The sequence below is a fragment of the Paraburkholderia sp. GAS199 genome (assembly GCF_050436585.1).
Lineage (GTDB): Bacteria > Pseudomonadota > Gammaproteobacteria > Burkholderiales > Burkholderiaceae > Paraburkholderia.
The window spans coordinates 1,323,553-1,381,223 of record NZ_JBNDMM010000001.1 but is presented as its reverse complement, the minus strand read 5'-3'; the positions used below and the strand labels follow the sequence as shown (position 1 = coordinate 1,381,223).

The following is a 57,671-nucleotide window of genomic DNA, read 5'->3' as shown; positions in this document are numbered from 1 at the left end:
TTATTGTTCAGCGTCAAACTGAAATGGCCGAGCAGTTCGCCGATCGAACCGTACGGGCCGTAGGCCGAAACGAGCAGAATGCCCGTCGCCAAAGAGGGTGTGAGCAGAGAGAAGAGGACAAGAGACTCTGCTCCGCGTTTAAAATATGAATGCGTTCGCGCGAGCCAAAGCGCAAGCGGCAACCCCGCAACGACAATAACGACCATCGCCCACAGACTTAGTGAAATCGAAACCCACGCCGCATACCAGTCGCCATAGGCGGTCGTCAAACCTCTCCACTGGGTCTGTCCAATCAGTGAAAGGAACGGCAGCGCCAACACGGCAAGGCCTGGGGCTGTCCATAGCCATCGCGGGATTTGCCGAATCAGCGACGACCGCTCCGCGCTGTCCAGCCGCAATCTATTCGAATGGTGTAGCATTTTTTGGTGCCCGATACCCATTTTTCTCGAAGATTTCCTGCCCATTCGGACTGAGCATGAATGCGACGAATTTCTCGGCTGCCGCGGGATTGGGTGAATTTTTTAGCACCGCCGCGTAAAAAACAAGCGGCTCCGGGGTGAGGGTTTTGCTTTTACCGCTTGCGTCTTTGACGTCAAACGATACCGTGTCGTACCACGACTTTGCGAACAGGGGATTACTCAGGTTGATCTCATCGGGCAGCACGATGTACGGCAGCTTTAACGATATTGCTGCGCTCTCATACGCCTGCGCGGCGTCCACTTGGCCCGCTTCGAGACGAGCCAATACGCCTCCGTCCGCAAATACTTCGCGCGGGTTTTCAACATTCCCAAGTATTCTTTGAGCTAGGCCGGGCTGCCGGTAATACCGCTGAGCAAGCTTCATGGCAAAAACGATATTTTGCCCCCCGGGGTCGACGGTGGGATCCGTCCTGCCGAAATGCAGTCCAGGTGTCTGCAGGACTTGCCACCACGGCGCGCCATTTCCGGCTTGACTCATCTCGAACCGCTTTGCATACGGACTTCTTGGATTGAACGCTATAACCACGCTCGTGTTTGCTACGGGCACCGCCCTATCGACTAATCCTGCTTCTTTGAGGATTTGCATAGGCCCTGGCGTGATCGACACGAAGACGTCCGCGACGATTTTCTTCGCCGCAATTAGCCGGGCCATCCCATAGGCGCCTTCGCCTTGCCCCTGATACCGTACGCCGGTGGCCTGTGCAAAGGCGGGGCCAAGTCCACGATCCATAACGATACCCATCGACCCAGCGTAAGTCACATGGAGGGGTGGATCGGCGCGGGCGCTAGTGTCCGCCATGGCGAGCGCGGCGAGTGAAAGCAAGGCGAATTGTTTGAGCACGATGGTTCCCATACTAGTAAAGTGAATAAAGCGTTGGCGAGGTTAAAATCCGTGCCGCAAACGGATCGCAATGCCAGTTTCATATCGCCGCCCAAAATTGAGTGGCCAATAAAGTTCGGGCTCGCGCCCACTTCACTTACACGGGTATTGCATGTCTATTCTCAAGATTGATGACTGACGTTTTCTAGTAATCGCGATCGGATACGCGCCCATACTCTTCGAGAGTGGTCCAGAAAACGTTCGACCTGAGCTGTCGGCCTCCGAGCCCAACAACTCGGGGCCTGATTGAGAAACTTTACATTGCGTTAAAGGTCAGTTCCGCGACTCAATCGCTCGATAATTTGACCGCATTGTCGTTACGACCGATTGTTAGCGGGACCGAGTTGTTGATGATCTTAGTAGTTTACGATCGGTGTTTCGTTAGCATTCCTGCAATGTACATGCGACCTTGCGAAAGCGTATTTAATCGCTCGAAAAGCTAAAAAGTATGCTCGCATCGTCAAGACAAACCCACGCCCTTTATTCAAACAGGTCGCCATATGAATAGGTGTGTTTCCCAGATTAAAGTCATCTTTCGATGGTGCAGATTTCGCTAGGGCGTCGCCAAGAAACTCGGCAGCGCGAATGCCTCACTGGATTCTCTGCGCGACACCACCGAATTAGCGAACGAGGGGCCGTGGCCGGTAGAAGTCAAAACCCATTCCGCCTGGACCACGCCGGCATCGACTGACCCGTATGGCGTCACGCTGCTTCGCGCGTGGAGGAGAGGTTATGAAACTAACTCGGCAGTCGCAAAGTCGCGTTTTACATGACGACTCTCTCGCAGGCCGAACTGCCCAACTACTCACCGGCGTGGGAGCCAGTGAGTACCTTGCCACGGAAAATGTAGTATTGGTAGAGGTTGTATCCGATCATGACCGGGAACAGGAAACCGATACCAATCAGCATGAACACGAGCGTTGACGAATCCGATGCAGACTCCACAATACCAAGCTTTCCGGGCACGAAGTCTGGAAATAGGCTAATCGCGAGTCCCGCGAACGACAGCATAAAAAGCGCGACGGCCCCACGAAATGGTCCACGGGAACTGCCCATATAAAGCGAGACCATGACGAAGGCAAAGGCCAATGCTGCAGCAAGCCCAAGAGCTATCAATAAATGGAACACGCCTGCCTGGGTCCACCGTTCTTGTCCCACTTCGCTGATGAGCCAGGTGCCAACGGTCAGGAACACTGCCGCCGCCACCGTGACAAATGCGCTTAGCAAAGCAAGGCGGCGAGACCACTGCTCGATTGATCCGGTGGTTTTCTTGACCAGATAGGTCGAGCCGAGCAACGAATAGCCTGCAACAACACCGATCGCAGAGATTGTGACAAACACATCACTTAACTCACCTGGCATCAGTCCCGTCACGACTTTCCCTAGCACGATGCCTTGGGCGACTGCTGCAACCAGACTGCCTATCCCGAACACTTTGTCCCATAGTCGACCATGGCTCACGCTGTGGCGGAATTCGATCGCTGCGCCGCGCATGATCAGGCCGGCGATTAATAGCATGATGGGGAGATAGAGATCCTGCAGAATCAGCGCGTAGGCGTCGGGGAACGCGCCGAACAGAGCGCCGCCGAGCACCACGAGCCACGTTTCGTTGGCGTCCCAGACTGACCCGATACTCTGCACCATCACGTCGTGATCTTCGCGGCGTTTGCGCAGCAGGCTGAGTATGCCGATGCCGAGATCGAAGCCGTCTGTGACGACATAAAAGACCAGCATCAGGCCGATCAGGCCGAACCAGGTGATGGCGAGCATCGTGTGCGTGGAGCTTTCCATGAAAGTGTCTCGGTACGTGATGGATTAGTACTCTTCGACGGTCGCAGCCGTCCCGGTTTTGACGGGCGCGGGCGGATTCAGCGCAAGGTCGGGTCCGGTACGCAACCAGTTGCGCGCCAGCACGAAGAACGTCCCGAGCAGCACCACGTAGAACGCGAAAAACATCGCCATGCTCAAGGTCACGGACGAAGGCGCCACCGTCGAGACAGCGTCTTTCGTGCGCAACAAGCCATACACGACCCACGGTTGACGGCCGACTTCGCGCACGATCCAACCCGCTTCGACCGCGACGTAAGGCAGTGGAATGCACAGCACCCACGCGAGCAGCAGCTTGCGTTGTTCGAGCAGACGTTCGAGCTGGCCGCGCGTCTTGCGCAACACGTAAGCGGTCCAGAACGCCAGCACCATGAACGCAAAGCCGATGCCCGCCATCACGCGGAACGCGTAGTAAAGCAGGGGCAGCATGGGTGGCTGGTCGGCGGGCGCGAAATCGCGGAGACCTTTGACCTCGCCGTGCATGGTGTGCGTGGCAAGAATACTCAGCACGCCGGGCACTTCGATCGACCAGTCGTTGCGCTGCGCCTTCTGGTTCGGCCACGCGAGCAAGGACCACGACGCAGCCGTGCCGGGCGCATTGGTGGTCCAGTGACCTTCGATGGCGGCGCCCTTGGCGGGCTGCGTGGCGAAGACGCTGCCGCCGCTCGAATCGCCCAGCCAGATCTGGACGGGCGCGACGAACACGAGCACCAGCAAGGCGATCTTGAACGAGCGCGCGAAGAATTCCGGATGACGTCGTTTGAACAGGTTCCATGCGGAAATGCCGGCAATCACGAACATGCCGGTTTCGATCGCGGCGAACCACATGTGGGTGACGCCCCACACCATGTCGGGATTGAAGATAGCCGCGGCGTAATCGGTCACGACGATCCTGCCGTTTTCCACCGTGACGCCGGCGGGTGTTTGCATCCACGAATTGGCGACCATGATCCAGAAGGCGGAGATGCTGGAGCCGAGCGCGACCATCGAGGTGGCGAACAGATGCACGCCGCGCGGCACGCGGCCCCAGCCGAGCAGCATGACGCCAATGAATCCGGCTTCGAGCATGAAGGCCATCGCGCCCTCGAAGCCGAGAATGTTGCCGAAGAACTGTCCGCTGTAGCGCGAAAAGCCGGCCCAGTTGGTGCCGAACTGGAATTCCATCGGGATGCCGCTGACCACGCCCACCGCGAAGTTCAGCACCAGCAGCTTGCTCCAGAAGCGCGCCTGCCGGTAATAGCCGACGTTGCCGGTGCGCAGCCACAGCACTTCGACGAGCACGAGGAAAGCGGACAGGCTGATAGTCAGAATCGGCCACAGGATGTGAAAAATGGCGGTCATCGCGAACTGCGCGCGCGACAGATCGAGGACGTCACTTAGCTGCATGACCGTCTCCCGCGCTGTCAAGACTGAGCACCCGGCGCTTCGAATCTGGGCCGTTCGCGGTGGCTGGGACGATTTTTACAGGCACCGATTTGTAGGAAGGAGTACGGCTCTTTTGATCGAATGCGTAAAGCGGAACAAGCGGATTGGCTTCCGGGTAGTAGGCGCCGCAACATCCGTCCGGGAGTGTGTACTCGACCACCTTGAAACTATGAACTACGCGTTCGATACCGTCGAGCGACAACGCGAAGATATCGACGCGGTCGCCCGCATGCAGACCGCGCTTCTGCATCTCGCGTGGATTCAGGAACACGACATCGCGCTGGCCAAACACGCCGCGATAACGGTCGGAGTGCGAGTAGAGCGTGGTGTTGTACTGATCGTGACTGCGCATTGTGGTAAGCCAGAGCGCGTCGGCATCGCTATGCGCCGGATCTTCGTCAAGCCCCTCGAACACGAGGAAGTTGGCTCGTCCGCTAGCCGTCGCCCAGACCCTTTCGCGCGCACTTGAGACAAGGTGAAAGCCCCCTGGCACACGTATCCGTTCGTTATACCCCTGGAATATCGGGTACACGATTTCAATCTTATTGCGAATGCGGTCATAGCTCGCCACGAGATGTTCCCAGTCGACATGTGACGCGGGTCCCATGGTCGCCCGCGCGATGCCTGCAATGATCGCCGGCTCACTCTTCAGATGCGGCGAGGCCGGCTCGTTGCGGCCGCCGGAAGCGTGGACCATCGACATCGAATCTTCGACCGTGATCGACTGTGGGCCGTCAGCCTGGATATCAATCTCGGTACGGCCGAGACACGGCAGAATCAGCGCCTGTTTGCCGTGCACCAAATGACTGCGATTAAGTTTTGTTGCTATGTAAACGGTCAAATCAAGCTGGCGCATGGCGGCTTGGACACGAATCCAGTCCGGCACAGCCGCCGCAAAATTCCCACCGAGGCCAATAAACACCTTGGCGTCGCCACGCATCATCGAATCGATTGACGCGATAACGTCATGACCGTGTGCTGCTGGAGGGCGGAACCCAAACGCTCGTTCGATCCCGTCAATCAGGGCCGCAGAGGGCTTCTCAGTGATGCCTACCGTTCTATTGCCTTGGACGTTGGAGTGTCCCCGCACGGGGCAGACGCCCGCGCCTGGTCGACCGATATTGCCGCGCAGTAGCGCCAAGTTGGCAACTTGCTGCACGCATTCAGTGCCGCGGTGGTGCTGCGTGAGTCCCATGCCGTAGACGAGGATCACGTTGTTTGCGTGCATGTATATGTTAGCGGCGTTCTGGATGTCTTCGCGTGATAGGCCGCTTTGTTGCACGATTGCGTCCCAACTTGTGCCGCGAAGGTCGGCAAGCAAATCGTCGAGTCCGCGTGTGTGCCCGTCGATGAACTCAATGTCAAGTACACGTGGTTCATCTGAAGCGAGTGCGGCGTCGTCTGCCTCGATGACTGCCTTCATCATGCCTTTAAGAACGGCAACGTCACCACCCACCCGAACTTGATAAAAAAACGTGCTGATCGCCGTGAAGCCGAGCGTCGCCATTTCCACGGGATTCTGCGGCGACGCGAAGCGCTCCAGCGCACGTTCGCGGAATGGATTGAACGAGACGATCTTCGCGCCGCGTCGCGACGCGCTGTGCAAGTCGCTCATCATGCGTGGACTATTGGTGCCGGGGTTCTGTCCGAAGATAAAAATTGCGTCGGCGTGTTCGAAATCTTCGAGTAGCACCGTACCTTTTCCTACCCCGATCGATTCGGGCAAACCGACGCTGGTTGCCTCGTGGCACATGTTCGAGCAATCTGGGAAATTGTTCGTTCCGAATTCACGTACGAAAATCTGATAGAGAAATGCCGCCTCATTGGACGCCCGTCCGGACGTGTAGAAATCTGCCTGATGGGGACTGTCGAGGCCATTCAGATGTTTTGCGACAAGAGCAAAGGCTTCCTCCCACTCGATCGGCAGGTAGCGATCGGAAGCTTCCTCATAGCTCATTGGATGCGTAAGCCGTCCTGCCATCTCTAGATCGTAGTCGTCCCATTCGATCAGTTCGGACACGCTATGGCCAGCAAAGAATTCCGGTGTGCATCGGTTCGTGGTGGCTTCCCACGCGACAGCTTTTGCACCGTTTTCGCAGAACTCAAACGACGACGTATGCTTTGCGTCGGGCCATGCGCAACCGGGGCAGTCGAAGCCGTCCGGCTGGTTCATGCGTAGAAGAGTCTTCGCGCCCGAGACGGCAATGCCCTGCAGGGCGAGCGCTTCACCGGTTGCCTTGAGCGCACCCCAGCCACCAGCTGGCTCGCTGTAGATTCGAATCACTTTACGATCAGCCATAGCAATTTCCCGCAGATCCATGGAGGGTATGGGTGCAGCATGGCGCAACCGTATATGCTTCATTTGTGCAAAAGCCCGTCTGTTTCAGATTTGCACTTCAGACGATTTATGTTCCTAGCGTGAAAGAACAGGCGCGTACGGATGCGCTCTCTCGACATTGGCGACGATCTCAAGCGATGGAAAGGTCGAAGTCTGGAATGTTGCTTAGGTCGGAGGTTGGCTGATCGGAACTTCCGCGGCCTTGGTGTCCCAATTGGAGACAACGACACATGGAGCAACATCATGCAAAACCTGGAGAGTGGAACGTGTTAGTTGAGCGGTGCCAGTCGAGGACTTCCTCCGAAACTGTGTCGTTTTAGTCGCCGGACAGAGTCGTTCGGAAACACAGCGCCACCTCTAGCAACCGACGCCACGTCACTGCGACCATGGGCCTCCATATGGTGGTCATAGCGACCTCGCCTGGCCAGTATGCGAGTCGCTGCTCGGGATCGGAATTCGCAAGACGCTACGAGAAGTCTTTCCCATGATCGGGGGTCACATTATTTCGAATTGCGCCCGTGTGGTCGGTGTAGCCCAACAACCGTGTTTCACGGGTTGCTCATGATTTTCTATGCGGCAGCGGATTGATGGTGAGGGTCTTTCACCGTCACTTGAGTTTCGCGTACTTCCGCTCGGATTGGAGTTGTTCGGTGTGTGGTGTCTACCAAGCTAAGGGCGCTTGTTTGTCTTGTATCAGTCAGTGCTAGGCGCGAAGATGAATATATGGAAGGAGCCTAAACTGGGGACTGGGAGTCTTAGACTGAACGTCTGGCCTAGCGCGGAAGCGCACTAGGCGTCACGGGCGACGAGCATCACCGACTGGAACGCTAGCTTGACCGCGCCTCGCTTGCAGTGTACGGCGACAACTTAACCCGCGCTGTCATGATTGCAAGCGAGTCGGCGATTACCGTGGAGATCGACGCTCGTTGTCAGATTTTGATGCCTGAATCAGCCATTTTGCGGTGTGTCCCCGCGATTGTAGCCGGCCCGTTGATAACCTCGGACGATTGCAACCGTTTCCTGAATCGTTCGCCGGCATAAAACCAATCACTCAAGTCCAGTTTTTCCAGTCCCGCGTCGTGGGGCGTCTAGCTGGCGCTGAAGGTCGCGTGGTCCGCTTAGTAGTGACGGAACGCTGCGGCCCAAGGGTATTGGGTACCAGCCGGCTGCGGTTGAAGGTATTCGTTGCTCCTTGAGTCGCGGCTTTAGGATCGGCCCGGGCCGCCGCCGGTAGCTGCAGCAGGTCCGCGCGACCGCCTTCGACAGCAATTCGCTCTAAAGGCAATTGCGTATCGCGATTCGCCTCTTCAATTACCTGGTGAAAGTCTCGAACTCCGTGTAGGCATGTCGCCCATCCGGCGCAAAAGAGACAGGAGGCCACTGCGGCGACATGGCAAAAGCCGGGGCGAAACTGTACGGCGTTGTCGGCACTCATGTGCTGTTCCCTCGTGATCAGCTGCGGCGAGCGGTGGGTTGAAGCGGTCGGAGTATCGCGGCCAGTATTGCCGCGCCGGCAGACGCTGCCTTTCGTCGAAGCACGGAGATTTTTTTATTCGCACGTGGCCGGGCGGCTCGTGAACTGGATGCTTAAGGGATTTATACGAAGGTGTGATAAGGCCACCGACGCGCCTTTCAGCCCCCTGTGCCGCGTTGCATGCGTCGCGGGGGAGGGTCCAGCTGAGAGGTTGTGACAGGCAGCTGAAACGGTGAATCACGTATCCCAATGGATAATAGTTTCAGATGACTTTCCCCACTACCATGTATCTAACGACGCGATCTGTGTATCGGCCGCGTCAACGATTAAGGCGCGAAGTCCAGGAACTCGCCCGGCCCGCCAATTACCTGTCGTGAGTTCAGCATGATAAAGATCGGTCGAATCGCGGTGTCGCTGGAGATGCGGGAAGTATTCCTGGATGGGCAACCGTTACCGCTCGGGTCACGGGCGTTTGGAATACTTGAACTGCTGCTTCAGGCCGGGGGAAAGACCGTGACGAAGGAGGAAATTTTTCGACATGTCTGGCCCAACTCGGTTGTCGGCGAAAACAATATTCACGTGCAACTGTCCGCATTGCGGAAAATTTTCGATGGGCAAAGGCAGGTTATCCGTACGATTTCCGGGCGCGGCTATCGACTGACCATCGAAACTGAGCCCGCTGAAACTGCCGCGACGGCGCTGCCCTACATATCCCCGTCCGAACTAAGCCCTTTCATCGATGCCGGCAGCCTGAACGGTCTGCCGGTTTGCCACACGCCGCTGATTGGGCGCGAAGACGCGACTGCAGACGTTGTCCGTGCACTGGAGCATGTTCCGATTGTTACACTGCTTGGCCCCGGTGGCATCGGCAAAACGCAACTCGGCGTCGCGATAGCTAGGGCGATTGCCGAAAAGTCGGGTGTGCAGGTGTGTTTCGTCGCTTTGGCCTCAGTCGGCCGCGATCAGAGCATTGTAGGAACTCTCGCTCAGGCACTCGGCGTCAGTTGTAACAACGGGAATGTCGATTTGAGCGCTGTCATTGCGGCGATCCAGCGGCGCAAGCTGCTCATCGTTCTGGATAATTGCGAGCACGTGATTGAATCGGCGGCTATCGTCTGCGACGCACTTCTGCAGGCAAGCGCAGATCTACGAATTCTCGCGACCAGTCGTGAGTTGCTGCGAAGCCGGGGTGAAAATTCTTATAGCGTCGCCGCCCTCAGCACGCCATCCATGAATGCATCGTCGCAGGCGATTCTGGCTTGCGGTTCGGTAAAACTGTTCCTCTCTCAGTTGAACGCTTTGAACGCCGCGCCAGTCGTTGAGCGCGCCAGCCTCGATATGATCGCGACGGTTTGCCGCCGGCTCGACGGTGTACCTCTCGCTATCGAATTGGCGGCGGCGCGCGCCGCGGTCTTTGGAGTTCGCAAGCTGCTTAGCGAACTTGATAACCGTTTCCAGTTCCTGACCGGTGGCCGCCGTACCGCGCCACGGCGGCAACAAACGCTGGAGGCTTCGTTAGAGTGGGGCTATGAGCTTCTTGATGAATCGGAGAAATTTGTACTGAATAGACTAGCAGTCTTCCCGGCTCAATTTTCATTGGAAGCAGTTTGTGCGGTCGCAGCATCGGGGCGGTTGACGCGCAACGAAGTCACTGAGGCGATTGTAGGACTTGCATCCAAGAGCTTCATCATGACGACCTGCGACAGCCGGACCAAGGAATACTTTCTGCTGGAAACAATAAGGGATTACGCGTTAAGGAAGCTACATGATTCAGGCGACGCGGAAGAAGTGCTTTCGCGGAACGTCGATTTCACTATTTTCGAGGAAGCTGGTTTTCGGCGCAGTTCCGGCCGCACCAGACTCGCTAGCCCAATTTCGGCTGGGGCGCTGGTTCCGCAGTAAAGGCCTTAGCCTAGGCGCCGCGAGCTTCCAGCGGTTGGTATCAGGTACCATGTCGGCACTGGAGTTCCCACTTTTTCCCGGAAGCTGCAATGCCCGGTCCTTCGGAAGTTGAACCGATGGTGTATGTGATTGACGATGAGGAAAGCGTACGTGAAGCGCTCGTGCGTCTGCTGCGATCGGCGGGCTTCGAGGCACAGAGTTTTGCATCCCCGGTGGAAGTGTTGTCCAACGAGTTGCCCCACGTGCCCATGTGTATTTTACTTGACATGAATCTGCAGTCCACAAACGGATTTGCCGTGCAGGATCAGTTGGCGCAGAAGGGTGTGAAGGTTCCGATCATTTTTTTGACCGGTCACGGCTCGATCCCGATGTCGGTCCGGGCAATCAAGGCAGGAGCGCAAGAGTTTCTCACCAAGCCGATTGACGATGAGGAGCTGCTCGAGGCTATAAGTCGCGCACTCGCGCAGGATAAAACGAATCTTGCTGAGCGTGCATTCAACGCTGGTGTAATGAGCCGTGCGGCATCGTTGACGCCACGCGAGATGGATGTTTTCGAGCTTGCGATCGAAGGCAAGATGATCAAACAGATCGCCCACGAACTCGGCACCCAAGAGGTCACGGTGAAAGTTCACAAACGACGTGTAATGAGCAAGATGCAAGCCAAAACGCTTATCGAGTTGGCGAAAATGTGGGAGTTGATTCGTCGAACGCGATGAGTCTCCAGACGCAGTTTGTATCGCGCCGGAATGTGTTCTCTCTTCTAAACAGTCGGCGCAATTGGAGTAATGGCAGCTATGAGCTTTGTGTGTATCGTCGACGACGACGCTTCGGTAAGAACCGGACTCGGTAACCTTCTTAAATCCGTGGGTTATGCGACGGTCGCTTTTTCTTCGGGCGAGGAATTTCTCGCTTCGCCGGATATCGACGATGCGTTATGTGTTCTCCTCGACGTCAGAATGCGGGGCATGCAAGGCCTCGAAGTTCAGCGGCAGCTAAATGCCAGGCATGAAACAATCCCCGTCGTGTTTATGTCGGCTCATGGCGACGGCGAAACGGTTGACAGAGCTATGCAGTTAGGTGCTGTTGGATTCCTACGGAAACCGTTCGCTGAGGAAGTATTGCTCGAATCGATTGAGCTTGCCATTGGACGTAAGCACGGTGACTGTTGAACACTTGCGATGCTGGAGGGATCAGTCAGCGGCCATGGCGAGTTTTTTCTGCTGCCTTTCGGGTACCATCATGTTGAAAGGCGACCTTGAGTCAAGACCGGCGCCGCCATGCCAAAATAACGTTATACCGACTTCTTCAATCCCGTCTATTACTTGTGTCACGTAGGCGCGAACATTCTCTGGCACGTGAAAGCGCGATGTCGAGCCATGTGAGTTCACAGTAAGAAAAGACTTGCGAGCAAGACCGGAAATTGCCTTGACCACTTCAGCGGTCGTCAGATTGATTTTGGGGGCAATATGACGGGCTGCGCTCAGTTTAAAACAGCCGTCCGTCTTACTGAGCCACCGCAAGACTTCGCGCTCATGCGCGCAGAGAAATTTATAGCTCCAGTCGAGTGTGGCCCTTAAAGATTTTTGGCGCAGCGGCGCGGTGCGCAACCCTTGAGTAAGCACGGGGAAGCGATTGTTGAGCCGTGTAACGAGCTCACCTAAGCCGAGCGTAGTAACGGTCGTAGCCGCCAATTCTAACGCCAAGGGTAACCCATCCAGGCGTCGACAGACGAGCGCGACCAACTTCAGTTGTTCCAGATCGGCCAGAAAGTCAGGCTTGCGCGCCCGCGCGCACGAAATGAACATTTGGATACTGCTGCTTTCCAGAATTTTCTCGTCTTCGGCTTCTGGAGGCGGGAGTTCGAGCGGTAAGACGCGGTAGATACTTCCGAAGCTGCAGCGTAGCGGCTCTTGGCTGGTGGCAATGATTCTGGCGGTGGGATTGACATCCAATAGCCGCGCGCAGAGTTGCTCCGCCTCTTCGATCACAAGTTCGCAATTGTCGATCACTACAAGCAATCTGCGAGAATGGAGTGAGGAGCAGAGCAATGCCTCGATGTTCGCGTCACGAGCGAGCATGCCAGGGAGGTTCTCGTAAAGTGTGCCCTGAGTCAATCTTGCATCTCTGAGCGCCGAAAAATCAATGTAGCGAACATCGGTGAAGCGGGGTGCAATCCGGTGCGCCACGTGTAAGGCCAATTGGCTCTTGCCTATACCGCCAGCTCCGACAAGAGTCACGAGCCTCGTCACCCCGACAGCCTGCGCAACCTCGTGAAGAGCTTGCTGCCGGCCGATCAGTGGCGCACGTAGAGGCGGAAGCGGGTTTGGACCGCGGGCGTGTCCGCCCGCATCAATGTTGTCAAATCGGAAGGAGCTCAAGTCGTCGGGCCGGGGGCCGCGAATCAGACAGTAACCCCGACCCGGGATGGTCTTAATGAAATCCCCGTCACGTCCCATCAATTTTCGGAGCAAAGCAATTTGAACTTGAATATTGCTTGCTTCGATTGGCATTCCTGCCCAGACAACATCGAGCAACTCATTTTTGCTGACAATCCGCCCATCCGCGGTAATGAGCGTCTTGAGAACATCAAACGTGCGCGCCCCGAGGCGTAGTGGTTGTCCATCTGAAAGGAGACTTCGCAGTTCCAGCGACACGCTAAGTTTTCCGATCCGAATCATGGCGGGTCCCTCGAACTGTGCATGTCTGTGTGGACATGGAGCGCGTCACAACACATTTTCAGGTTCACTGAAACCCAGTCTACAAGCGTCTAGATATCCTCAAGATTGACGATTTATTAAAAAAAAGTTAGGCCAGAGCGTTGCGCGTCACCGCATCTGTTTCTGATTCCGGGCTGTAGCTTGATATTGAGTGTGCCTGAGGCTGATATGTCATTGCATCCACCGCAACGCTGCATTGCGTTCTTATGCAATTTATCCACTCAACGCAGCCCATATATACAGGGATTAAACTTTCAAAAGCTATTGGAATGGAATCGATGCAGCTGGGCCGTTTTCACCTAGATCTGAGAAATCAGCGCTTGTATCACGGCAGCGAACTGGCAAGTTTAGGGGAGCGAGCCATTGAGATACTTTGTGCTATCGTCGTAGCGAACGGTCGGCTGATTACCCGGCACGAACTGTTGCGTGCGGTGTGGCCAAATACCATTGTCGAAGACAATAATCTTAACGTGCACGTAACAAAGATTCGGAAAGCGCTTGGTCACGATGGCAAGCTTATTATCACCGTCCATGGAAAAGGCTACCGTCTCGCCAAAGACGAAACAGTTCTGGAAAGATTAGCTATCGAGGCGACTCCAATTCGGGGATCTGCCGAGCCAGATTCCATCTGTCTCGTAGGAAGAGGGACGGCGTTGATGCATCTACGTCGACTACTTGACAACTCCTCTATGCTGACGTTGACCGGCATCGGCGGAGTTGGCAAAACCCGTCTCGCTAGTGAACTCCTTCGCGGTGCTGAGTCTAACGTCGACGTAGAAACAACCTATGTGAATCTCGCAGCTCTCGCCGACCACGACGAAGTACTGCGCGCTGTCACCGATGCGTGTAACATTTCCATACCGGATGGGCCTCGAATTGCTCTAAAAGTAGCGAAGGCTCTGGCCGGAAAACGCAGAATACTGCTGTTGGATGGTGTCGAGCATCTGCTCAGTGTTGTTGCGGTGATCGTCGAGATATTGTTGAGTGGAAACCGAAGTCTCCAAATTCTGGTCACGAGCCGTGTTCCGCTTAACATACAAGGTGAGATTCTGTTTCGAGTCGAGCCCCTCGATGTGCCTACGATGGATTCGACGGAAGCGCAAATTTTGAACTGCAGTTCGGTCGAACTTTTCATTAAGTGTGCGCAGGCGAGGCACCTCACCGTCGGCTCGAACAGCAGAGAAGTTTACTTGATGGGAGAAATATGCCGTCGGCTGGATGGCATCCCTTTCGCAATCGAGCTGTCCGTCGGACGCGTTGCCGCGCTCGGGGTCGAGAGTGTTCATAGTCATCTTAAAGATAGATTTTCACTTCTAAGCGATGGATATCGAACGTCTGCGTCACGTCATCGCTCATTGCAAGCGATGTACGACGAATGTTGGAGATTAATCGGTAGTGGGGCGCAGTGTTTGCTGCAGCGCCTCGCGATATTTGAGAGTGATTTCTGTCTTCGGGAAATGTACGACGCTGTTTGCGACATCAGGTTACTGCAAACGGCAGCAACAGACGCCCTATGCGAGCTGATCGCCCACTCCTTGGTCAATGCCGACCTTTCCGGGAGCATTCCAAAGTACAGCCTGCTTGAGTCGACCCGCGTCTATGCTATGCAACAATCTGCGGCTTGCAGAATGCCAAAGAGTAAAGTTCGGGCAAGACCTACGCTTATCCGTACAGCTGAATTGAGACACACCGTGTCTGAAGGTGCCGCTTTCGAGTGCCACGATCCGCGGTCGATGGCGCCTATGCAAACCGAGACGTTGGCACATTGCGTGCAAAAATCCAGAATCAATCCATTACCTGGATAGAAGGCTCACGAAAAGTGTGGCTCAAGTTGATCCCCGATGAGGCAAGTTCGCGTGCAGATCTCGTGTGAGCGCTTCTATGCGCTCAGCCAATTGGCGCGTCAACTCAGTCAGTTCGGTATTCTGTTTCAGTAAAACAGTCATCCGCTCGTTCTGACTAGCGAGTTCAGTTTCTCGCGTCTGACTCGCTTGAGCAATGTCTTCTCGATGCTGGGCATCTGCGATCGCGAGCGCCTTATCTCGATCCGCTTGCGCTGTTTGCGCTAACAGGATCAGGGGGGCCGCATAAGCAGCTTGCAAACTGAACGCAAGATTGAGCAGGATGAATGGATACGGATCGAAGTGCACTACATGAAGTAGATTCGCGGCAATCCAGCCCCCTACCAGAATCGTCTGGATAACAAGAAATATTGGTGTTCCAAAAAATCGAGCGAACGATTCCGCTTTCAACGCAAACCAATCATTCCCGAAAACACGGGAAAGATGTAGATGAGGCGCTTGAAAGCGCAAGTGATCGACAGGTAACGCGTTTTCTGGCGTGTCTCGACACGGGGCATCGCCGGGCGTGGTCATCGCATTAGGCATGTGGTTTCACTGTTTAGCCTCCGACCAGCGACATACGTACCGTAGGATACGTCTTGCCGCCGATACGGGCTCGCTTTGCATTTATCTCATCGCGCCGTTCAGAGTATCGGTCTGTGCGATTTTGCCAGCGTTGTTGCACGACCGCGCTCAATTGTGCAACAGAAGATGCAGGATCGAGCCAAGGCTTTAGATCAAGTGAATCGCGGGCGAACAGACAAGAGTACATTTTTCCGTCAGCCGAAACCCGCGCGCGGGAGCACTCCGAACAGAATGGCTTGGATATGCTGGAAACAAATCCCACGCGACCGGCCGCCCCGTCGAACTTATAATTGTTTGAGGTTTCACCAGCCCTTGAAGCAGTTTGCGGAATCAGTTCGTAACGACGCTTTAATTCGCGGATGATCTGCCCGGAATGTACAACCTTTGAATCACGCCACGCCTCCGCTCCGCCAACGTCCATGTACTCGATGAACCGTAGATCAACAGGAAGGCGGTGGAAATGTTCTACAAGCGGCAGTATCTGATCTTCATTTACTCCGCGCTCGATAACAACGTTGATTTTGAGGGGTGTCAGACCGACAGCTAGTGCCTCGTCGATTCCATCCAGGACACGTGCGACGGAAAATCCGACGTCATTCATGCGGCGGAATGTCGCGTCATTGATAGCATCGAGACTTACTGTGATTCGCTTGAGTCCAGCCTCGTGGAGCGCCCTAGCTTTAGTGGCGAGTAGCGAACCATTGGTCGTCATAGCGATGTCGACTGGATCGCCATCTAGAGTAGTTAGGTGAGAGAGGCGTTCGATAAGATGCTCTAAATTTTTGCGCAGTAAAGGCTCACCGCCAGTGAGCCGAATCTTCTCTACGCTGAGTTGTGTAAAGGCTGCGCAAACTGCGTACATTTGATCGAACGACAGCCAATCTGACGCCGTTAGAAACGGGTAGCTTGAATTGAACAGTTCTTTCGGCATGCAATAGGTGCATCGAAAGTTACATTGATCGATCACGGAAAGGCGCAGATCTCTCAGCGGTCGCGCAAGCGTGTCTCTGGCCGGCTTGTCATGTTGATTGTTTATCTGCAATGACATTTTTTGTGTTTCTTGTCCGCGTTCAATTGTGTTCACTTTCGCTCCATTCGCAACAGTGCTACAACCGCTAATCGACGGGCGCCCCAAGATTTCTCTAAACGGCGCGAGCTGGTTTATGATGATTGCTCTTACGGTAATGGATGCGATGACAACAGACTATCCTACGTAGGACTGGTCGAATTGGCCGTGATGAATAGCGTTACCATACCTAAGGTTGATATGAAGCCGGTGCTAGTGCATCACCGCGCAGGGAGGCGGCAGGTTAAGAACTGCCCGATCGATGTCATCATCTGACGAATTCAAGAAACTGTAGGGTAGCGCGTGGCTAGCTTACGTGTACGTTGTGTCAAATTTCGCTACCGATTTGGTTTGCTGAACAGTCATCACGCGGGTGTCGCTATCGGTCAGCCGGCTATAAGATTCACGCGGCTATGGCGAAGCCGATAATCCTAGCTCTGGTTATGACAATCGCAATGTGGCGCTTGACATCGTCGGCCTGCTCGACGGACTGGGAATCAGCAAGGTAGCAGTCATTGGCCACGATTGGGGTACTCGCGTTGCGACGCGGATGGCCTAAGATCATCCAGAACGAGTTGACCGACTCGTAGGATGGATAACGTGCCGACGCGCGTTGTCGCGGAGATGATGAATTCTCGAACTGCGCGCGTCTATTGGTTTTCCCTGTTCCGTCTCGGGCGCGACTCGCCGGAGGCACTAATTTCGGGAAAGGAATCAGAGCGGCTTCAGCATTTTTTTGCAGACTGGTACTACGACCGCTATACGATTGAGGGAGCAGACTTCGATGCACATGCGAGGGCGTACAAACGCCCGCGCGCGGTACGTGGCGCCATGTGGGACTGCCAGGCGAATGCAGAGGGTGTGGCACAAGATCTGAAAGATGCTGAGGTCAACATTTCCTGCCCTACGATAGCGCTTTGGGGAAGGGACTTTTGCGCAGTCGGCGGTATGCTCAACATGAAAGCAATCTGGCCCTAGATGGCAGGGAATTTGCGGGCCGATGCGATTGCCCAATCCGCCCTCCTTGCACTGGAAGAGCAGCCGCAGCGAGTCAACGAACTGCTATTGGATTTTTTGGGCGTTTGGGACGGTGATTGATTCCCTAGGGGCAACGTTCATGGTCACGACCCCATCGAGGAGAAGTCGGTGCAATACGTCGTCGTCGAAAATCTGTCTCCGATCAGGAAACCCCAAACAGAGGATTCAAAGTTCGATTGAAGCACGAATAACAAGGCGCTTTACTAAACGATCGCTTCATACAGCACGCCATAGCGTCATCGATTCGATGGAAGTGCGGCGCAGGGTACAAGTGTTTACCGCACGGCAAATCTGAGTAGTGGTGGGTCTGTCGCAACCCAAAAAAGACCGCAGTCGCGGGCTTTATGCTTCACGAAAGTTGCCGCGCAAAAGCAAGTAGGTCGCGTACAACAGTGTCGGGAAGGACGCGGATAAACTCCTCGTGCTCCAAGTCTTGTGTCGCTCCAGCGAAAGCATACGCACGCGCGTCAAATTCTTCATCCGTTCGGTGAACGGCGAGCATCGATTACGACCATTTCTCCCGCTGTTGGATCCCAAAGCAGGTTAGGGGTGCCTCGTAGTGACGTCAAAATCCTATCTTGATTCCGCCCCCCATTGTCGAGAAGGACCTCAAGCTTGGTCGTGCGGCCGGACTGGCCTCGCGCAGACGTGGTTAGTCCGGCAACCGGCGGCTGAACGCAGCACTGGCTCAGCGGGCGCTGGCGATCATTCGAGAGCGCTACGCTGAGCTCGGGCCGACTCCGGCCTGCGAGAAGCTCTGGGAGTGCCACGGCATCCGGATGGCTAAGCAAACGGTGCGCCATCTGATGACGAACGCTGGGCTGTGGATACCACGCCGGCCGCGCCCGCCGAAGACCTACAAGCCGCGGGCGCAGCGTGCGTGTCTGCGTAAGCTGATCCAGATTGATCGCTTAGATCACCGCTGGTTCGAGGAGCGGGCCCGGCTTGCCGCTGCTGGTGTACGTCGACGATGCGACCAGCCGGCTGATGGCGCTGCATTTCACGACGACCGAATCGACGTGCCGCTACCCACGGACATGCTGTGTCGCGGTATTCGGGTCCGGCGTTCATAGGGACGATGATTTGTCAGACAAAATCGATTGTTTGGTACATTAATGGCGATCGAATTTCGCCGTTTATGCACAACGCATCCCGGGAGGTCGGGGGATCTACGGCACGTACTGTAACGGAGCGACGCAATGCCTCAAACATGTCCTGGAGCAAGCTTCTATGGAGCCTTCAAGGCGAACATGGACGCGCTCGGACTCGATGTCCCCATCCAGCGTTTCGACCGCGCCGGCCAATGTGATTGCGCGTGTAGCTGCGATGGTCGCCGCCGGCGAGAAACTCGGCAAAACCGCGAGTCTGGCAGAGCTCATTGGCGCGACAACGACTGGTGAGAAGCTTCTGGCATTCGGTGCGGTCTACGCGTCGTTCTGGTTGGGGGCGGCGGTAGGCAGTCTGATAGTCGCCACAGCCGACTATGCCGAATGCGGCAAGTCGGCGAGCGCCACCATGCAAGGCGGAAAATTCACATTTAGCACTGGCATCCGAGTTCCCGCCGGCATCCTTTTTGTGCTGCAAACAAACCCGAAGATATTCTCAACGGGGTCGACGGGACGCGCGATGTTTGCGAAAAAGGCTGCGATTCCCGCAGCACAGGTACAAGCGGCGGGCGCGCGATGAAGGTAGGCTCAACCGAGTGGTGGAAAGACCGTGCCGCGCTGATTGCGACCGCGGTGGCGGGTGCGGCACTGGCATGGATGTTCTCGGCGACGGCCGGCACCTACGCGACCGACATCCTGCTCGTGATCGTCTTTGGCGTGCTGATCGTCGACAACCGACGGCTGCGTAAATTGCTAAAGGATCGCAATCCGTCAGCCTGACCGTAGAAAAGCTCAGTCCGGGAACATCCCCCGAGTGATCCGCTTCAGGGCGGCATACTCTTCGGGCGTGAAGGTCTCACGCGCCCATTGCGTAATGTCCGGCAACTCTTGGTCTTCGATTGGAAACTCGTGCCAGCGCTGGCCGAGCATTTTCAGGAAGCGGTTGAGATCGCGGATGCCTTTTCCGACATAGCTCAAGTCCATGAGCTTGATTCTCCAGTCACGATCTGCGCGGTCGCGCAATTGCAATTTGCCAGATCCATTATGGACGAGGCGATTACGGTTCAGAACGAGGGCAAATTGCCTGTGTCGCAAACCGGTCGCGCGTCCGTGCTGGCGTCATCGCTGTTTCACGCTGCGCAATATTCAGAAAGGATGATTTAGAATTCTTCAAGTTGCAAGGTGACATCAATAAAACGGGGGATAAGAAAATGTCAAATGAAGACGGCGCGTTGACCAAGATACTCGAGTGGGTGATCAATATAGATGTGCCGGCAATCACGGCGTCTGTTGCTGCGGTTCGGGAAAAAAATCCGAATCTTTCGAATCGAGAACTTGCACATAAGGCATTTTCGGGCGCGCGCTGGAAAGCGACGACCGTGGGTGTGGTCTCTGGTCTGCCGGCAAATCTCGCGGTCGCGGTCCCCGCTGCCGTTGCCGATTTCGGCGCGACCATTCGGCTGGAAGTTGCCGCAGCAGCGCGCGTGGCTGTTATCTACGATCCTCATTTTTTTGATAACGAGGACGCGTCGATGGAGCTGCTCTTCCCGATATTCGGAATTGACCTGGCAAGCCAGTTCGCCCGGGAATTCGGTGTACGCGGCGCGATGGGGCTCACGAGGGAAGCGATCAAGAAGATTCTGAAAAAGCAAACCCTTGAAGCCTTCAAGAAAATCATGCTGAAATACTTTGGCATCAAGGTGACGCAGAAAGGGGTCATCACGAAAACGCTCCCGATCGTCGGCGGCATTATCGGAGGCGGATGGAATTACGTGGAAGTGGGCGTCATCAGGAACCGGACGATCAGATATTTCGAGGGAGAAGCGCTGTAAAGGATGTTGTTTGTCGCTCAGTGAGGATGCAGCGCGAGTCAGAGCGCAACAGGTGAGCATCACCAAACATGACGACCACGGCATCGCGGCGGGGCATTGAAATGATCGAATACGTTAAATGCGTTAATTGCGGAGCATCGCTCCCTAGGGTCGCAAAGCAATGTCCCGATTGCGGGACCGCTAACGGGCAACCGCCGCATTCGATGCAGCAGCGGCTCCTGCTGTCTCGCGCGCTCGCGGTAATAGCTTGTCTCGCGATCGTTAGCAGTTCCTTTGGCTTGTTCTTCCTCGAACTGGACCATGGCCGTCGCGGCACCCACACCGGCGGCGGCGTAGGACAAACAGGAGTAGGTCTTATCCTGAGTTGCTATGTGTTCGCGAGAACACGTGGCCGTGCGCACGCGTGGGCCTACGCTGTTGGCGGTGTCGCATTAGCATGCATGCTAATTTTCGCGGCAACGATTACATCGAGGTACATGCGATGACGCAAAAAGCTGACGTCCTGCAAAGACCTTTCGTCGTCTACGGACTTTTCACCCTGACACAAGAGGGTGAGAAGCAGTATTTTTATGTCGGGAAAACCGAACGATCTGTTGAGGTGCGACTGCGCGAACACGTCGTGAAGAGCGCACACGGACATGAAAATGTTTATGAGCACCTACGTCGGCTCGAGCTCGCGAACGAAACATGGGCCGCTGAAGTTTTGCGCCATTGCGTTGGCACGGAGTACCGGGAAGACGCGGAACGCTTTGAGGTGATCCAGCTGCTGCGCCAAGGCCATGACCTTCAGAACATGCGCTATGGCGACGCAAAGCAGCGCGAAGAAATGAAACGACAGGCCGCCGATCCGACTATCCGGAGCCTGGAGGACGTGACGGCAGCGCGGCTCTTCGCCAAAGCATTCGGCCCACGAAAGCGCCAGCGACGACTCAAGACGAGAGAGTTGCGCCGCATGCTAAGAGAGGAGGGTATCCCGAGCGTGCGCGAGTGCCTGCTCCTATCGCGAGTCACAAGACGTAGACTTCTCGACGGCCAGAACGACGTGAGCATTGCCCGCGGGATACCGCTGGAGGAGATTGTCAAAACAGTTCGTTCGCCCCAAAAAAAGTTCGACGACGTGCTAGACCTAATTCGCCTGCGATAGCGCGCCAGCCCTCAAGCAGTAGAGCACACCCTCCAGGTCGAAAATGGCGTGCACTATGTGGATCTCCGAACCGACCAGCAGTGATTCAGTCGTTAAAAACGACCAGATACAAAAATCGGGGAAACACACATCATGCTTTACGGAATCACGCGCCTGGCACCAATCACCTTGATGCTGTTCGCCCTCGGAGGATGCGCATTCCCATCAAATCTGGTGAATGACATTCAGCATATGGGCGACCCAACGTACGACGCGTGCCGGCGTGGCGCGGATGTGACTACGGACTATGGCGCGCGCTGCGCGCACGAAGCCGATCCTGCCTACCAGGCCGAGCAGGCTGAACAGGCGCGCAAGGAAGCAGAGCAACTCAGCGCGGCTACACCGGTTCTGCCACAAACGGTGGAAGCCCCTCATCACCCTCGAGTCTACGGGCCGGTCTATCGCGCCTGTTCCGACTTGATGTCTCGTCTTCGCCAGGAGTACGGGAGAGCGCCCGTCTGCGCACCATTCCTTGACGGGAACGGTAACAGTACGACCGAGATGACAGGAGCGATCGGTCTTTCTGACCACGTGGGACAAAACTGGATGGTGCTCCAGATCCGAACAGACGCGGGTTCCGATTACTACAGCTATGATCACAATACGCTGCTCGTTGTCCAGCAAATGATCCAGACGCAAGGCCGGGGTCCCACCACAAAGGAAGCCGTCATTTACGGGATCAACCAGCAGGAGCAGCAGGTTGAAGCGGACTACCAGTTCGAGAAAAGCGTGCTCAATAGCGGGCGCACGCTAACCTTTGAGGGCAAGCCGATTTCTCTCAAACAGGTTGAAGATGTTCACCGTGTGGTCGAGTCGAGCTTGCGAAAATCGGAACGCGAAGCAAGCAAAATGCCCAAGTGACCAACTGACCGATTAGGCAAGTCGATCTTTTTCGTCGGACGGCGGATCGATCTGGACGACCTCGGCAGGTCTGTCAGTAGGGCCAAAATGATAAATTTGGTGGCGTGCTACAGCGATTTCACTCGCTTCCTTCGGCGTTACTAGCTTATAGCAGTCGTCATCGCTGTCAGCGGTGTGAACGACCTCTTTCACCCAGTCAACTACTGCGCTCGAGATATCCCCCGTCAGGACGTCAGCGATGAACTGCAGCCCGGGCAGGTTGTTCTTATCTTGGATGCGATTCAAGCATTCGTTGCACAACTTCTTACGCTGCTCAGGCGTCATGTCGTCGGGGCCGGGCATTTTCGTTCTCCCAGTGGATTGAGAAGTAATGCCCTTGAAAGAATGGTCAACGCTTAGGCGAGTCACAAGCAGCGAATGTGCGCTACCGCACGTACGGGGCCCACGTCCCCGGGGCGGCCGCAGTAGCAACGCTATGGGACGGTCACCGATCGAAATCGGCAGGTCCGCCAGACGCCGTCACTTCGATGATGCGCGAAGGTCGGCCGGTCCGTTCGATGCGGGCTCTGCAGGATTGCTGGCGGCTTCAGGATCCGATTGAACGGTTTGACACCAATTGGAGCTTTTTTGCGCTTGCCGCCTTCGACCTTCAGGCGGTTGGCAGTTCATCGCAGCGCGAGACGCTACGACGCCTGAGCGGCGTCCTGTTGCCTAGACCGATAACGGGGCGGAAGCAGACGTTGCCGTCCAGAAACAGCAATGAAAACCCGACGCCTGACAGAGAGCACCAGAGAATGAGGCGAATGGCAGCGTGACGGCGGAGGGTGGGCGTAACTGGTGGAAAGCGTAATGACGCGATGCAAAGTCATCAGGAATCTTTAATTTGACATAAATTAAATTATCAATCCGACCCCATAATCCGAGACGATTGCTGTTCGGTTCGTGAGTTCTATTCAGCTGAGACGGCTGGATAGTTGTGGCTATCTGACGCTTCAGTTGGGCACTATCGCGGGCTGAAGGGGATGATAGTTGTGGTTATCCGACCCTTCGTTTCGCGCACTTTTGTGAGTAATCGTTTAACTAACGTCTTGGCTAACGCGCTGCCATGACCTGCGGGCATGGCATACCGGTCCTAGGCGAAAGGTGACGGAATCCGACCCGCCGGTCACCGGCTACGCGACGGCTTCTGTCTGAGCGGAAAAAGTGGCGCCACCCCGTGACGGACATTTACGTGGAGTGAGCCGATACGGGAGACCTGTTCCGCGGCAGAGGGAATGCGGGTCAACCGTGTATTGCGCGTGCGGGAGGCGATCGGGTAAGGAAGTGGCGCTATCAATGGGTGTCCCGCTCGGTACGGTGAAAGAGTGGATACGGCGCGGGAACGATAAACTCAAGATCGAGATGGATGCCTTGGCTCGATCCGGTTTAAATTCCGCAGACACTCATGCAGTCAATGAAAAGACATGTCATGGCATTGTTGAGAGATTCGCGATCGAATTGCGAAGCTCGTAATGCTGAATGTGGGCGCGAAGGGGGCTGATGCAACGTTCGAGGTGGTAAATGAATCGGTCGGTTCATGTTGAAGAAAGAGAGCGGGAGTCTTTCCCGCAGTTATGCAGATCGAACCTTGATGTATGAGTGCCTGGCGCAAGAATCGCGAAGCGCAAAGCGGAACTGCAGAGCAAGCCGGACGCCGTCGGTGCCAGTCCGTTAGGCGATAGAAGCTCGATGCTTGAAGGTGCCACCAGCCCAGGATGAGTTTCGTTTCGCCGTCGAGGTTGATTTCAGGTGACGGGCATACCCGTTGCGGCGAGTGATGTGGGCGCCGCAATCAGCGTCGTCGACATCACGAGGGAGACAATCATGAATGAGACAAGGAAAACTGCCGTTTGCGCGGCACTGTTACTGGCGTTCGCCGGGTCCGTATCGGCACAGGGGGCCGGGGGCGGCAGCGGTGGGGCAGGCGGTGGCTCGGGGGGCAGCGCCGGTGCCGCCGGTTCGGGCGGCCAGGGTGGCGGCACAGGTATGAGTGCACCAAATGACGCAGGTGGAACCGGCAGCAAGTCGGGATCAAAAAGCTCAAACACAATGAAGTCGCCGACCCGCATGCCGCAGAGCGACCCGCATGCGAAGGGTGCAGCCGATACCGCTGCATCTGGCGCGCAATAAACCTTGCGCGGCATTCGTAGATATTTTTGAGAAAGACGCCAGACTAGCCGGCCTCGCGGCCGGTCAGTCTTTTTTCGAACCCTATTCCTACTTATTTTTGCGGCCCGGCATTTCGCAGCTTCTGCGATGTTCGAGCAGCATCAGGCCCAGATCGAGTTAGACGGCAGTGTTTCTGAGCAAGCGCTTTCACTTGGTCGACGGCTCTCGGAGTCGTCTACTCGTCGTTTGCATTGGTCATCGGCGAGCAAGGTATCGGAGCGGCAAGCGCAACCATCATCGGGGTCACGCCATATGATGCCGGTCAACGGGAGGTGTGGGCGTCGAACGATTGGCGTCTCGTGCGTGGGCCTTTAGGAGGAGAACTTGCGCGATAAAGGATGTGTTGCGGTTTTTCCGGGATCTGCTGCATTGCTGCCATGTTTCGAAGATCCAATTTTATCGGACACCCAGGCATGTTGCGATGATTCACCACTTGGGTGCCAATCCCCGCGCTTACCCGGCAACTGGACTAAACGCTGTGTCTCCACGCCAAAGCGCTGCAAGACAAAGCGTCGCGGCTGACGCGACTGTTAGATAGGAACGCGCCGGGCGCTATGATCGTCAGTTCAAACGCAGTTATGCCAACGCTCTCAAGATTCGGGCGACATCTTGCATATCTAACGGTTTGGTCAGGTGGTAATCAAATCCCGCCTCTGCCGAACGGATACGGTCGGCAGGCAGGCCATATCCTGTGACGGCTACGAGGATCAGCCTGTGGCCGCCTTCTAACTCGCGCAATTTTTTTGCAACTGTGTACCCATCCATGTCGGGCAACCCGATATCCAGAAGGATAATCTCAGGCCGGAACGTGTCCGCCGCGACAATACCCGACGAGCCGTCGGCATGGACCTCGAGCTGGTGTCCGTCGATTTCGAGGAGCATTCTCAAGGCCTCCGCGGCATCGGCATTGTCGTCGATGATGAGGATGCGCCTCGGGCGTGGCGGGTCTTCTGGTCCGGTTAGATCGGAAGTCCCCTGTTTACCGGGCGGGGCACCCAGCGGCAGGTCGATAATGAACTCGCTGCCGGTACGCCCGTCGCTCAACGCCCTGACCGAGCCCCCATGCAACTCGACGAGCCGCCGGACGACGGACAGTCCGACACCAAGTCCATGATCGCGCTGGCTGTCGGAAGCCACTCCCTGCACGAACATGTCGAACAGATTGCCTAACATGGACGACGGGATTCCACGGCCATTATCCTTGATGCTCATCGACAGTCTGTGCGCTGAACTGGTGACGCGAATCGCGATCTGCCCGCCGGGCGGCGTGAATTTGGCGGCATTGATAACGATGTTTTCGATAACCTGTGACAGCCGCGTGGGATCGGCGTACAGATACATGTCGTCGCCAGGTAACGAGACTTTCAGCTTATGTCGGCGCTCGTCGATGATCGGCTGGCACACTTCAAGGGCACTTTGCATGACGCTCCTGAGTGCGACCGTCTGCCGGTTCAGTTCGATGCCGCCGCTCGAAATCCGGCTGATGTCCAGCATGTCATTCACAAGGCGCATCATTGCCGCACCCTGTCGCTGTATGACGCCCGTCGCCCAGGTTTTTTTCGAATCGTCGGCCACGTCCGAAGCAAGCAGATTGCCCGCTGACCATAGCGCCGCAAGCGGATTGCGCAACTCGTGCCCGAGCATTGCCAGAAATTCGTTCTTTCGCCGGTCTGCTAGTGCAAGCTGCTCGGCACGCTCCCGAAGCTGGGCGTTACTGGCACTGCGGTCCGACATATCGCGTTCGGTCGAAGCAACAGCGATGGCGTTGCCAGATTCATCCTGCAGGATAGACAGGGTCAACCAGATGTCGATTACGTGACCGTCCTTCGCGATTCTCTGTGTCTCATAAGAGTGAAGCGCTTCGTTATCCAGTGCATGGCGAATGAAATCGAGGTGGTCCGCCCTTGCGCCGGCAGGTAGCAGATCGGAGACCGACATACCGAGCGCTTCGTCCTCGCTAAAACCGTAAATCTCGGTAGCGGCCCTGTTCCACGCCAGGAATCGGCCTTTCAGGCCGAATACCGTAATGGCGTCGTTCGAATTCTGAACAACTGCTGCGAGGCGCCGTGCGCGCTCGTCGGACTGTCTGATATGTGTGATATCCGTCCAGGTAATGACTGCGCCCACCGGGGATAACCCTCTGACCACCGCGTACGGTGTGATCCGCCTTACGTAGTACAGACCGGAAGCGGTATGAATCTCCCTCTCGGCGTGTTCAGTCAGGCCCGATGCAACGCGCTCGACATCCAGCATGAGCGCGTCTCCCAAAGGCGCGCCGAGGAGTTCGGCAAACGCTTGTCCGATATCGGCGGGTGCGAGCCCGAACATCTTGCCGGCGGCCGGCGTAAACCGCTTCAGAACGCCCTGTCCGTCAAGGAGGACGGTAGCGATCTCCGTACTTGCGAGAAGGTTGGTGATATCGTCGTTCAATGCGGTCGCTTGAGCGACCTTCTGTTCCAGTTGCAGATTGACCAGATTCAGCTGTTCGTTGACCGCCTGCAGTTCTTCCTTCGAGGTTTCCAGTTCTTCGTTGGCGGATCGCAATTCCTCGTTCATCGACAGGATCTCTTCGTTCGAGACCCTCAGTTCGCTATTGGTTTCTTCGAGCTCTTCGATGGTATTGCCCAGAGCGGCCTGGGTTGTGCGCAGTTCGCTTTCGAGGTGCCAGAGATCCGAGTCGACACCAGACGGAACCGCCAGCGCTGGGCGTTCGGCGACAGGCAGTCGCGCGAAGATGACGAGTAGCGCTCCATTCACATTCGGGGTGTCGAAGGGGCGGGTTACCGTGATTTTCACCGGCAGGGCATCGTTATTCGATACTACCTCGCTGACCGGATCGGGTGATCCGCTGTCGACGGCACGCCTGAGCGCGATCCGTAGTTTCAGACGCAGGCCCTCTCGCGCCATGTCGAGAAGATTGCCAGTCGGTTCTCCCGCAGACTGGGCAAGATATTCATCGGCGGCACCACTGATATACAGAACCTGATGCGACGCGTTCACGAGCACCGACGCCGCATGATGCTCAGCGAGAAGCGTCGCATTGACCAGTTCCGCATATCCCTTGCTTCTCGCGCCTGCGCGGCTGGATGGCGGAAACTCTTCGCGACGAACCGGGCGTGCGGCGAAGCGGTATCCGGACACATTCACGGCGGCCGGAGTTCGCTGGTAAATCCGCCACGCTTTGGATACTTCATTAAACTGGACCGAGTCGGGATCGGTACTTTCCGACCGGCCAAGAAAAAGATAGCGGAGCGGATTCAGCGAAAAATGAAAAAGTTCGAAAACTCGCTGCTGTGCTTCCGGCTCCAGGTAGATGAGCAGATTGCGGCAGCTGATGAGGTCGACCCGCGAAAATGGCGGATCCGCAATCAGATTCTGCGGTGTGAAGAGGATGGTGTCGCGCAGGCAAGGTCGAACCTGATAGCCGTCTGCGTGAGCCTGAAAGAATCGTTCGAGCCGCGCCTGGCCAAGTGGCAGGGCAGTTCCGGGAGCATAAATGCCTGCCCGCGCCCGGACTAACGCCGCGCGGTTCACGTCAGAAGCGAGAATCATGAACTTTCGCGAACCTTGACGTTTTTCGATTTCCTCTTTGAGAAGCATTGCCATCGAATAGGCCTCTTCGCCCGTCGCGCACCCGGGGACCCAGACGCGCAAAGGCTGCTCGCCATCCGGCTCGCTCAGGAGCGGACCGAGCACGCGGTCAGCCAGCACGCGCCACGCATCCGGATCGCGGAAGAATTCAGTGACGCCGATCATCATGTCCAGACTGAGTGCTTCGGCCTCTTCGTCCCGGTTTCTGAGCAGATCGCAGTAGGCTTCGAGACTGGTCAACCGGTTGACTGACATCCGCCTGGCAATGCGACGCTCGAGGGTTCCCCGCTTATAACCGCGAAAGTCCGAACCGGCAGCGGCGAGTGCCCTCAGGACCGGCTCCAGATCTGCGACCGGGTTGTCCGCTTCCGGGTCACGCAATGTGACCGACTCAGAACGATCAACGTATTCGACGAGTGCCGCCGGCATCTTCGCGACCGGCATGACGAAGTCTACGAGGCCGGTAGAGATGGCGTATTTGGGCATGGCGCTGTGTTCGGCCGTTTCGGGAGACTGTGCCATCACCATACCGCCTTCGGCCTTGATCGCACGCAACCCGGCACTTCCGTCTGCGTTCGCGCCAGTTAGCACAATACCAATCGCCCGGTCGCCCTGATCCGCCGCAAGAGACGTGAATAGTCGATCGATGGGCATCGGGATTCCCGGACGTTCCATCACAGGCTCGAGATGAAACGCATTACTGGCGATCGTCGCCAACACTTTTGGCGGGATTACGTAGACGCCGCCAGCCTCGATCAGCAGCCCTTCCTCAATCACACACACCTTGAGTGGCGTCTCCTGCGAAAGAAGCTCAGCCAGGTGGCTCTCAGAATCAGGTGACAGGTGAACCACAACGATGAACGCCATGCCGTGCGAGGCGTCTGAAGCAGCCCGGAAAAACTGTCCCAAGGCGGGCAGCGCTCCGGCGGAGGCCCCAATCGCGACGATGCGTTTGGGGCGTGCACCAGACTGTGATGGCAAAGGGTTTTTCGTATCGCTCATGTCAGGGCGAGGTATCAGGAGGAACGTGAGTTTAACGCGCACTATATAGGATTGACGAAGAGCCGGATCCGACGCTTAACCTGATCTCAACCGGCTCGGCCATTCGCGCGCTCCCTATCGATCAATAGTTCAGCAACCAGAAAGCGGCGTTCCATTGGGTCAGTGCAGCCGACCGCGCGGAATTCTTCTGGAGAAGAAAGTGCTGGATTCGCTCACGGTCGAATCTTTCCTGCGGGCAGTTGGCAACTGCCGCGTATCTTCCGGCGAAGTCTTTATCCAATCGACATGGTGCAGCCGGCCACCCATCCAGAAGCGCAATGGGCCAGCGCGGCGCTCAAACGTTTGTAGAGTTTGTAGAATAAGTGACGCCCAGGCGTCACTGTTTTGAACAATCACCGATTCGATATGTTGCCAACAGATAAGCGAAGTAAACAAAGCGGCATAGGCCTGCGTCCACAGGGTACCGGCTGTGGGCAAGGACACGCAGACGGCAGGCGCTGAAACCAGAGGTCGCTGACCGGTTGAAAACTCACCGCCCCGATCAGCACTCGGCCTTGTCAGTTTTCCACGCCTGCGTGGCGGATCAGGTAGAGGGCGACCGATTGCCCGTCGTCCGGGTCGGGCGCAAGGTAGCTTGCGATCCTTAGGGCAGCCGCTCATGGAAATTCCCGGGAGGACACAAGGCGCAGTCTCGCGCGGGAGGGCCCTGAGGTCAGCGAAGCGCCCCGGGCTGAGAAAACCGGACTGATCGCGTTCGCTTCTCGCTGGTCTGGCCTCAACTCAGCCAGCCCAGGTTGCACGCTTCGCCCAACAATATGTTCGGGTCCAAGGCTTTGACCGCAGATCGGGCACCCCGGAGTGGTTTCAGCGAAAAGTTCATCGAGCGCATCGTAGTGACCGGCATGCGAAAGATTGCGCAGCCAGGCCTGATACCAGCCGTCGTTCGATGCGCTCAGTTCAAAACTCTCGACGATGGTGCCGTGGTGGCCGCATCCACAGGCGAGATAGGTAAATATTCGCGTTTTCATTTAAAGCACCTCCACTGGCCATGCCAAAGAACGCGCATGAATCGCGCCTGACCTACACCGACTCGCAGATCTGTATTCAGGCAAATAAACTGCGCTTCGGTGGAGATTCCAGGTCCGTCAGGCTCGAATGAATTATTCCAGGCGAAGATGATGCGCAACATGATGATATCCCGCAGTGGCGAGCGTCTCGATTCGATCTACCGTTACGAAGCCAATGTAACGATATGAGGTGATGCTTCCAGCGGCGCATACGTAAGGAAAGTGCAATACCCTCAATTGCAGCGACTGCGCAGTCAGCCTCACTCATTTATCCCCGCGTGCTTGTCCTGCCCAACGTTTTTAGCCTCCGATCCCCTCATGCGGCACATTGGGAATGGTCGTTGCGCGCCCGGTTAGCGGCAAAGCCACTCAAGCGGGACAGCTCGCCTCGGCTTCCGAACTCACGGAGAAATCAATGCGCCTGCTCACTACTCAAGACGGTCTCCCGCGAATTTCTTGGGGTTCCGTCATTGCCGGAGTCATCCTTTCACTAATCGCCTATCTGGTGCTGACCGTACTCGGCACCGCCATTGGGGCATCGGTGCTCTCGCCTTTCATCCAGCCAGATTCCTCAAGGAGTTTTGCTTTCGGCTCTGGCGCTTACATGATTGTGATGACGGTCATTGCTGTCTTTGTCGGTTCTTATTTTGCTGGCCGCTGCGCGCCGGTTCTCGGATGGCTGCACGGTCTCCTCGCCTGGGGCGTGATGATCATTGTGATGGCGTATGGCGCGACATCGCTGGTGGGAAGTGCTGTTAGTGCAGCGGGCAGCGTTGCAGCGACCGGCGCAACCGCGACGCCTGCGGCGACCCCTCCCGCTGCCGGTGGATCGATGCTGAACTCACTCAAGGCGCAGGTTCAGGGCGCCGTCGCATCGGCGGCCGCGCAGGCCTCGAGCCCTCAGGCAGAAGCCGACGACGCCCGTCAGATGGCAGATACGGCAGCACGCGGTGTCGCACGTGCCTCCTGGTTCTCATTTGCTGCGCTTGTGGTCGGCGCGATTATCGCGCTGGTTTCGGGTAACGCGGGCTTCCGTCATCAGCCGCCATTCGAAGACGAAGGCGGCAGTGCGCGGGGTGATCTCACCATTGACCGTCGACGCCGTCCTGCCCATTGAGACGATATCGCGTGATGCGGGAAATACCTTCATGGAAGCGTACGCACATCTCAGAGTGGCTCACCTCACACAGTTTACCCCCGCGGCGTTTTGCTGCGACTACGCCAAAGCGCTATCGCTTTGAGATCTGGGCGCCTCGATCAGGAGGTGTGTCGGGACATCGGACCCGTCACCGCTCAGCAATTCACCGCCGGTCAGCACAAGTCACACGCGTCCAGTTCGGGCGCCACTTGCGTAACGGCGTAACCTGAGTTCAAAGGAGAACTTCATGTTCATTCACAACAAGCGACTCCAGTACACCGTGCGCGTAGCCGCGCCTAATCCTGGCTTGGCAAATCTGCTTCTCGAACAGTTTGGCGGCCCTCAGGGCGAGCTTGGCGCAGCCTGCCGGTATTTCACGCAGGCAGTTGGTGAGGATGACCCGGGTCGTAAAGATCTGCTGTTCGACATTGCCACCGAAGAGTTGAGCCACCTCGAAATCATTGGCTCCATTATCGCAATGCTGAATAAGGGCGCGAAAGGCCGGCTTGCCGAAGCGGTGGAAAGCGAAGCCGAGCTCTATCGCTCGATGACGGGCGGCGGCAACGATTCGCACACGACTTCACTGCTTTTCGGTGGCGGTCCCGCGTTAATCAATTCTGCCGGCGTACCGTGGACAGCCGCTTACGTCGACACAATAGGCGAGCCCACTGCTGATCTGCGTTCGAATATCGCGGCGGAAGCGCGCGCCAAAATCGTCTACGAGCGGTTGATTAACGTGACCGATGATGCGGGGATTCGCGACACACTCGGCTTCCTGATGACGCGGGAAATTGCGCATCAGAAATCGTTCGAAAAGGCACTTCATTCGATACAGCCCAATTTCCCGCAAGGAAAGCTGCCGGGCAATCCGGACTTCACGAGCGTCTACTACAACATGTCTCAGGGAGACGAAGCGCAAACTCGTGGACCGTGGAACGACGGTCCGGAGTGGACATTCGTGGAAGATCCCCAACCGGCGGTCGATGGCGGCGACGGCCTTGCAACAGTGAACGTGAATGCCGCAGATGTGGACGCGTTGCAGGCGATGGCAGCCCGTACAGCGTCTGACGTTAGCAGTGATCCCGTCACAGGTGCTGACCTCGGTGCCGCCCAGCCTGCCTGATCGCGCGACTTAAGAGTGCAAGCCCTCCGCGCCTGCGTGTAACAGAGCCTGATCAGGTGAGGAATTGACGCACCTTGGCGCGCGGCACTAACTATTCAACTATCAAAGGAATTTATCATGACCTCAAAAACACTGAAAGATCTGTTCATACACTCGCTGTCGGATGTTTATAGCGCCGAAAAACAGCTCACCAAGGCGCTGCCAAAAATGGCGCGCGCGGCAACCAATGCGAACCTCAAGGCAATCTTCGAGAGCCATCTTGAAGAAACGCGTGGTCAGATCCTGCGTATCGATCAGATCGTCGAGTCATGCGGAATCAAGCTGATGCGAATCAAATGCGCTGCAATGGAAGGTCTCGTCGAGGAAAGCCAGGAACTGGTCGACGAAATCGAGAAAGGCGCCGTGCTGGATGCCGGCCTCATCGGCGCCGCGCAAAAGGTCGAGCATTACGAAATTGCGACTTACGGGACACTCGCCGCACTTGCAAAGAAGCTCGGCGAGAAGGATGCAATGAAGCTCCTTATGGAAACGCTCGAAGAAGAGAAGGCAGCCGATCTGAAACTCACAAAGCTCGCGGCTGAAGAAGTCACGGAGGAAGCTGCCGCAGTCTGAACTTAGCATAAACCGAACGAGTGTCCGCGACTCCCGTTCGGCCAGCACGTTCTCGCGATGTACTCGTCGACACGCACGACCCTCGTTGACGATGCGTTATACGGATTGGCTTTACTGCGCTCTGGCTGCCGGTTGACGCGCCCTCGTAGGATCGAAGTCTGCCCAACGGCCTCGTTGCCAGATGCCTGACGCATTCTCGATGTCCATGGCTTCACATGACTCTAGCGTTTCAATGACGGCATCTGCACTTTTTTGCCCTGCGCGTATCGCTATCAGTACACCGGATTGCCGGGCGTTTTCGAAGTTATCCAACGATGTTTGCGAATGCTGTCGCGATGTTTTAGTGTGGGACATGGCACCCGACAACGATCCTACATAAGCACCGACCGCCGTCGCAACGGCAATGGTGACCCAAGGGGCGTGTAATCCAAAGCGGATACCTGCGCCGATGCACACTCCAACTATCGCCCCCATCAGCACTCCCTTTCCCGCTCCTTTCGGCGCCTGCTTCGACCCTGGATCGTCGATTGCATCTCCGCCGATCGGCGTTCGCGCGTGCTGCCCGTGGTCTGTCACGTAAATGATCGAAACATCTTCTTTCCTAATACCTTTGGCTTGCAGTTTGGTGGATGCGTCTTCCGCTTTTTCAAAGGTATTGAATCTCGCAGCGATGATGAGTGACATGGATTATCCCGTGTTTAAGTCGACCTGAAGCGCAGAAGGAATCCGCAGTCAGCCAACGTTCAACACAGTGCATGATTCGGACCTGAGCCGGTTGTCCAATCTTATCTCCGTGGAATTGCAACATTGCGTTCGCTTCTTTTACCGATGCAATGGCATTCAATTGGTCCCGCAGGCGAGGCACGCCAAGATCTCCTCTTTGGTCGGAACGCGCAAAACAACAAGTCTTGTTCTATCGATCCGCAGGAAGCCCGCAGCGGCAAACTCCGCGAGCCAACCGCCCATCGGCCATTCTCCCCACACCTCATAAAACCGCTCTGAATTCGCGACGATACTCGTGAAATGATTAAGTGGCGGAGAAAAGGTCGGGTGGTACTGATGAAACGCAAGTGCCGATACCGCTTTAACCGGTACGCGAGATCGCCTGGCCCGAAAAGCAAAGTCGGTATCTTCTCCACCGTAGCCGATGTATTCCGCGTTGAAGCCGCCGATCGTTTCGAAAGTCCGCCTGCTGCAAGCGAAGTTCAGCGACCAGAATAGCTGATGCGAAATGTCATCGTCCGGACGGTGCCCCTCCTGGACGTGATGCAAGCTGCCCAATCGGTTGAGCTGCTCTTCCGACCAGCCGTCTCGTACTGCTCCGGCAGGCAGGTAACTGACTGCGCCCTGGAGCAGAACAGGCTCTTTTGCGCGTAATCGATCTCTATAGCGCTCGACAAGCTGGCGAGAAGGAATGCAGTCGACGTCCAGAAATATCAGGTTGTCTCCCAACGCCCGTTCGACCGCAGCGTTGCGAGCCGACGCAAGAGGTAATCTACGGTCCACATCGCGCACGACATGACTGATGACTGGAAAGCGATAACCCGACCATTGCTCCGGCTCTTCATTCATCTGCACGATGATCAGGGCATCGGGCAAGACCGTCGAGCGTTCGAGTCCTCGAATGAGGTTCTCGAGATGCGGACGACGGCCATGCACTAGCGTGAGAATTTCCATCTATCAAAGCCCCTGCAATGTGATGGCCGCGATTCGCATGATCGCCGCCGCTGCGCGTTTGGCGCCCAGTCCGTCGGCAACCGTGGCCCAACGATCTGGATCGAGCTGCAACGCTCTCTTCAGGATGCCCGGCCATTGCTCGGCCTCGGGCCAATCGATGCAGCAGATAGCCAAGCCGGCAGACTCAAGAATTTTTCCCACTGACTGCTGCTCACCAAATGGCCGTCGCTCCGGAATGCAGACGAGCCGGCCTCGCAGTTCCGCGACTTCGCCCACCACACCATCGCCCGCCGATCCGATCACCACCGTAGCGTCGCGCAGCCATTCATCTGGATTGGCAACGACACCTACGAATCGCAGATTGCGAGGCAGGTCGATCACTCCAACTGGCTGGACGGGTCCAACGACTGTCCACTCCCAGTCACTACAGACGCGCGCGGCCTCGACAATTCTGTCCGTCCGAAAGTCCGTTCCTCCGAAGCCTGTCAGTACGGTGACCGTAGCGCGTAGCGGCTCCTTTTCTACTTCACGGCGGCAGTATCGCGAGATATGGCCCGTGTAATCGGTTTTTGACCGCCAATGCTCTGGAGCCGTAGGCTCCTCGAGTTCCCTGGGGTACGGGGCGAGCAGACTGGCGGCGCTTTCGTACGCGAGTTGATGGGCCATATCGAGCCGCATTCCGCGTTGCCGTACGTATATCACCGGTATGCTGCAAAGGCGGGCCAGCGCAGCGACTTCGACCGAGACGTCGACAACTAGCACACACGGCCAGTTCGCCTCGAACCAGTCGACCAGAATCCGGGAGCGTTCTCTTATTCCCTTGACTCCTAATGGCGCGTAGTGAAGATGCGCAAACGAATCAGCTACGACTCCTTCTTCATGATCGGCGGGAAGATTGCAATTGCGCACGCCTTCCGGCGAGTTTCCCACAGGCAGATTACTGCCGAATAGTGTCACCGTTACCGGCAATTCCGCGGCAACAGCGAACGCACGACGTTCATGGCCGCGTCCGTGATGATGCACGTAGTATCCAACCGACAGCTTATGCATCGGCGCACGCCTTGATGGAGATTTCATCCAGCAAGGCTTCGTATCGGGATGTCATCAGATCGAGGCTCCACAGATTTTCGGCCCTCAAACGACAAGCTTGCCGGTCGAGCGTATGAGAACGGGCGAGCGCCGCAGCCAATGCGGGCGCGTTGCCCGGCTCGACAAGGATGCCGGTTCCGGCCGTGACCAGTTCCGGCAACGCGCCTCGCGCAAAAGCGACGACGGGAGTGCCACAAGCAAAGGACTCTGCCACAACCAGGCCGAACGGCTCGTCCCAGCATGGCGTAACCAAACATACCGCTGAATGACCGATTTCTTCGACGAGTTCGGTCCTGTCGAGATGTCCGAGATAGGTCGCCCGCGGCCCCAGACGCGGGGCGATTTCACGCTCGAAGTACGGTCGATCTTCGCACCGACCAGCAATCCTGATCGTCATGCCTGCGTCGCGCGCGGCATCTAGTGCCAGATGCGCGCCTTTGTCTGGTACTAGACGCCCATACCAGAACGCATGGTCATTGATGCGGCCGGACGCAGGGAACCAGAAATCGAGGTCGATACCATTCGGGATCACCGTACATTGGGGAACAAGATCCGACCATGTGGATGCGTTCGCCATTGAAACAGTGGCGTAAAAACCGCTTTCCCGTTCTTGCCTTGCTGCGATCGCATTGATCAATTCGAAAAAAGGTGGCGTGTGAAGAATTGTCAGCATTGGCGTTAAGATAAGACCGGCCATCGTGACTGGCACATAGTGCAGGGAACTGTTCAGGATCACATCGAAGTGGTAATTGTCGATTCGCTGCATGCAACTCATGTAGGCATGATGTTCTGCAATGAACTCGGAACTCAGACTATCGTGATCGTGCTTCTTTGCGTTGCTTCTGATGGCGGAGGTGATGTCCATCCGCTCGACCCGTAACTCAGGCGCGGAGCCTCCTGCTGCAAACAGGCTCACGTCATGTCCGCGAGCTCGTAATCGGCTGGTGATGTCATAGGTAAACGCTTCGAGTCCACCGGCGAATGGTTCGACGATCGGGTATCTGATATGCGTGAGAATGCCGATTTTGAGTTGCCTGGGTGGCATAGCTCGCATTCCTATGAAAAGTTGGCAAGCTGATGGATTCGGCAATTGGATGTGCGAACGCCGCGCGCTTCGCAAATCGCCCCGATTTACACGCTGTGAAATTCTCCTGAGAAGAAAATAGGCTAGCTATCCTCATTACAAATCAACGATGGATTGTGGCTTTCCCCCACAAAGGTGCCAAGAGCAACTCGATCATTACCCTCACAGAAATAGCAAGTGAGAAATCGGTGAATGCTGCGACAATGGTGATTGCTGCGACAAGCTCGCGACCGGCGTGATCCATACGCAGCCATCTTTTGTCCGAGCACGCACCGTGCCCGCCGAAGGGGTACCTTGGAACAAGGGAAGGCTGACCGATCAGAAACCGCCATTGAAAGTCCGTGAGATCTGGGCAATTTGGACGAGACTCCAGATGGCGTCCAACGCTCGTGAACTGGCGCTGTTTAACCTTGCAATTGACAGCAAGCCTCGGGAGTGCGATTTGATGCGACTACAGGTGCAGGACGTCTACATCGAAGGTCATGTCGTAGCTCGCACGACTTTCATGCAGCAAGAAACCCATCGACCAGTGCAGTTTGAAATCACGGAGCAAACTCGTGAAAGTGTCGCCGCCTGTATCTCCGCGCGGGGATTGAAGCCTTCCGACTATTTGTTTCCGGGCCGGCTGCATGCCTTGGCGCACGTCTCGACGCGTCAGTAGGCGCGCATCGTCCATCGCTGGGTCGCGTCGATCGGACTCGATGACACCGCGTATGGTACGCATACCATGCGACGCACGAAAGCGTCGTTGATTTATTGATGCACCAACAACCTACGCGCCGTCCAATTGCTGTTGGGCCACACAAAAATTGAAGGCACCGTGCGATACCTGGGAATCGAGGTAGACGATGCGCTCGAGATGGCCGAGCAGACTGAAGTTTGATGGCTGGCGGCCGGCGAGCGTTCGCTTGCCGGCCAGGATAAGTCACTCAACGCGGTCGTCGTTTGGACATTCGAGGGGCTGCTTCGCTCTGACCGCGGACCCTCACCGTCCACCGGCATTCGACTCAAACTTCGTCCAGCCGACCCACCTTCCTAAAGAGGCGCAGGAGGGAATCGAGGCTGCCGCCTTTCTGACAGTACGCGTCGAAACCCGCCACAATCCCGTCTTTCCGGATCGTAGGCTCATCCTGAGCCGTGAACGCAACGATGAGGATATGCCGGGTCTGCCAGTCCTGCCGCAGTGTTGTGCGACGGAAAAGCCATCCATGCGGGGCATGTTAATGTCAAGAAGCGCAATCTCAGGAGGGCAGGCAATAACTGCGGTGGCGACTTCCAGCCCGCTGAGCACATATTGCACGTTGTATCCTGACAGCGAAAGAAACAATGAAATGGCTTCTACCCCATCCCGGAAATCGTCGACCACGAGCAGCCGTGGGCGACGTATCCCCACCCGGAGCATATCGCGCTGAGTCCAGCGAGCGGTATTTAGAAGGAATGACATATGCTCGTACGGTACTATTGACATTAAACGCGTAATTGCGTGAGCAACGTCCGTTCCACATTTTCGAAAATCGCAAAGCATTCTTATCCCGGTATAACTACAAGCGACGCTCGTTTCCGCAACCGAGGATCACATGACGCTCTCAGACTTTATTGAAGCTAACCTGGATGGATTGATTGACGACTGGGCAGATTATGCCCGCACGGTCAGTCCGGCGGACAGTCATCTGTCGGAAGCTCAGTTGCGCGACTCGGCGAGCAGCCTGCTTAAAGGCATCGCTGCCGACATGCGGGAAGCGCAGACTGGCGCCCAGCAACTGAAAAAATCGCACGGCGGCCGATCCGGGCCGGATTCAGCGTTTAACCGGATCGGGCGTGTACATGCGGACGACCGTCTGTCTCACGGCTTTGGGATCAACGCTCTTGTGGCGGAATACCGGGCGCTGCGGGCGAGCGTTCTTCGCAGGTGGCAACTTAAGGCAATGCTCGACGCGGCGGCGTTTCAGGAAATGATTCGCTTCAATGAGGCAATTGATCAGATGCTCGCGGAGGCAGTCCAGCAATTTGCAACGAACGTTGAGCAGACCAGGGAGCTTTTTGCCGGCATGCTGGCGCACGACTTGCGTTCGCCAGTGGGAGCGATACTGAATACGGCGTACATCCTGCTGCAGGACGAGAATTTATCACCTACCAGCGTGCGAGCGGGCGCGAACTTGCAGCGCAGCGCCACCCGGGTCAAGGAGATGATTGACGATCTTTTTATCTTCACGCGTACGCGCCTCGGCGGCACCATCCCGGTTGAGCCGACCCAACAGGATGTCGGAAGCATCTGCCACGGCGCGGCCGATGAGGTACGCGCCGCGTATCCTGATGCGCGGATCGACGTGCGATTGGCGGGCGAACTGACCGGCATTCTGGACGGTGCCCGTATCAACCAGTTGATCGTCAATCTGTTAAACAATGCCGTCCAACACGGGGCGGGGGACCTCCGGCTGGAAGCTGCAGGCGATGGCGCGCAGATAATACTTTCTGTCTCCAACGGTGGTGCCCCGATACCGGCGAGCGCGATCCCTACGATCTTTGATCCGTTAACGCGCGCAGGTCATTCGCCCGTGCAGAAGAAGCCATCTTCCGGCATTGGCCTTGGCCTGTATATCTGCCGATGCATCGCGCGTGCCCATGATGGATCAATCGGGATTGAGTCTGACCAGAACGTGACGGCATTTACGGTCAAGATTCCCCGGTTCCTCGCTCCGCCACGCTAAATCTGCCCCTTTTTATCCACGCCGCGCGGGTCATTGAGGCCGAGCGACGTGCACGAAATCGCGGACGGTGGTCGCGGCCGTTGCCTTTCCCCGCTTTTCCAGGTCTTCCGCCAGTAGCTGCAAGATGCCGCGCAAATCGCCACCGGTGTGACGTTGACGGAATTTGCGAATCACCTCGTCAATAGCAGCGCGCTGGGAAGCAATGGACATCGCGCTGGAGATATGCGAACTGCCCCGGGCAATGTAGAGCCTGTAAATCGATCTGGCCGAATCAATGGGTTGACGCGTTGACTTTCGTTGGGACGCCATAAGGTCTCTCATTTTTTGATATGACCAGCATCACGTGAGGTGGCTTGAAGTGTCCCATTGGGCAGTATTGACGAACTGCATGGCCGGAACGCTATTTCGTAATTGTAGTGACCGCACGAATCGAGCCCAGTTCGACACGCGGGCGATCGCGCCTTCGTGCCGTAAGTGGCGGTTGATCGAGGTCTGTCGATCGCCGTGACCCAAGCAGAGGCTCTTCGCAGATTCCCGCTCATTTGATCGCCGTGCGAATGGTTTTCAACCGAAGCGTAAAACTTCAACGCGTCCGACCATGCAGCCGATCATTGGATCCGATCGTTAATTTACGACGATAGCTCGGGCCCGAGACATTCGAACGTCGCATCTCTATTAGAAGCGGTCCGAGGCCTTGATTCAGGTCGGCCGTCCGGTTGGGGTCGGGTTGCGCCAATCTGCTCTTCAAGTTCGTCGCCGGAATGCAGTCACTGAAAATCGGCTTCCGGGAAGCCGCCAGTCGCCAGTGAGTATTCCCGACCCATGCCGACTTCCGGACGACGTTGGGCGAATGGCTGGTTCGCGACCTGGTTCGGTCGCACGGTTAATGGGCGCGGGATATGCGTGAGCGGGCTCGGTGCGCTACTCCGCGCGGCCTGACCGCTTCGGCCGTGACCTAGACCGCTCGAGCTCTTTGTCATCGAGGACGTAGCCGGTGCAGTCATTACAGGCGAGCCAAAGCCAGATCGAGAAATGCTCGCACCCGCATGGGCTGAGCGGTCCTGTTCGGTAGTAAAAAGCGCAAACCGATGCGCGCATGCATATGCTGCAGGAGAACCGGCACCAGTCGTTTCGCACGGATATACGATGCAGCCGAGAAACTCGCGAGCTGCCCCATCACCTGCCCCGCGAGTACTGCTTGGACTTCAAGCTCTGTATCGTTGGTGGCAAATGCGGGAAACACCTGTCGATGTTCGAATTTCCCATCAACAGTCAGGTACCAGGGCGCGACCTTACCCGTGACCGGATGCCGGAAAACGCTGCAGCAGTGCCCCGTCAGGTCATTTAGTGTTGACGGTTTCGACGACCAGAACGCTGATGACCTTATTTCTTGCGCTCATGATGAATCTCACGTCTGCTGGCTGGTCGACGGTGGGCACCGGAATTCTTGTATTGCCTTTCCGAAGCGCCTCAGCGACGTGACCGGATATCAAAAGGACGGCGGAGCTCAATTTTTTTAAAATAGATCGGGCAATATGCGATCGCTGCCCCGCGGTAGCACGTCTTCTTCCACATGCCATCGGGGTTCAGGAATGGAGGCGCCGTTTTCGCATGAGGCGGACGTGCTGGACGGCGTAAGCTAGTGCGCCTCCCGATCTCGCGGCTTCGTGTCTCGCCATAGCGGCCTTTCGGTGACTCCACGTCCCCGGCTCGCCTGTAGACTCAGTGTCGAGCGCCTCTGGAATCTGTTGCGGGCATAACCGTTGCGCGTAAACGTTCTCTACCTAGAAATTTTGGAGGACGTATGAACACGCTGAATTCGCAAGACGGTATCGATAGTGGCCCAGGCGACGGGCCCGGCGTAAACGTGATGGCCAGTTCGACCGTCGAAGGCACCAAAGTTGTATCCGCTGATGGTGAGGACATTGGCAAGATTTCAGACATCATGCTTGACGTGCAGAGCGGCAGAATTGCCTATGCGGTGCTGTCAGAGGGTGGCTTTCTTGGGATGGGCACCACTCTTCACGCGATACCGTGGAATGCACTAACGCTCAATGCGGAGGAAGAATGCTTCCGTGTAAGCATCGCGGCCGCGCAAATCAAGAACGACCCCGGATTTGATAAGGACCATTGGCCGGCAATGGCGGATACAATCTGGGGGACCACTGTTCACCAATATTACAATCGGTCCCCTTACTGGTCATCGTCGCCTGACCTCAATTCAACGCGTCAAACGGAAATTTAAATATCCAGCGCGTGAAGCTAGTAGCTAGATCCGAACTGCGTGCCAGTTCCACTCATGATGACAGTCAAGAATGTGGTCAGGAATCGGCGGCATGTTCGGTCTTAATGCTTATGCTGGTGGGCGCGGCAGTCGGGTAAGGGTTTGCGGGCAGCGGTAGCGATCGTAACAGGACCGATAGTGGCCGCCGTTCTGCGGGGCAGGGCGGCACAGGTAAGAGCGCGCTAAACGCCGTTGGTGCAGCGGGGACCACATCAACATCAACGGGGCGACCACGAAGATGTGGCCCAACCGCGTGCCGCTGAAAGACCCCACGCTAGCCGTACCGCGGATACGGCACCCTCGGGCGTGCATTAAATACCATAATAAAAATTCATGGACTTTAATCAGTGACCAGCGACTTGAGTTTCGGGAATAGACGCTGGTTGTCTATTTCGTACCAATGCAGTGCTCAACTGATGGCTGGCGGAGACTACTTGGGCAAGTAAAATCCATGGGACGCTGTTGAGCGATCATCTGCTTTCGCCGTTTGCGCGATTTGTTGCTGCATTTTATTTGCCGGTGTCACCTAGGGTCGGCCCCGAGACGAATTCGGACGTAGGCGGTATCCACCTGGTTATCAGCGATGATTTGTTGTTGCCTTGTTACAATCGCTGTTTATTCCAATCTGACGTACTCAAGCGAGATTCACTGAGATAAACGAGCTCCGGTCGGACAGCTGGATTCGTTCCGGAGGTTGATTAGCTGAAGAGACCATGCGCAGTGAGCCTCTACAGACCCGCGGCGGAATTTCAATGGCCCTCCTTGGGCGATAACAATCCGTTTCGCTAACACAATAGAATTATTTTCGTGATGCAGGCGCAGTGGGCTACGATCAGAAACGCTTCAGACATACCACCGCGATACTTAGCGATTTGCTTTCTAATATAGGGCAGGCCGAACACCTGCAAGCAAGGTTTAATTGTCGACCTATCTGGCCTTGCGCACGTTGGCATTGGCATAGCTCATAAAGCAGTGGCAGCAATCGATTTTGAAGGAGCTGTCATTGCGGGACGGGAATAGTGATGATAGTGCTATGCGACTGCGGGAACCGTCTACCAGTTTACAGAATCTGCTTCATGCAAGCGCTAGCGTCGACGGTTATCATCCAGCACTTTGCGAACCTCACGCGCCAGGTCCGCCTGCCTGTATGGCTTGTGAATAACCTTGAATCGCGCTCCGTTGACATCGGTCACGTCTATAACCGCCTCGGCGTACCCGGTCGCTATGAGTACTCGGAGGTCTGGTCTCAGCCGCCTGGCTTCACGCGCAAGCCCAACGCCGTTGAGGATGCCAGACATTACCAGGTCGGTAAAAAGCAGGTCAAATGCTTCGCCTGAACCCAGGATTGCCAAGGCGTCCGCCGCGTTCAGCACAAGTCTGGTTGAATAGCCCAACTCGCCAAGCATCGCTTCTGCAACCTCAGCGACATCCCGGCGGTCATCCACAATGAGGACGTTTTCGCTCCCTGTCGGGCGAGGGACGTTCGAAACCACTGGCCGCGACTCTTCCTGTCTCTCAAGTGCCGGAAAGTAAAACGTAAAAGTCGTGCCGACCTTTTCTTTCGAGGAGACAGTGAGCGCACCGCCTGCTTGACGCGCAAAAGCCACCACATTGCTCAAGCCGAGGCCCGTACCCTTACCTTGCTCTTTAGTTGTAAAGAACGGGGTTAATACCTTTTCGACAACGTCCGGTGGCATCCCAACTCCATTGTCAGTGATGGCCAACGTTACATAGTGTCCTTCGGGCAAGTCGACGATGCCTTCCGAATCGCCTTTCGTTATCTGCCAACTGGCCGTATGCAGCATCAATCGCGGGTCGGCTCGTCGATCCAGTGCGTCCCGAGCGTTCAAAATGATATTAAGTACCGCCATTTCCAGTTGTGCGACGTCCAGAACGCAATTGCGCAGGCCGGCCGCATAGATAGTTTCGACTAAAACTGCAGGCCCAAGCGTTTGCCGCGCGAGTTCAAGCAGGTCGTCGCAAATCCCGTTGAGATTTACGGTACGACCTGCGAAAACCTGTTTCCGCGCGAATAGCAACAGCTGTTGGGTCAAAGACGATGCGGTTTTGACAGCGCCACGAATCCTCGCGATGTTTTTTAGTAGTGACTCGTTTCCCGCGTTCATCTTGACGCTTAGGTCGAGGAGGTCCACATGCCCGACCATGACCTGCAAAAGATTGTTGAAATCGTGAGCAACGCCCCCAGCCAGTTGCCCCAGCGCTTCCATTTTCCGTGCCTGATGCAAGCCTTCCTCAGCTTCATGTCTTCGGCTCACATCTACCTGTGATGCGAAGAAGTACACGAGCTCGTTCTCTTCGCTAAGAATCGGCGCAATGAACAGTTCGTTCCAGAATGTCGACCTGTCCTTTCTGTAGTTGAGAACCTCAGCAGCGAACTCACGCCCCTCTGACAAAGCAACCCGAAGTTCCGAAAGCACTAAAGGGTCTGTATCGGGACCCTGTAGGAACCTGCAGTTATGACCATAAATTTCAGAGTCGCTGTAGCCGGTCAGCTTCCGGAACGCGTTATTGGCGAAGATGATTGGATAATCGGGAAGACGCGCGTCCACGACCAGCATGGGAGTACGAGTCGTTGTTACGGCAGCGAAGAACAGGTCATCCTGATGAAGACCGGATTCCAGATTATTTTCGCGGTTTGGGCGGGGGACGTCTCCTGCTGAATGCATGATTGGTACTCCTCGAACGCTGCTGTCCAGTACGTGGTCCAATTCTCATGCGTTCGGCATCCATATGGGTGCGACGCAGTCACATCTGCTGCTTAAGTCAAGGAAGCCGTGGGGAAGCCCTGACAACGGACGGTGGCTTTTGAGCCGGTATTCTCTTCTCGCCGATACCCCAAATGGAACTGAAACGTCTCAATCAATGGAAGAAAGTCGTTATGGATTTTGCTTGGACTTGGATGACTCGAGTTCCGGGGCCGAGAAAGCCGTTACCCTTGCGTCCTTGTCATGTGTTCCTTCCTTAACGGCGTCGTTCAATTCGGGTTCTTCGTTTGCCTCCGGCTGCTTGAGCTTCGTGCGCGCTTCGTGCCAGAAATCTTCATCTTGGCCTTCCGGGCTGCCAGCGGCCCGCCAAAGTTCGTATGCGCGGCTTCGAATATCAGACTCGGAAATTTCGGTACTCATTTTTGCCTCGGTTGTAATCAGCAGGCATGGGTTTAATGCCTTCTATGAAATTGAAAGGGCGGCAATGCTCTGAGCATCTACCGCCTTCCTATCATGGGCCTATCGTAGCGATACAGGGCCAAAGATTGTCGAAAGGTGCTTTGCACTCAGCAGGCGTCGACCTTGGGTGTTTTGCGCCTGATACTCGCAAGGACTCCCAAGCGATGGCTTCAAGCATCGCTGCCAATCAAAAAATGGTCACCTGAGTCAATGCCCTGCGCCCTCTTCAGCAACCGAGGCGAGTACAGTCAGTTAATGAAACCATGTGGTTGGGCCGTGGGTAGGCTACGTGCGCACGCCACGGCACCGGCTATTCGCATTATCAACAATGTTAATAAGGAATTCGAAATATAGTCATATTTTACCAAACCTGGAAAAATTCGTTCACGGGACACCGGGAAGACCTTATTACGCAATCTCCCCGGGCAAGAGCAGTGGATGTAGATCTCGGTCAAAAAGCCTTACGGTAACTGGACAGAGTGAAGCACTTCAAGTAACTGTGTAGGCTCAAATGGCTTGGCGAGGAACATGTGGATGGGGAGGCCTGGCTCAGGGGCGGCGGCAGACATCAAAACAACGGGAATGTCCGATAATGCGGGGATTGCAAGCAGCGCACAAACCATCCCCGGGCCGTCCATGCGGGGCATCATCACGTCGGAGACAATGATATCGGGTCGTTCCCGCACGATTTCCAGCATCGCATGCTGTCCGTCTGCCGCCGTGTGCACGCGATAGCCATCACCCGTCACGATGAATTCAAGAACCTCGCGCAGGTCCGCGTCGTCATCCACAAGTAGTACTAGCGTCATAAGCGGCTCCTTTTGCTCCGACCAGCGCAACAGCTGTTCCTGGAAGCCTGATTCGACCCTGCATGGCAAAGGGGCGACAGCTGGGGTCTACGCGGCGTCCGTGGGCAAAGCCAACAAAAGAAAGCGGCACACCGCGGGCTGAATCCGCATCCATGAGACATGGAGGAGACATCTTTCAAACTACTGTGCCCGCAGGCCGGTTGCAAATTGCCAAAATAGTTTCCTGGCGTCTCGGGCTTCGCATGCCCCGCAGCTAGGTCCGTAAGGCGAATTCCGCTGCGTGTGCCCAGGTGGGAGCGACTATCAATGCGATTCTAATTTTCCGGCGCAACGTTGCCGGAAGCGCGCGACGGCCTTTCGCATATCAGAGCGTATCTCACGGCAGGATGAACAGGGCTGAGGTCTGGGTGGACGAAGCATCGTGGCCGCCGCTTAGTTTCCTTGAGGATGCAGCGGCCGCATGAGGCCGTCATCTGGAAACTGGTAGATGCCTGCAAAAAATTTCCAAAGAATCTGTCCTCGGGAACACGCCATGCGCAGATGTCAGAAGGCTCTCCACCTTCGCGGCGCGTTGCCGCATTCGGCCAGAACGATGCGTTCTGAGACTTCAGCCGCGAACCGCCCGATCTGCTGTGTGGCGCATTGCTCGAGGCTCCTGAAATCCAACTAGCCCGACATTTAAGGCAATCGTCTGTGATGTCTCGGTTGAAAGGAAACCATCATGTTTGTACATAACAAGCGTCTTCAGTACACGGTACGCGTTACCGCTCCGAATCCCGGTCTCGCAAACCTGCTGCTCGAGCAGTTCGGCGGCCCGCAAGGCGAGCTTGGGGCAGCCTGCCGTTATTTCACGCAAGCTGTCAGCGAAGATGACCCGGGTCGGAAAGACCTGCTCTTTGATATTGCAACGGAAGAACTAAGCCATCTGGAAATTATTGGCTCCATCGTCGCAATGCTAAACAAAGGAGCTAAAGGTCAACTCGCGGAGGCAGTCGAAAGCGAAGCAGAGCTGTATCGCTCCATGACCGGCGGCGGGAACGATTCGCACACCACGTCGTTGCTTTACGGCGGGGGCCCAGCCCTGACAAACTCCGCTGGCGTACCATGGAGCGCGGCTTACGTGGACACCATCGGTGAGCCCACAGCCGACCTGCGCTCAAATATCGCAGCAGAAGCACGAGCCAAGATTGTCTACGAGCGGCTGATTAACGTGACGGACGACGCAGGCATCAGGGAAACGCTCGGCTTCCTGATGACACGTGAGATTGCCCATCAGAAGTCTTTTGAAAAAGCCCTTCATTCGATTCAGCCCAATTTTCCCCAAGGCAAGCTTCCCGGTGTGCCCGAATTCACAAGTGTCTACTACAACATGTCTAAGGGTGACGATTCCCCACGTGGCCCGTGGAATGAAGGACCGGACTGGGAATTCGTTGAGTCACCGGAGCCGGCGGTCGACGGCGGTGACGGACTCGCGAGCGTCAACGTGTCAGGCAAAGACGTCAAGGTTTTAAGCGCGATGGCCGCGCGCACCGCTTCCGATACAGCTGTTGACCCTGTAACCGGCGCGGATTTAGGTGCCGGCCAGGCAGTGGTGTAAGCGCCTGCGCTTGATATCGGATGCCATGCGCGTCTTTGATTGCCTCCCGTCGATTTTTGAGACCGGCACTAACGCGACAAACCGTAAAGGTTCGTCTGCTTGGCCCATCGCAGATAACAAGGGCTCAATTGACTTCCAAGCGCATGCGCATAGAATGAAACGTGCTGCACTGCAACATTGCCTTTTAAGTCTTCTATACGTGCATTTTTCGGTCGGATATCCGACAGCTAGTGCACTTATCGCACCTCTCTCTGGAGCAGTTATGAGCACACCTTATCCCCAACATGCACTGGCCACACAATCGGCGAACATCCAGCAATTGTTCACGTTTTCGACGAAGGTCTTCGACGGATTTGAAAAGCTGACGGCGTTGAATCTTCAGGTGTTCAAGGCCACGCTGGCGGAGAACTACGCGTTGTCGATGAAAGCGCTGTCATCGCGACCCGACGAATTGCTCGCGCTGTCGGCAAGCCTCGCGATGCCGACGGCGGAAAAGTGTTTGGCGTACAGCCGCCATGTGGAGGAAATTCTTGCTGATGTTCGGAGCGGAGTGGCTTTATCTGGTCAATCACAGCCCCAGCGCTATCAGCGTGACGCCAGAGGGTTTGTGGCGGACCTCACAAAGGTGGCTTCAGCTGGAACGGACATAGGCGTAACGGAATAAGAACCCGCGGCGGCGACCACGATGACGTCGAAGGAAAGACGCTGGTTCGTATGGCTGGTATCGCTCGTCAAATTCCTTGTAACGAACGCAGAATCGCAATGGCGTGTCTGCGGCAGTGTGATCGCATTATTCCCCGCAACGCGCAAGAGCGTTGGTCCGACGGAATTGTTGGATGGGAAGGGTGCGTCGGTAGAGAGTCAGAGCACCATAGTAATATCGCGGTCGACAGCGTTAGTCATTGGGGCATGTTGCATAGTCCGGAAGTATTGCAGGCTGTTGCACGACTACTCGCTGAACCTGAACATCGAGTGGTTCGAATTCTCACTGACAAATGTGCTTCGGCGACCCGCTAGCCTAAAAGCGCATATCCACGGAAGTGCGGAATAGTGACAAGAAAATATCCCGGCAAAGAAGGAGACGGAAGGTGAAGCGTGATAGCAAGCTTATTAACGCCCGAGAGCCACGTATTGAGGCCACATTTGAGCTTGAACTGGCGGTGGGAGCGTCGCACGTTGCTAGCATGCTGCACGTCGCATCGCGCACAGCTTGCATAGAAGATTTGGTTCAGCGCTTTGTTCGTAATCATGGTCGTATTGACCTGAATCCGTTTCTCGAGGTGCTCGCCGAAAAGCTTGACGCGCGCGCGAACCCTGATGGAGCTTTTGCAGTCCGACATTACGCAGCACACGGTGTTGTTTCGTTCGAACCCGTTGCATCCGTTGGCGTCAGGCCGATTAAGCGCGGGGTCAAGCCCAATGCGACCCACTCGACCAGCTTGACAAGTAGCAGGTTGTCGCGTGACGCGAGCACGTTGCCGAAGGCAGCAGCCAATATAAAAAAATAAAGTGATGACCAGCACGGCATGCGAATTGCCGTTTAACGAATGGTGGGTTCACACTTTCCGGTGCTAACGATCGCTGTTTGCTTGAGAAGACGACCATGCGACGCGCAGAAAAGCTTGCTAATTTCGGCATCCTGATAAGTGTTTCAGGAGCTGCGCGCGCAAGATGCAGGCGGCGGAGCGGCAGGCGGGCAAGGCGGCACTGGCATGGGCACGCCAAACGCAACGGGTCAATGGGAGCAGTATCAGGCGCGTCGGGTGCAGATACAATGGCGCCTTCCGGTTCTACTATGCCCAAGAAGATGCCAAAAAACCGAATGCACCCATGCCGGCGTCAGCTACCAATCCGGCGTCCGGTGGTAGCTAACCGCTAAATGAGCGCGGTCAAGCGAGGCTGTTCAGGCGCCGCAGCGTGATAATGATCGGTGATTGATGGCTGACCGCGCCTTCCGGCAGGTGATAGTTGCTGGCCAGTAACATCAATTGACTCGCGTGCATGAGCGACGTTTTGCAACCGATAGCGATTTCGCAACAGTCATATGATGGCCGATAAAACGATTTCTGCCGGTCTATGAGTGCTGTAGACGCACATCGTAGCGCTGCAGCGCTAGAAGTATCCGGCGCTGGGCCCCCGGACCAATCGGAGACTTAAAAAGGCGACGCCAGACCTCCATGTCAGCGTGCTGGCTTAAAGCGCCTGCAGCTTTAATCGCGCCTGGCACTCGCCTGTTTTTGACTTCTGTGTAGGTGTTCATTGCATCAGGTAAAACTGGCTTTGACTTTTCATCATTCTCCGCGAAAGTAAGATTCATGGTTCACCCGCAACATGTTCTTGCAATCGAAAGAAGCTCTAAGTGACGCAAACGGCCCCTCAAGCATAGGCTTCAACGCATTTCTAATGCATCAGCAGTGGCTGCTGCAACGTAAGCGGCTCGCCTGGGCCATTCGTGCATTCGCTTGCGCGTGAGGCATGATGGTGATCAGGAACTGCCCGGTTAGGTAGCGGGATCCGGTGGACTGGCTGGCTTGCGCAGCTTGTCGGCCACACGCCAAGGCAGGAGTTCGTCGATGCGATTGATTTTGTGGTCAGCGATGTGAGTTAGCACATAGTCCAGGTAGGCACGCGGATCGATGTCATTCAATGTGCAAGTGCCGATCAGCGAGTACATCGCGGCCGCCCGTTCGCCGCCACTGTCGGAGCCAGCAAATAAAAAATTCTTCCGACCCAGGCTTACACAACGCAGCGCATTTTCGGCGATGTTGTTGTCGATCTCGAGCGTACCGTCTTCGCAATAAAGCGTCAGTGCGGCCCACTGATTGAGCGAGTAGTTGATCGCTTTGGCGGTATCGGACTTCGACGACAGCGTGTCGAGCTTCGCCCTGAGCCACGCTTCATAGGTTTGAAGCAGTGGCCTGGCTTTCTCCTGCCGTATTCGCCGCCGTTCGGCCGCCGGCTTGCCGCGTATGGTGGCTTCGATGCTGTACAGCTCGCCGATATAGTTGAGCGCCTTCTGCGTCGTGTCGGACGGCGTGCGCACGTGAATGTCGTAGAACTTTCTCCTGGCGTGGGCATGGCATGCCGCCTCGCGTATCGAGCTATCGCGGAACAGCTCATCGAAGCCCGCATAAGCGTCCGCTTGCAGGATCCCCTTGAAGCTGGCGAGATGGGTTTGAGGGTGGATGCCCTGTCTGTTCGGCGAGTACGCGAACCAGACCGAAGCCGGTTGCGTCGAGCCCGAGCGATGATCGTCGCGGACGTAGACCCACAGCCGGCCGGTACGCGTTTTCCTGTTGCCTGGTGCAAGCACCGGGATCGGCGTATCGTCCGCGTGTAGCTTTGTGGCCGCCATCGTATAGCGGCACAGCGCCTCTATCAGTGGCTCGAACAACGCCTCGCACTGGCCAACCCAGCGGCCCGTGCTGGCCCGGTCCAGCGTCACGCCGTCGCGCGCCGCGATCGCCGATTGCCGATACAAGGGCTGGTGGTCTGCGTATTTGGAGACGAGAATGTCCGCCAGCAGGCTCGGATGGGCGATGCTCCGCTCAATCGGCAGACCGGGCATGGGCGGCTGTGTGATGGTGCTGCAGCATGGGCAAACCAGTTTGCGCCGGATCGTGCGAATGATCCTGAACGCCGCTGCGACGCGGCCGAGTTGTTCGGACACGTCCTCACCGAGCGTCTGCATCGGTTGACCGCAGTCCGGGCAACTCGACTCGCACTCGAGTACGTGATCCTCGCGTGGCAGATGCGCAGGAAGCGCTTGTCTTGATGCCGCAATGCTCGTCGCCGCACTTGAGGCGGACGCGTTTGCACCGTGCGCCTGCGCGCGCTGCACATCAGCTACGCCGCGCCCGGCAGCCAGATCCTCGAGTTGAGTCTCGAGCGTCTCGATCTGCCGCTGCAACTGCTCGGACTTGCGACCGAACTGCATGCGCCTGAGCTTGTCGATCTGGGCCTTGAGCTGCTCGATCTCGACATCCCGTTCGGCAAGCATGCTACGGGCCTCGACCAGCAGGGCCTTCAGGAGTTCGACATCGTCAGGAAGATCGGCGCCGTTCGACATGCGCCTTAGTTTACGAGTCTGCCGCGCGGTTTACAACATCGATAACGCGGCGGTGCGACGGGGCTGTCTCCAATCGATCCCCTCAAGAAGCATCGACAGTTGTGCAGAGCTCAGATGGACCTTGCCACTGTCGGCCTGGGGCCATATAAAGCGGCCTCGTTCAAGCCGCTTTGCGAGAAGCCAGATTCCGTCCTCGGTTGCCCAAAGGATCTTCACCAGATCGCCGCGACGGCCCCGGAAGATGTAGATGTTGCCGCCCAACGGATTCTCTTCGAGCGCTGTTTGCACCTTTGCGGCTAGCCCCTGAAACCCTGCACGCATATCGGTGACGCCCGCAGCGATCCAGATTCGCGTGCCTGCCGGGAGGGAAATCATGCGCGCAGACTACCCAGCACGATCCGCAACATGTCGGCATCGACCAGGCCATTCACCATGACCACTACGCGACCGATCCGGATCTCGATCGTGCCGGCAGTTGCTACAGGCTTCGTGTCCTGCGCTCGAGCTTCTACCAGAGATGATGCACCAACCTCCGCTGGCGTGTCGCTTACCAGCACGACCGGAATGAGCCCAGCAGACTGAGCTTGCTGGTCGGCCAGATATTTCCGCCGCCAGGTGAACAGCATGTTCGCATTGATGCCGTTCTCGCGCGCCAGTTTCGCGACTGATACGCCGGGCTCGCAAGCCGCCGCCGCCAGTCGCTCACGAAGCTCCCGGGAGTAATTCGGGCGGCCCATCCGGGTGCCCGGCTTCTTCTCTTCAGACTGTGACAAAGTGATGCCCATCAGATCGGAAATGATGGGCATCACTTTGGTGTCTATCTCAGTCAACGTCTACAACGGCCGGCGCGAGCCGCTTACGCTGCAACTACAGCGAGAGTGTCTGATGACGCCGCATCACCAAGGGGTGAACGCGGCCGAACTACACGACGGGATATGTCCACCGACATGACACGTTTTGCACGCGTCGGAAGGCGTGGTTATTGACCTGACCCACTTGCGCTAACGGGGGCGCCTGGTCCGCTGGGGGCCGCTGTTCCACCAAGTTCAGTCGCCGGGCCGGCAGCGCCCGCTTTCGGTGACGTCGACTTTTTGATATGAGTCGAATGATGCACTGGCGCATCCTGAACGTTGTCACCAGTATTCAGCCCCTTTGCTGATGCCGGGGCATTACTCTGTGCAAAAGCGTTGCAGGTGAGCGTTACCGTTGCGCAAACTGCGCACATTAAAGTAAAAACTTTCATCTAAAAACTCCTTGAACAACGATGGAATGAATCAACAAACATACGTGACCGTAGAGGGTATATGGACTCACTATGCAGGTCAGATTGAGCAGGTGCCATGCCCGGAAGGCTGTTCGCAATGACGTCCATCTAGTGTGACACGCTCCCCTTAATTGGGCGGAGATGGTCACAGCAATGATGCTGCGAATCGACGCCACAACAAGTTTGCTAAACTCCGGCGTCAATCAGGATTGAATTCGCTTCGGCAAGACGCGGAGGCCCCAAGGACGGGTGGTTGAACTTCCCGCTTCAATCACTGGGGAAACCCCTATCCTCATCACATTGCTTGTAATTTGACACTCGCGTAGTGTTCCGATGAAACGTCTGAAGGCGTTCATAAAATAGTTGAACCTGAGAGAGAAGTCCAAAGGCTGATGAATCTACTTGTCGAACGCGATATCGCGCACGTCGGCCGGGTCATGCGCGTTTCCATAATGACTTGTGCGCCGCAGGCGCCGCTGGTCAATTATTGGCGTCGACGAGTAACTTCGCTTATGGGTGAGGAGCATCTGGCAAAGCTTCAGCTAAGTGCGCTGCAAGATTTGCTGGCAGAGTTGACTGACATAGAAATACAACTGGCGCAAATGCGGTCAACAAGGTTGCAAGAACAAACGCTGGTCGCTGACGTCAATTCGGCAGGGCAGAAAATCAAGCTAGCATAACCGCTAGCCCCGTATCGGCAGCAGCTGAGCGCGGGCAATAACTTTGAGCGGCCGGCTAGGTCGGTCGGCCGGAGCATTACGCCTTCGCGATGGCAGAAGATGACTGTGTTCAGAACCCAAGCTGAAGGGCATTGAAATGCTGTTGAAAGCGATGAGCGAGAGAATGCATGTCTCTCAGGTTCTGGCACGGCCCTCGGAAGGTCAGAACCATTGGCCGGGAAGTTCTTCCCGGCCTTCTTTCGATAAAGCAATGCAAATCTCGGTGAGAGTCAGCGTGTGTTGATTTTCACCAAGTCCAACCCATCGGATGCGGACATTTTCCTGGACTGATTTACGTGGTTAGGACGAGGCTTTCACGGTACTCGATGGGGCTGAGATAGCCAAGCGAGCCCTTGATCCGTTTGTCGTTATACCCGCGAATATAGGCGTTCAATACCTCAACGAACTCCGCGATAGTCGTCGAACGCCAGTCTCCTGGATAGAACATCTGGGTCTTCAGCCTGCCGAAGAATCCCTCACAGGCGCGTTGTCTGGTGAGCAGGCCTTACGCGACATGGATCGGACCAGATTAGCCTTTGCAACCCGCAATAGCCTGCCCGGCCAACGGTAGTGGCCACCCCGATCGGAATGCACGATTGGCGTCTCATCGTCCTCGGTCACGGCTTCGATAGCCGCATCTAACATGGTATTGACGAGCTCTGCGTCGGGGCTTGAAGACCCCTTCGAATTGTCGACTGGCCTGAGACATTTGGCGACGCAACACGTGAGCTTAAGACGCCGCCTTTCTCAGGTTAATAAGACAATCGTACATCGCTTGATCATACCGACACATGCGCGGTATAGATGAGGCACGTCGCATGGAAGTCGACGGTTGATTTATGCAGTCTCAAAGCTTAGGCACGATAACTCCGAGAGCTTGCTGGGCCATCTCCAACTTGTTGAGAGCTTCAACTGCATCATCCGATACAGGCAATAGCGATATGTACGCCTGCGCTTCAGTAATAGCCTTCATCGCATCAGTGAGCTTGAAAATGATCGCCGTCAATTCTTGGGGCGTAGCGGGAACGGCGCGCTGGGTCTGGCCATTAGGGACGGTCATGTCACTGTCAAATCCGCGTGATCTAAATGTGCTTGAGGATATCACACCGATTTATAAGGAACCCCGCTTTACCGCGACGGCGTCCAAGGTTCTGATTTGCCTCTACGGTGTTGATTTTCACGGAGTCTTAACCCACCGGGTCAATTCAGCGTGAACGTCAACAAGCCGCAAACATTTGGTGCGTAATTCGTGGGAGCTGGACACGCGTTTCGCGTGAAGGTGGACAGCGGTTTCGCGCGAAGCTGGACGTTCGGAGCGCAGCGACGCGGGGGTTTCGATATTCACTCTGACTGCTGGTTTTCGGTCAAACTCTTTTTGCGTTTTCGCATCGAATCACCGCTAAGATTGATGCGATAGGTGTTGTGAACGAGCCGGTCGAGATGGCATCACCGAGCGTCGGATCGCCGAGCGCAGCATGCCAGCTATCAACTGGAATTTGGCTGGTTACCAGGGTTGAGCGGTGGCCGCGTCGATCATCGAGGATCTCAAGCAGGTCACGCCGTGTGCTGTCAGTCATCGGCGCCATCGCGAGATCGTCCATGAGCAACACGTCGGTCTTGGCCCACTGCGCCAGCAGCCGGGCATATCGACCACTACCGTGTGCGATGGCGAGTTCCTCGTTAAGTTTGGGAACTCTCAGGTATAGCGCGGAGTAACCAAGACGACACGCCTGCTTCGCCAGCGCACACGCCGGCTAGGTCTTGCCCAGGCCCGTGGCGCCGACGATCACGGCGTTGCTGCGCTCACGAATCCAGGTGCCGGTGAGAAGCTAGCTGACGAGTCCACGATCCAGGCCGCGTGCCGATCGGTAGTCGATGTCTTCGGGCCCCGCGTCGGAGAACTTGAGTTGCGCCCGGCGCAACCGCGCCGCAGTCTGCCGGGATTCGCGCACGCTGACCTCCCGTTCGACGAGAAGCCCTAGTTTCTCCTCGAAACTAAATGCCTCGACGTCGGCGAGTCTCTGCTGCTTGGTAAGCGCGTCAACCGTGCCGTTCACGCGCAGCTCGTGCGGTTTGTTAATGGTTGGGTGTTTCAGCATAGTGCTTCTTCAGTGGTAGTAATCGGGCCCGCTATCATATTCCGATTATTGCGATTACCGGATGGCGACAGGAAGAGGATCGCCGTAGGTCGAAAAACGCGGGTGTCGACTGTCATTTCGTCAAGCCAGTCGATGTTGTTGCACTTGAAAATCTGCTTGCCTCGATCCCGCTTTAGTGGATTGCAAAAATGCGTACAGTCTGCATCGTCAACCGGACGCATTGATGTTCAGCGACCGTTAAGCGTTTAGAATTGTCGCTAGTTAAGACATGGCTATCGGGTGTCAAGCCGGAGCCAGATCGCACGTCGCGCAATCGTGCCGCAGCAGGCTCGCATTCGGTAGCAGCCAACTTGAGGAAGGGTTTTCCGAGTACTGGACCACACGTGCCTCTGAGCGATGGGCCTCAGATTCGCCTCAATCATGAATTGTCTAATTGCTTAGTGACCCTATGGAGGACGCTCGATCACCTGTCCAACCTTCATGCCTAACAATCAAACCGCGTCGTCTGGTCGCTCGACGCCAGCCAACGCTGCGTCTCGCCCTTTGCCTTTTCCGGATTTCCATCTCTGCTATCCAAAATTATCGGGTTATATCGTAGCTGTACCGGAGCAGAGGTTGCTAGGCCACTTTGTCACGGTGGAGCTTTGTGACGAGTATGCAACCGTGGGCTCCTGTAGGGCGGTTGCTATCCGCCGGGCACCCGCCATCAGCAATAGCGGCGAGGACGCGAAGAAGCAGGTATCAGTGGAGCGACTATCGCAAAGATAGTGTCAGGGTTTTTTTTTTAATTCGAACCTCTCCTGTGAATGGTCGCTCGTGATTCGCAGCGAATGTTCCCAAAAGCTAATGCCACGTCAAACGCTCGGAGCGGCGACGTTCTTGATGATGAAACCATTAAAGTCAAGAGATGGTCACGGGACAGCGTGAGCGGTCCGGTCGAGAAAGGCGGCGCTTGGAAAGTAGTAGCCTGGGACGGGCTTTGCCCTCTCGATACCACAGGCCGTATCGAGGATCAAGCCATGAGCGTAAACATTCTTCTGCATTAAGGTTCATCGATTGGAGCCAACGTTTCGCCGCATTCGAATCTAAAAGCCGGCACCGTCTTCGTCAATTCCAAAGAAAATGGGCATTGGCGCGCCGACTCCAGCGGACGGTGCCACGCTTTCGTGTATTCGCTTAGTCGCGTGTTCACTACCGGTTCCGCGACGGAGCTCGCACTGCAGATTGCACAGGCGGTGGACACGGCGGACGCTGAGATCGCCTGCAACCACAGCGACGCTCGACCAGACGCCTTTGCAAATGCCCTCCATGCCGGACTGTGAAACGCATTGGGGTCCACGATCCGAACCGAACGCCAGCGTCCGGGCATGCCTGCTAAGAACAGTCAATCGATTGACTTGGGGTTTTAGGAAGCAGGTGGAAATGATTTGGTCCGCTCAGGAAGTATCTTGATCGACTGCACGGGTCAGGTATTGGACGCGCTAACGTCCTTGGCAGGAGAGTTATGTCCTGCGTTATGGGGTGTAAAGCTTCTGGCTCAGATTGCAAGAAAGGCCGGTCGAGATAGTTACTGCCGAGTAGAGCCAATTTCGACAGCGGTCGGCATCTTTACTATGGTTATGAGGTTTGCTTTGATACTGATAAAGCCAGCAGCCTCGAATGCGTCTAGCCATCCCTGCATTGGCCACATTCCCCATCTGTCGCGAAACGTCTGCGCATTCCTGACAATTGCAGCGAGGTGATTGATGGGTGGATTATGACTTGTGTGGTGCTGGTGAAAAGCTTTCGCGTC

General features: G+C 56.3%; 47 protein-coding genes and 4 pseudogenes (2 of these 51 only partly in view). 22 read left to right on the top strand and 29 right to left on the bottom strand.

Annotation, left to right across the window (positions count from 1 at the left end; genetic code table 11):
* From P3T18_RS06135 to P3T18_RS06115, 5 genes are all read right to left on the bottom strand, one after another.
* Positions 1-269 carry the 5' end (the start) of a molybdate ABC transporter permease subunit gene (locus P3T18_RS06135; protein WP_429299002.1) on the bottom strand. It extends 397 nt beyond the left edge of the window, so the window shows 269 of its 666 coding nt (coding positions 1-269); it begins with the start codon at positions 267-269; the stop codon falls past the left edge of the window.
* A gap of 130 nt (positions 270-399) precedes the next feature.
* The gene (locus P3T18_RS06130) at positions 400-1,320 is read right to left on the bottom strand and encodes an extracellular solute-binding protein (protein WP_429299001.1); all 921 of its coding nucleotides are present in this window, start codon (positions 1,318-1,320) and stop codon (positions 400-402) included.
* 840 nt (positions 1,321-2,160) lie between these two features.
* Entirely contained in the window at positions 2,161-3,150 is a 990-nt protein-coding gene (locus tag P3T18_RS06125; protein ID WP_429299000.1) for a cytochrome d ubiquinol oxidase subunit II, read from the bottom strand.
* Between the two features lie 24 nt (positions 3,151-3,174).
* The gene (locus P3T18_RS06120) at positions 3,175-4,572 is read right to left on the bottom strand and encodes a cytochrome ubiquinol oxidase subunit I (RefSeq protein WP_429298999.1); all 1,398 of its coding nucleotides are present in this window, start codon (positions 4,570-4,572) and stop codon (positions 3,175-3,177) included.
* The gene (locus P3T18_RS06115) at positions 4,559-6,910 is read right to left on the bottom strand and encodes an FdhF/YdeP family oxidoreductase (RefSeq protein ID WP_429298998.1); all 2,352 of its coding nucleotides are present in this window, start codon (positions 6,908-6,910) and stop codon (positions 4,559-4,561) included. The genes P3T18_RS06120 and P3T18_RS06115 overlap by 14 nt, the downstream gene beginning before the upstream one ends.
* A 1,897-nt stretch (positions 6,911-8,807) precedes the next feature.
* Between P3T18_RS06115 and P3T18_RS06110 the strand changes: the two genes are divergently transcribed.
* The 3 genes from P3T18_RS06110 to P3T18_RS06100 all read left to right on the top strand — a co-directional run bounded on the left by P3T18_RS06110 (position 8,808) and on the right by P3T18_RS06100 (position 11,494).
* A complete protein-coding gene (locus tag P3T18_RS06110; RefSeq protein ID WP_429298997.1) occupies positions 8,808-10,325 on the top strand; it encodes an ATP-binding protein in 1,518 nt (505 codons plus the stop codon).
* 89 nt (positions 10,326-10,414) lie between these two features.
* Positions 10,415-11,041 (top strand): response regulator transcription factor, encoded by a 627-nt coding sequence (locus tag P3T18_RS06105; protein ID WP_429298996.1) that lies wholly within the window; start codon positions 10,415-10,417, stop codon positions 11,039-11,041.
* Positions 11,042-11,110: 69 nt separating this feature from the next.
* Positions 11,111-11,494 (top strand): response regulator transcription factor, encoded by a 384-nt coding sequence (locus P3T18_RS06100; protein WP_429298995.1) that lies wholly within the window; start codon positions 11,111-11,113, stop codon positions 11,492-11,494.
* 21 nt (positions 11,495-11,515) lie between these two features.
* Here P3T18_RS06100 and P3T18_RS06095 read toward each other — a convergent pair whose 3' ends face one another.
* Positions 11,516-12,979 carry a winged helix-turn-helix domain-containing protein gene (locus P3T18_RS06095; RefSeq protein WP_429298994.1) on the bottom strand — a complete coding sequence of 488 codons (1,464 nt, stop codon included), beginning with the start codon at positions 12,977-12,979 and terminating at the stop codon, positions 11,516-11,518.
* A 269-nt stretch (positions 12,980-13,248) separates the two neighbouring features.
* Between P3T18_RS06095 and P3T18_RS06090 the strand changes: the two genes are divergently transcribed.
* Positions 13,249-14,847, top strand: coding sequence for a winged helix-turn-helix domain-containing protein (locus P3T18_RS06090; RefSeq protein WP_429298993.1), 1,599 nt, complete (start codon positions 13,249-13,251; stop codon positions 14,845-14,847).
* A gap of 21 nt (positions 14,848-14,868) precedes the next feature.
* Here the strand turns inward: P3T18_RS06090 and P3T18_RS06085 are convergent, their stop codons facing one another.
* Positions 14,869-15,429 carry a DUF1003 domain-containing protein gene (locus P3T18_RS06085; protein WP_429298992.1) on the bottom strand — a complete coding sequence of 187 codons (561 nt, stop codon included), beginning with the start codon at positions 15,427-15,429 and terminating at the stop codon, positions 14,869-14,871.
* A 13-nt stretch (positions 15,430-15,442) separates the two neighbouring features.
* Positions 15,443-16,516 (bottom strand): GTP 3',8-cyclase MoaA, encoded by a 1,074-nt coding sequence (moaA, locus tag P3T18_RS06080; protein ID WP_429299050.1) that lies wholly within the window; start codon positions 16,514-16,516, stop codon positions 15,443-15,445.
* 475 nt (positions 16,517-16,991) lie between these two features.
* Between moaA and P3T18_RS06075 the strand changes: the two genes are divergently transcribed.
* The 5 genes and pseudogenes from P3T18_RS06075 to P3T18_RS06055 all read left to right on the top strand — a co-directional run bounded on the left by P3T18_RS06075 (position 16,992) and on the right by P3T18_RS06055 (position 19,458).
* On the top strand, positions 16,992-17,093 hold the full coding sequence (locus P3T18_RS06075) for an alpha/beta fold hydrolase (protein ID WP_429298991.1): 102 nt from the start codon (positions 16,992-16,994) through the stop codon (positions 17,091-17,093).
* A 32-nt stretch (positions 17,094-17,125) separates the two neighbouring features.
* Positions 17,126-17,512 carry a hypothetical protein gene (locus tag P3T18_RS06070; protein ID WP_429298990.1) on the top strand — a complete coding sequence of 129 codons (387 nt, stop codon included), beginning with the start codon at positions 17,126-17,128 and terminating at the stop codon, positions 17,510-17,512.
* A 689-nt stretch (positions 17,513-18,201) separates the two neighbouring features.
* Positions 18,202-18,601, top strand: a pseudogene (locus tag P3T18_RS06065) (ISNCY family transposase); the annotation flags it as partial.
* A gap of 240 nt (positions 18,602-18,841) precedes the next feature.
* On the top strand, positions 18,842-19,258 hold the full coding sequence (locus tag P3T18_RS06060) for a hypothetical protein (RefSeq protein ID WP_429298989.1): 417 nt from the start codon (positions 18,842-18,844) through the stop codon (positions 19,256-19,258).
* Positions 19,255-19,458 (top strand): hypothetical protein, encoded by a 204-nt coding sequence (locus tag P3T18_RS06055; protein WP_429298988.1) that lies wholly within the window; start codon positions 19,255-19,257, stop codon positions 19,456-19,458. The genes P3T18_RS06060 and P3T18_RS06055 overlap by 4 nt, the downstream gene beginning before the upstream one ends.
* Before the next feature lie 12 nt (positions 19,459-19,470).
* Here P3T18_RS06055 and P3T18_RS06050 read toward each other — a convergent pair whose 3' ends face one another.
* Positions 19,471-19,662: a hypothetical protein gene (locus P3T18_RS06050; RefSeq protein ID WP_429298987.1), complete on the bottom strand. Its 192-nt coding sequence runs from the start codon at positions 19,660-19,662 to the stop codon at positions 19,471-19,473.
* 227 nt (positions 19,663-19,889) lie between these two features.
* Here P3T18_RS06050 and P3T18_RS06045 point away from each other — a divergent pair, with 227 nt between their 5' ends.
* The 3 genes from P3T18_RS06045 to P3T18_RS06035 all read left to right on the top strand — a co-directional run bounded on the left by P3T18_RS06045 (position 19,890) and on the right by P3T18_RS06035 (position 22,554).
* The gene (locus P3T18_RS06045) at positions 19,890-20,510 is read left to right on the top strand and encodes a hypothetical protein (protein WP_429298986.1); all 621 of its coding nucleotides are present in this window, start codon (positions 19,890-19,892) and stop codon (positions 20,508-20,510) included.
* 436 nt (positions 20,511-20,946) lie between these two features.
* Positions 20,947-21,654 carry a hypothetical protein gene (locus tag P3T18_RS06040; protein ID WP_429298985.1) on the top strand — a complete coding sequence of 236 codons (708 nt, stop codon included), beginning with the start codon at positions 20,947-20,949 and terminating at the stop codon, positions 21,652-21,654.
* 132 nt (positions 21,655-21,786) lie between these two features.
* Positions 21,787-22,554: a hypothetical protein gene (locus tag P3T18_RS06035; RefSeq protein ID WP_429298984.1), complete on the top strand. Its 768-nt coding sequence runs from the start codon at positions 21,787-21,789 to the stop codon at positions 22,552-22,554.
* 12 nt (positions 22,555-22,566) lie between these two features.
* On the opposite strand, the gene P3T18_RS06030 is transcribed toward P3T18_RS06035, so the two are convergent.
* The 3 genes from P3T18_RS06030 to P3T18_RS06020 all read right to left on the bottom strand — a co-directional run bounded on the left by P3T18_RS06030 (position 22,567) and on the right by P3T18_RS06020 (position 30,383).
* Positions 22,567-22,896, bottom strand: coding sequence for a hypothetical protein (locus P3T18_RS06030; RefSeq protein WP_429298983.1), 330 nt, complete (start codon positions 22,894-22,896; stop codon positions 22,567-22,569).
* A 2,442-nt stretch (positions 22,897-25,338) separates the two neighbouring features.
* Entirely contained in the window at positions 25,339-29,355 is a 4,017-nt protein-coding gene (locus P3T18_RS06025; protein ID WP_429298982.1) for a chemotaxis protein CheB, read from the bottom strand.
* A gap of 656 nt (positions 29,356-30,011) precedes the next feature.
* The gene (locus P3T18_RS06020; RefSeq protein ID WP_429298981.1) at positions 30,012-30,383 is read right to left on the bottom strand and encodes a hypothetical protein; all 372 of its coding nucleotides are present in this window, start codon (positions 30,381-30,383) and stop codon (positions 30,012-30,014) included.
* Between the two features lie 454 nt (positions 30,384-30,837).
* Between P3T18_RS06020 and P3T18_RS06015 the strand changes: the two genes are divergently transcribed.
* The 3 genes from P3T18_RS06015 to P3T18_RS06005 all read left to right on the top strand — a co-directional run bounded on the left by P3T18_RS06015 (position 30,838) and on the right by P3T18_RS06005 (position 33,295).
* Positions 30,838-31,539, top strand: a complete 702-nt coding sequence (locus P3T18_RS06015) for a YrzE family protein (RefSeq protein ID WP_429298980.1) — start codon at positions 30,838-30,840, stop codon at positions 31,537-31,539.
* A gap of 268 nt (positions 31,540-31,807) precedes the next feature.
* Positions 31,808-32,683 (top strand): manganese catalase family protein, encoded by an 876-nt coding sequence (locus tag P3T18_RS06010; RefSeq protein ID WP_429298979.1) that lies wholly within the window; start codon positions 31,808-31,810, stop codon positions 32,681-32,683.
* A gap of 117 nt (positions 32,684-32,800) precedes the next feature.
* Positions 32,801-33,295, top strand: a complete 495-nt coding sequence (locus P3T18_RS06005; RefSeq protein WP_429298978.1) for a ferritin-like domain-containing protein — start codon at positions 32,801-32,803, stop codon at positions 33,293-33,295.
* Positions 33,296-33,406: 111 nt separating this feature from the next.
* On the opposite strand, the gene P3T18_RS06000 is transcribed toward P3T18_RS06005, so the two are convergent.
* The 4 genes from P3T18_RS06000 to P3T18_RS05985 all read right to left on the bottom strand — a co-directional run bounded on the left by P3T18_RS06000 (position 33,407) and on the right by P3T18_RS05985 (position 37,106).
* On the bottom strand, positions 33,407-33,979 hold the full coding sequence (locus tag P3T18_RS06000) for a hypothetical protein (protein WP_429298977.1): 573 nt from the start codon (positions 33,977-33,979) through the stop codon (positions 33,407-33,409).
* A gap of 156 nt (positions 33,980-34,135) precedes the next feature.
* Positions 34,136-34,972: a glycosyltransferase family 2 protein gene (locus tag P3T18_RS05995; RefSeq protein WP_429298976.1), complete on the bottom strand. Its 837-nt coding sequence runs from the start codon at positions 34,970-34,972 to the stop codon at positions 34,136-34,138.
* A gap of 3 nt (positions 34,973-34,975) precedes the next feature.
* The gene (locus P3T18_RS05990; RefSeq protein ID WP_429298975.1) at positions 34,976-36,022 is read right to left on the bottom strand and encodes a hypothetical protein; all 1,047 of its coding nucleotides are present in this window, start codon (positions 36,020-36,022) and stop codon (positions 34,976-34,978) included.
* Positions 36,015-37,106, bottom strand: coding sequence for a glycosyltransferase family 4 protein (locus P3T18_RS05985; protein WP_429298974.1), 1,092 nt, complete (start codon positions 37,104-37,106; stop codon positions 36,015-36,017). The genes P3T18_RS05990 and P3T18_RS05985 overlap by 8 nt, the downstream gene beginning before the upstream one ends.
* Before the next feature lie 313 nt (positions 37,107-37,419).
* Between P3T18_RS05985 and P3T18_RS05980 the strand changes: the two are divergent.
* Positions 37,420-38,028, top strand: a pseudogene (locus P3T18_RS05980) (tyrosine-type recombinase/integrase).
* A 102-nt stretch (positions 38,029-38,130) separates the two neighbouring features.
* Here the strand turns inward: P3T18_RS05980 and P3T18_RS05975 are convergent.
* Positions 38,131-38,547, bottom strand: a complete 417-nt coding sequence (locus P3T18_RS05975; RefSeq protein WP_429299049.1) for a response regulator transcription factor — start codon at positions 38,545-38,547, stop codon at positions 38,131-38,133.
* A 175-nt stretch (positions 38,548-38,722) separates the two neighbouring features.
* Here P3T18_RS05975 and P3T18_RS05970 point away from each other — a divergent pair, with 175 nt between their 5' ends.
* Positions 38,723-39,853, top strand: coding sequence for an ATP-binding protein (locus P3T18_RS05970; RefSeq protein ID WP_429298973.1), 1,131 nt, complete (start codon positions 38,723-38,725; stop codon positions 39,851-39,853).
* Between the two features lie 30 nt (positions 39,854-39,883).
* Here the strand turns inward: P3T18_RS05970 and P3T18_RS05965 are convergent, their stop codons facing one another.
* Positions 39,884-40,162: a hypothetical protein gene (locus tag P3T18_RS05965; protein WP_429298972.1), complete on the bottom strand. Its 279-nt coding sequence runs from the start codon at positions 40,160-40,162 to the stop codon at positions 39,884-39,886.
* 694 nt (positions 40,163-40,856) lie between these two features.
* Positions 40,857-41,192, bottom strand: coding sequence for a LysR substrate-binding domain-containing protein (locus P3T18_RS05960; protein WP_429299048.1), 336 nt, complete (start codon positions 41,190-41,192; stop codon positions 40,857-40,859).
* 465 nt (positions 41,193-41,657) lie between these two features.
* Here P3T18_RS05960 and P3T18_RS05955 point away from each other — a divergent pair, with 465 nt between their 5' ends.
* Complete coding sequence (locus P3T18_RS05955) at positions 41,658-42,098, top strand: PRC-barrel domain-containing protein (protein WP_429298971.1); 441 nt, start codon at positions 41,658-41,660, stop codon at positions 42,096-42,098.
* A 1,124-nt stretch (positions 42,099-43,222) separates the two neighbouring features.
* Here P3T18_RS05955 and P3T18_RS05950 read toward each other — a convergent pair.
* The 3 genes from P3T18_RS05950 to P3T18_RS05940 form a co-directional block, all read right to left on the bottom strand.
* The gene (locus P3T18_RS05950) at positions 43,223-44,824 is read right to left on the bottom strand and encodes a histidine kinase famiy protein (protein WP_429298970.1); all 1,602 of its coding nucleotides are present in this window, start codon (positions 44,822-44,824) and stop codon (positions 43,223-43,225) included.
* Between the two features lie 210 nt (positions 44,825-45,034).
* Positions 45,035-45,283 (bottom strand): DUF2934 domain-containing protein, encoded by a 249-nt coding sequence (locus tag P3T18_RS05945; protein WP_429298969.1) that lies wholly within the window; start codon positions 45,281-45,283, stop codon positions 45,035-45,037.
* Between the two features lie 500 nt (positions 45,284-45,783).
* Complete coding sequence (locus tag P3T18_RS05940; protein WP_429298968.1) at positions 45,784-46,131, bottom strand: response regulator; 348 nt, start codon at positions 46,129-46,131, stop codon at positions 45,784-45,786.
* Positions 46,132-46,852: 721 nt separating this feature from the next.
* Between P3T18_RS05940 and P3T18_RS05935 the strand changes: the two genes are divergently transcribed.
* The 3 genes from P3T18_RS05935 (at position 46,853) to P3T18_RS05925 (ending at position 49,236) form a co-directional block, all read left to right on the top strand.
* Positions 46,853-47,728, top strand: a complete 876-nt coding sequence (locus P3T18_RS05935) for a manganese catalase family protein (RefSeq protein ID WP_429298967.1) — start codon at positions 46,853-46,855, stop codon at positions 47,726-47,728.
* A 262-nt stretch (positions 47,729-47,990) separates the two neighbouring features.
* Positions 47,991-48,392 (top strand): TIGR01841 family phasin, encoded by a 402-nt coding sequence (phaP, locus tag P3T18_RS05930; protein ID WP_429298966.1) that lies wholly within the window; start codon positions 47,991-47,993, stop codon positions 48,390-48,392.
* A 424-nt stretch (positions 48,393-48,816) separates the two neighbouring features.
* On the top strand, positions 48,817-49,236 hold the full coding sequence (locus P3T18_RS05925; RefSeq protein WP_429298965.1) for a hypothetical protein: 420 nt from the start codon (positions 48,817-48,819) through the stop codon (positions 49,234-49,236).
* 992 nt (positions 49,237-50,228) lie between these two features.
* Here the strand turns inward: P3T18_RS05925 and tnpC are convergent.
* Genes tnpC through tnpA form a run of 3 tightly spaced genes read right to left on the bottom strand, consistent with a single transcriptional unit; the run spans position 50,229 to position 52,603 of the window.
* Positions 50,229-51,797: an IS66 family transposase gene (gene tnpC, locus P3T18_RS05920; RefSeq protein ID WP_429298964.1), complete on the bottom strand. Its 1,569-nt coding sequence runs from the start codon at positions 51,795-51,797 to the stop codon at positions 50,229-50,231.
* Positions 51,798-51,827: 30 nt separating this feature from the next.
* A complete protein-coding gene (tnpB, locus tag P3T18_RS05915) occupies positions 51,828-52,172 on the bottom strand; it encodes an IS66 family insertion sequence element accessory protein TnpB (protein ID WP_429298963.1) in 345 nt (114 codons plus the stop codon).
* The gene (gene tnpA / locus P3T18_RS05910; protein WP_429298962.1) at positions 52,169-52,603 is read right to left on the bottom strand and encodes an IS66-like element accessory protein TnpA; all 435 of its coding nucleotides are present in this window, start codon (positions 52,601-52,603) and stop codon (positions 52,169-52,171) included. Before tnpA ends, tnpB begins: the two co-directional genes overlap by 4 nt.
* A gap of 850 nt (positions 52,604-53,453) precedes the next feature.
* On the opposite strand from tnpA, the gene P3T18_RS05905 reads away from it, so the two are divergent.
* Entirely contained in the window at positions 53,454-53,741 is a 288-nt protein-coding gene (locus P3T18_RS05905; protein WP_429298961.1) for a hypothetical protein, read from the top strand.
* A gap of 331 nt (positions 53,742-54,072) precedes the next feature.
* On the opposite strand, the pseudogene P3T18_RS05900 reads toward P3T18_RS05905, so the two are convergent.
* From P3T18_RS05900 to P3T18_RS05885, 4 genes and pseudogenes are all read right to left on the bottom strand, one after another.
* Positions 54,073-54,455 (bottom strand): annotated as a pseudogene (locus P3T18_RS05900) (transposase); the annotation flags it as partial.
* 172 nt (positions 54,456-54,627) lie between these two features.
* Entirely contained in the window at positions 54,628-54,840 is a 213-nt protein-coding gene (locus tag P3T18_RS05895) for a hypothetical protein (RefSeq protein WP_429298960.1), read from the bottom strand.
* A 281-nt stretch (positions 54,841-55,121) separates the two neighbouring features.
* A pseudogene (istB, locus tag P3T18_RS05890) lies at positions 55,122-55,879 on the bottom strand (IS21-like element helper ATPase IstB).
* A gap of 1,567 nt (positions 55,880-57,446) precedes the next feature.
* Positions 57,447-57,671: the final stretch of a glycosyltransferase family 2 protein gene (locus tag P3T18_RS05885; RefSeq protein WP_429298959.1), read on the bottom strand. Its footprint extends 597 nt past the window's final position; only the last 225 of its 822 coding nucleotides appear in the window; its start codon lies beyond the right edge, outside the window — the gene reads right to left on this strand; the stop codon is at positions 57,447-57,449.

What these genes read in the sequence shown, in the direction of transcription:
- P3T18_RS05895 (WP_429298960.1), bottom strand. Translation starts at nt 54,840, where the DNA reads ATGACCGTCCCTAATGGCCAGACCCAGCGCGCCGTTCCCGCTACGCCC.
- P3T18_RS05935 (WP_429298967.1), top strand. Translation starts at nt 46,853, where the DNA reads ATGTTTGTACATAACAAGCGTCTTCAGTACACGGTACGCGTTACCGCT.
- P3T18_RS05955 (WP_429298971.1), top strand. Translation starts at nt 41,658, where the DNA reads ATGAACACGCTGAATTCGCAAGACGGTATCGATAGTGGCCCAGGCGAC.
- P3T18_RS06000 (WP_429298977.1), bottom strand. Translation starts at nt 33,979, where the DNA reads ATGTCACTCATCATCGCTGCGAGATTCAATACCTTTGAAAAAGCGGAA.
- P3T18_RS05985 (WP_429298974.1), bottom strand. Translation starts at nt 37,106, where the DNA reads ATGCCACCCAGGCAACTCAAAATCGGCATTCTCACGCATATCAGATAC.
- P3T18_RS05965 (WP_429298972.1), bottom strand. Translation starts at nt 40,162, where the DNA reads ATGGCGTCCCAACGAAAGTCAACGCGTCAACCCATTGATTCGGCCAGA.
- P3T18_RS06005 (WP_429298978.1), top strand. Translation starts at nt 32,801, where the DNA reads ATGACCTCAAAAACACTGAAAGATCTGTTCATACACTCGCTGTCGGAT.
- P3T18_RS06030 (WP_429298983.1), bottom strand. Translation starts at nt 22,896, where the DNA reads ATGCCCGGCCCCGACGACATGACGCCTGAGCAGCGTAAGAAGTTGTGC.
- tnpC (WP_429298964.1), bottom strand. Translation starts at nt 51,797, where the DNA reads ATGTCGAACGGCGCCGATCTTCCTGACGATGTCGAACTCCTGAAGGCC.
- moaA (WP_429299050.1), bottom strand. Translation starts at nt 16,516, where the DNA reads ATGTCATTGCAGATAAACAATCAACATGACAAGCCGGCCAGAGACACG.
- P3T18_RS06070 (WP_429298990.1), top strand. Translation starts at nt 17,126, where the DNA reads ATGGATAACGTGCCGACGCGCGTTGTCGCGGAGATGATGAATTCTCGA.
- P3T18_RS06035 (WP_429298984.1), top strand. Translation starts at nt 21,787, where the DNA reads ATGCTTTACGGAATCACGCGCCTGGCACCAATCACCTTGATGCTGTTC.
- P3T18_RS06115 (WP_429298998.1), bottom strand. Translation starts at nt 6,910, where the DNA reads ATGGCTGATCGTAAAGTGATTCGAATCTACAGCGAGCCAGCTGGTGGC.
- P3T18_RS06045 (WP_429298986.1), top strand. Translation starts at nt 19,890, where the DNA reads ATGTCAAATGAAGACGGCGCGTTGACCAAGATACTCGAGTGGGTGATC.
- P3T18_RS06025 (WP_429298982.1), bottom strand. Translation starts at nt 29,355, where the DNA reads ATGAGCGATACGAAAAACCCTTTGCCATCACAGTCTGGTGCACGCCCC.
- P3T18_RS06010 (WP_429298979.1), top strand. Translation starts at nt 31,808, where the DNA reads ATGTTCATTCACAACAAGCGACTCCAGTACACCGTGCGCGTAGCCGCG.
- tnpB (WP_429298963.1), bottom strand. Translation starts at nt 52,172, where the DNA reads ATGATTTCCCTCCCGGCAGGCACGCGAATCTGGATCGCTGCGGGCGTC.
- P3T18_RS05945 (WP_429298969.1), bottom strand. Translation starts at nt 45,283, where the DNA reads ATGAGTACCGAAATTTCCGAGTCTGATATTCGAAGCCGCGCATACGAA.
- P3T18_RS05975 (WP_429299049.1), bottom strand. Translation starts at nt 38,547, where the DNA reads ATGCTCCGGGTGGGGATACGTCGCCCACGGCTGCTCGTGGTCGACGAT.
- P3T18_RS06105 (WP_429298996.1), top strand. Translation starts at nt 10,415, where the DNA reads ATGCCCGGTCCTTCGGAAGTTGAACCGATGGTGTATGTGATTGACGAT.
- P3T18_RS06015 (WP_429298980.1), top strand. Translation starts at nt 30,838, where the DNA reads ATGCGCCTGCTCACTACTCAAGACGGTCTCCCGCGAATTTCTTGGGGT.
- P3T18_RS06120 (WP_429298999.1), bottom strand. Translation starts at nt 4,572, where the DNA reads ATGCAGCTAAGTGACGTCCTCGATCTGTCGCGCGCGCAGTTCGCGATG.
- P3T18_RS06110 (WP_429298997.1), top strand. Translation starts at nt 8,808, where the DNA reads ATGATAAAGATCGGTCGAATCGCGGTGTCGCTGGAGATGCGGGAAGTA.
- P3T18_RS06125 (WP_429299000.1), bottom strand. Translation starts at nt 3,150, where the DNA reads ATGGAAAGCTCCACGCACACGATGCTCGCCATCACCTGGTTCGGCCTG.
- P3T18_RS05940 (WP_429298968.1), bottom strand. Translation starts at nt 46,131, where the DNA reads ATGACGCTAGTACTACTTGTGGATGACGACGCGGACCTGCGCGAGGTT.
- P3T18_RS05995 (WP_429298976.1), bottom strand. Translation starts at nt 34,972, where the DNA reads ATGGAAATTCTCACGCTAGTGCATGGCCGTCGTCCGCATCTCGAGAAC.
- tnpA (WP_429298962.1), bottom strand. Translation starts at nt 52,603, where the DNA reads ATGCCCATCATTTCCGATCTGATGGGCATCACTTTGTCACAGTCTGAA.
- P3T18_RS05990 (WP_429298975.1), bottom strand. Translation starts at nt 36,022, where the DNA reads ATGCATAAGCTGTCGGTTGGATACTACGTGCATCATCACGGACGCGGC.
- P3T18_RS06060 (WP_429298989.1), top strand. Translation starts at nt 18,842, where the DNA reads ATGTCCCCATCCAGCGTTTCGACCGCGCCGGCCAATGTGATTGCGCGT.
- P3T18_RS05905 (WP_429298961.1), top strand. Translation starts at nt 53,454, where the DNA reads ATGAATCTACTTGTCGAACGCGATATCGCGCACGTCGGCCGGGTCATG.
- P3T18_RS06090 (WP_429298993.1), top strand. Translation starts at nt 13,249, where the DNA reads ATGCAATTTATCCACTCAACGCAGCCCATATATACAGGGATTAAACTT.
- P3T18_RS06050 (WP_429298987.1), bottom strand. Translation starts at nt 19,662, where the DNA reads ATGGACTTGAGCTATGTCGGAAAAGGCATCCGCGATCTCAACCGCTTC.
- P3T18_RS06055 (WP_429298988.1), top strand. Translation starts at nt 19,255, where the DNA reads ATGAAGGTAGGCTCAACCGAGTGGTGGAAAGACCGTGCCGCGCTGATT.
- phaP (WP_429298966.1), top strand. Translation starts at nt 47,991, where the DNA reads ATGAGCACACCTTATCCCCAACATGCACTGGCCACACAATCGGCGAAC.
- P3T18_RS06040 (WP_429298985.1), top strand. Translation starts at nt 20,947, where the DNA reads ATGCATGCTAATTTTCGCGGCAACGATTACATCGAGGTACATGCGATG.
- P3T18_RS06020 (WP_429298981.1), bottom strand. Translation starts at nt 30,383, where the DNA reads ATGAAAACGCGAATATTTACCTATCTCGCCTGTGGATGCGGCCACCAC.
- P3T18_RS06100 (WP_429298995.1), top strand. Translation starts at nt 11,111, where the DNA reads ATGGCAGCTATGAGCTTTGTGTGTATCGTCGACGACGACGCTTCGGTA.
- P3T18_RS05950 (WP_429298970.1), bottom strand. Translation starts at nt 44,824, where the DNA reads ATGCATTCAGCAGGAGACGTCCCCCGCCCAAACCGCGAAAATAATCTG.
- P3T18_RS05970 (WP_429298973.1), top strand. Translation starts at nt 38,723, where the DNA reads ATGACGCTCTCAGACTTTATTGAAGCTAACCTGGATGGATTGATTGAC.
- P3T18_RS06085 (WP_429298992.1), bottom strand. Translation starts at nt 15,429, where the DNA reads ATGCCTAATGCGATGACCACGCCCGGCGATGCCCCGTGTCGAGACACG.